Raw genomic sequence first — 55,478 nt, 5'->3', positions numbered from 1 at the left:
AAAGCGTGGCTTGGGTGACGGAGGCAAGGCTCTCCGGAGCGACCGCTCCCCATGAGATGAACCCGGCCGCTATTGCTATGGCCGGCCAGAATACCGTCGGATCTATGCTGCGGAGTGTGTTCGTAGTCGACATGCTTTATCCCTCCAAGGTTTATGTGCTGACGTTCCCTTTGAATTTTAAAATGGATATCGCGATAGGACCTGTCCGAGAGGCCAGGTCGTGATGCCAATGCCGTAGAGCCAACGACGCTGAACGCGCCTTTGTGACTATGCGGCTCTGGGGCCGCCTTCATAATGTGACTAGCAGATCACCCGGCTTGCACTCGCTTCGGTTGCGACCGTCAGCTTGTCTAAAACCGACCTCTTCTAGACAGAACCGACATTTATCGCAGCAGATCAGCCAGGCTGCGATGTGGGCGAAAACTGTGAAATTGATGGTTTCGCCCAGTTCCTGGCGGGTGACGAAACGCAGCAGGCCAGCCAGCTGCACCGGAATGAATGCCGAAGCCACAGGTGCAGACGGAACTTGCTTGGCAGGACTGCTGGCGGGCAGGCGGCCTTGCCTTTGGACATGACCTTGAGGTGCGCTCCTCTGGCCGCCAGATCTCAAGCACCAAGGGGCGTTGGTTCGATCCGCGTCAAGCGGTCATCAAGTCGGCCTTCAATGAGCGAAAATGACTTCTTGAATCCGTGGGTTCGAATTTCTTCAAGGCGCCCGTGGACGACGAACCACCGATAAAATTCTCCCGTGCAACCAACACCAGTGATCAACGTGTCTTTGGTCGAACTCCCAGTCAGGTCCGAAGCTCCCCGGGCCAGGCCGTGAGTGCGATGTCGATCAGTCGCTTCAGCCGCGTGTTGCAGGCGCCATCGCAGGCTTGGGCGGACATGCCTTGGATGATCGCACCGTAGAACCGCGCGAGCGCATCGGTGTCGGTTTGCGTCGGCAGTTCACCTTCCTCGACGGCACGGTCGAAGCGGGCTTTGAGGGTCTGCATCGATGCTTCGCGCAAGGCCGCCGTCATCCGTGCGACGGACGCATTTTCTTCGGCATGCTGGAGGACGGCCGTCGAGACCATGCAGCCTCGAGGCTTGTCCGGCTGGGTGTCGCCGTCGGCGATATCGTAGAGGTAGAGGCGTAGGGCATCGTAAGCCGGTAGATGGGATGATTGCAGGATCTGCGACCGGCGCGTGCTTTCACGGGCAATGCTGAAGTCGAGTGCCTGACGGTACAAGTCTTCCTTTGAGCCGAACATCGAATAGAGGGTCGGTGGATTGATACCCATCGCCTTCGTAAGGTCGGCCGTCGAGGTTCCTTCGTAGCCGCGCTCCCAAAACAGCCGCGCTGCGATGTCAAGCCCGACTTCGCGATCGAGCAGGCGCGGTCTACCTCGTTTACGGACTGGTTTCTCCATTAAATAGTGATCCATATTAAATTATTGACAGTCGTCTGTCGAGCCTTATTATAGTGATCACTATAAATTTAGCAACGGAGTGATCCATGTCCCAAAAACTCGCAGGCAAAATAGCACTCATCACCGGAAGTTCGCGCGGGATCGGCCGGGCCGCCGCCCTTGCATTTGCGAAGGAGGGTGCCGCGCTGATTGGCGTGCACTACACCGCCAATGCGGATGCGGCCAGTGCCACAATACGCGATATCGAGGCGCTGGGCGTCAAGGCCGTCGCGGTGAAGGCTGATCTGAGAGACGGCAAGGACGCGGCCGACAGCCTCTGGGCACAGTTCAGCGAAGCTGCGCGTGCTGAGAGGGGCACGTCGGCTATGGACATCTTGGTGAACAACGCCGGCATCGCGCCGGCGTTGCCCTTGAGAGAGACAAGCGAGGCCGCGTTCGACGAGGTGATGACGATCAACTACAAGGCTCCGTTCTTTCTCATCCAGGCAATGGCCGACCACATTCGCGACAACGGCCGCATCATCAATGTCTCGACCGGGTTCACGCGGATCGCTGCACCGACCCATCCCGCCTATGCGGCCTCCAAGGGGGCGCTGGAGACGTTGACACTGGCGCTCGCCCCGGAATTTGCAGCTCGCGGGATCACGGTCAATGCCGTGATGCCGGGTGTGACGGAGACGGATATGAATGCCGAATGGCTGGCATCACCGGACGCGCGCGCTGGCGCCGAAGCACTCTCGGTCTTCTCCCGTGTCGGCCGGGCGGAGGACGTCGCCGACGTCATCGCTTTCCTCGCATCGAACGATGCGCGCTGGACGACGGGCCAGAGGATCGACGCGACCGGTGGTGCCCGGATCTGACCGAGTCCCAGACGCCGCTATGGTTCCAGCCGTTCGAACTAGGCGGCATGGGAGCGCTCCTGACGGGATGCCGGTTGTTCAGTTTGCCCGTAGGTACACCAGCCAGGACTGCGCTCGCTGAGCTCGGTCCTGGTGTTCTCCTCCCGACGGCGCGTTCCGCCTGTCCTGCGAGTTCATTGCTCATATTCCGCATGCCTCGGCGCGCCGACATCGGCTCATCGACCGGACGCTACCTAGTCTCGTCCTCAAGTGCTGGATCGCTCTTGCCCAGAACGCGCCTCCCACCGCGAATCTGCTTCGCCGGAGATTGGATGAGGCGCCTTGAGTTCCGGTCCCCCAGGAACATGTCCGGCAGGCAGGTCATGCTCCTCGCATCTTCTGACCGGCACCCTCTGCCCTGGTTGGGCGAACTGGTGCGGAAGCTCCGCACCAGCTTCCGACCACTCTCGGAATCAACTGTCTTCATTCGCGCGATAGGCATCTGGAAAGATGAAAATCTCGTCCGCACGCCCGTATCCGCCGTCATTCACTTCCTCGATCAATACCATTGTGTGTGGCCGTGCCGCCTCGGAGAAATACTCCACCAGCATGTCGGTGGCGCGGTGCACGATTTCTTCCTTCTGGGAGCGGCTGAGCGCGCCCTCCGGCGTCTTTATGTTAACGAATGGCATAGGACTCTCCTTTCTTGGGGTTCTGCTTCAGATCATGCCGCCATTGGCGCGTAGCACCTGACCGTTCACCCAGCCGCCTTCCGGGCCGGCGAGGAAGGAAACGACCGAGGCAATGTCATCCGGTTGGCCCAAGCGTCCCAGCGGAATGGTAGCGACGATTCTCTGCACGAGTTCGTCGGGCTTGCCGGACATGAACAGTTCGGTCTCGACGGGACCGGGCGCCACCGCATTGACTGTAATGCCGCGCGGGCCGAGTTCCTTCGAGGCGACGTGCGTGATCGCCTCGACGGCCGCCTTGCTTGCGGCATAGACACCATAAGTCGCCCCGTATGCGCCGACGACGCTGGAAGAGAAATTGATGATGCGCCCACCATCACGGAGCCGACGGGCTGCTTCGCGCACGGCACGGAATGTCCCTGTGAGGTTGATGGCGATCTGCTGCTCGAAACTCGCGTCGTCCATATCGGCAATCGGAGCCAGCTTTATGATGCCGGCATTGTTGACCAGGATGTCGGCCCCGCCGAAGCGCTCTTCGGCCGCGGTGAACAGATCGGCGGCCGCGGCCGGACCGCTTATGTCAGCCTGCACCGCGAGAGCCTTGCCGCCGCTCAATTCAATGTCTGCGACAACAGCATCAGCCGCCTGACGGCCGCTTGCGTAATTCACCACGACGGCGATGCCGTCTTTCGCCAGCCGAAGCGCAATGGCCCGGCCGATGCCTTTCGATGCGCCGGTGACGATAGCGACGCGCTGTCCTTTGATGGTCATGGCACCTTTCTCCTATTTGACGGAACTGGAGATATTGTCGATGTCTCGGAAGAACAATCTACCATATTTGACAACAGAATTCGGCTGTGGTGAATAACGTACATGGACCGGTTTGACCGCATGCAGCTCTTCATCCGGATCGTCGAGCGGCGTAGCTTCGCCGCGGCGGCGTCCGACCTTGGGCTTGCCCGTTCCACGGCCACCGAGGCAATCAAGCGGTTGGAAGACGATCTCGGTGTTCGCCTTCTCGAGCGAACGACCCGGCATGTCGCGCCGACACTGGATGGCGCGGCCTTCTACAGGCGATGTGTCGCGATCCTCGCGGAGGTGGACGAGGCGGAAAACGTGTTCCGTGACATGCAACCGCGCGGCCTGCTGCGTGTCGACGCCCATCCCTTGCTGACGCGCACATTCCTGTTGCCGCGGCTCAATGAATTCCTCGATCGTTATCCTCTGCTCGACCTGCAGATCGGGCAGGGCGACCGGCTGGTAGATCTGGTCAGGGAGGGTATCGACTGCGTCATCCGCGCCGGAGAGATTGCTGATAGCGGCCTGATCATGCGTCGCCTCGGGATGATTGCTGAAATCACTTGTGCCAGCCCAGCTTATATAGCGAGGCACGGAGTGCCACACTCCCCAGACGCGATGGAGGGGCATCGCGCCGTTGGTTTCATATCGTCCCGCACCGGGCAGATCATGCCGCTCGAGTTCACCGTCGGCAGCACTGTCCGCTTCGTAACCTTGCCGTGCCGGCTAACGGTCAACAACTCCGACACCATGACTGATCTGGCCCGCCTCGGCTTCGGCCTCATTCAGGCACCGCGTTACCGACTGCAGCGGGATCTGGACGACGGGACGCTGGTCGAGGTCCTTGGCGACTTTCTTCCCCCGCCGACGCCACTTACCGCGCTCTACCCGCAGAACCGCCAGCTTTCACCGCGGGTGCGCGTCTTTCTCGACTGGGTCGTCGAATTGTTTTCCGCAGCAGATTTGTGACCGTTTTCTTTCCGTTGCTCCGGCTAGGAATTCCCTCGCAAGAGGGGTGCTTCACCCAAGGTGACGACCATATACTCAATGAAGGCTCGAACACGGTGTGGCAAGGGGCCGCCACCGACGTAAACGGCGTGAATCAGTTCCAGATCCCCCGGATTATGCTCTTCGAGCAGTGCAACGAGCCGTCCCGTCGCAATCTCATCGGCCACATGAAACAGACCGACCCTTGCAATTCCGGCACCAGCCAGCGCCAATTGTTTCATCGTCTCGCCGTTGTTCACGACGATGTTGCCCTTGACAGGTTGCGCGACGTCCTGGCCGCCGACATGAAAGGGCCAGGACGGCCTTGCACGCCGGAAATTGAATGTTAGGCAGTCGTGCTGTTCGAGATCCGCAGGTGCTTGTGGTGAACCCCGGCGCGCCAGGTAGTCGGGTGACGCACAGACCACACGCCGGCTCTGCCCGAGCTTGCGGGCGATCAGACCACTGTCCGGCAGGTTGCCCATGCGGATGGCGACGTCGGTCTTTTCCGCAACCAGATCGACAATGCCGTCGGTGAAGCTGAGATCGACGATCAAATCGGGATTGCGCGCAATGAAATCCGGAATAGCCGGTGCGACGAACATGGTTCCGAAGGGTATTGTCGTGTTGATTCTCAGCCGTCCACGAACCGCTCCTCCAGCCGCCTCCTGATCCGCATCATTCAACTCCTGCAGAATCCTCAGTGCCGAATGGTAATAGGCCTCGCCCTCCTCCGTCAGTGTCAGAGCGCGGGTCGTCCGTAGCAGAAGGCGGGTACCAAGCCTCGTTTCCAGGCGTGCAATCAGTTTGCTGACCGCCGATGGGGTGATGTCGAGATTGCGGGCGGCGGCTGAGAAGCCACCGTCTTGTACAACGCGAGCAAACACTTCCATCTCACCGGAGCGCTCCATCAGAATACGGGGCATTGATGATCCTCGTTCACAGGTGCATGTCTTCAATTGGCAATAGTGCCTAGTGCTCGTAATTCATAGATTGTTTCCGACAACAATCTGGAGACACAACATGGATCTGCAACTCACCGGCAGGACCGCCCTTGTTACCGGCGCCACCGCTGGCATCGGCCTCGAAATCGCCCGCACGCTTGCGGTGGAAGGGGCGCGCGTCATCGTCACAGGACGGGACCGCGCGAAGCTCGACAGCGCGATCGCTGCCGTCGGAGCGTCGGGTGGATCGGACGTCACGGGAGTTCTGGCAGACGCTGCAAGCGCTGAGGGCGCCGCGATCATCGCCAAGGCCGAACCTTCGGTTGATATTCTCGTCAATAATCTCGGCATCTACGAGAGCAAGGCGTTCGGGGAAATATCAGACGCCGACTGGAGCCACCTGTTCGACGTCAATGTCATGAGCGGCGTGCGCCTGTCACGAACCTATCTCCCAGGTATGCTGGAACGAAACTGGGGCCGCATTATTTTCATTTCCAGTGAATCGGGTCTCGCCATTCCCCAGGATATGATCCACTACGCGACCACCAAGACAGCTCAGCTATCGATCTCGCGTGGATTGGCCCAGTTGACCCGCGGCACGAATGTCACGGTCAATTCGGTGTTGCCGGGCCCGACCCGGTCGGAAGGCATCGAGACCTTCCTGCGCAGTCAGGCAAGCGACCCGTCCGCACCAATAGGGCAGATCGAGGCCGAATTCTTTGCCACGGCTCGCTCGGCTTCTATCCTGCAGCGCATGGTGGCAGCGGAAGAAGTGGCAAATCTCGTCGCCTATCTCGCCAGCCCCCGTTCATCCGCCACGAACGGTGCGGCTCTGCGCGCCGAAGGCGGTCTCGTCAATACCATCGCCTGAGCGAGGCTTTCTCCATGTCGAATGTACCTTTGACCATCATCGCCATCGCCACTGCAAAGCCCGGTTAAGAGGCGGTCCTCGGTGCTGCACAGGAAAAGCTCGCCGCAGAGACTCTGGTTGAGGACGGCTGTCTCGTTACGAGCTCAGTCGCTCGATGATGGACGCGTTCGCATCTTTGTCGAGAGCTGGGCAAGCGAACAGCAGTGGGGCAAGCATATGCAGGGTTCCGCCATGCGGCGTTTTCATGCAAGCGGCGTGGGGTGAATACTTCGCCGGCTTCGCACTGAACCGGTTGACCAAGGTCGCTGCGTGAGTCGTCCGTTGTTCATTCTCCGTCAGATTTTCTTCCCTTTTGGGGCTAATCCATGAAATTTCTGCGCAGTCTCGCCATTGCCCTTGCACCCGGTGTCGGCATTATCACTTCGGCTTAATGGCCATCAGATTGCCCAACTCCATCGGGAAGGGAAATAAAATCGTCGAGGTCTTCTCGCTGGCGATGACGTTCAAAGTGCTCAAGTAACGAAGTTGCATCGCCTCCGGCTGCCTGGCCAGAATTTCGGCCGCTTCCAGTAGCTTCGCTGCAGCTTGCTGTTCACCCTCGGCATTGATGACCTTTGCCCGGCGTTCGCGTTCGGCTTCCGCTTGGCGGGCAATCGCACGAATCATCGACTCGTTGATGTCCACATGTTTGATCTCGACAGTGGCTACTTTAATTCCCCAAGCATCCGTCTGAGTGTCCAGGATTTCCTGAATATCCGAGTTGAGCCTGTCACGTTCTGCCAGCATTTCATCGAGGTCGTGCTTGCCGAGCACGGAGCGCAACGTCGTCTGGGCAAGCTGGCTTGTTGCCATCATGAAATCCTCGACCTGTATTGTCGACTTCTCGGGGTCAATGACCCTGAAATAGATCACCGCGCTGACACGAACCGAGACATTGTCATGTGAGATGACGTCCTGGCTTGGGACATCCAATACGCGCGTGCGCAGGTCGACGCGGATCATCTGCTGGACATAGGGGACGAGCAGAATCAAGCCCGGTCCCTTGACTCCGGTAAAGCGGCCAAGTGTGAACACGACGCCGCGTTCATATTCCCTCAGGATCTTGACTGCGGATGCGAGGATGGCAACCAAGATGACTATGGCCACCAAATAGAAGGCAAGATCTGCAAACATATCCATGACTTCTCCTCCTGCTGCCTGAGTACCGTCAAGTGTCGTTAGGACGCCTGGCGACCTCGAGCGCCAGCCCGTTGCGGCCGGTCACGCTGACAGGGTCACCAGCAACAAGGGGTTCGGCGGAAACCGCCTTCCAGCGTTCGCCATGCGCAATGACGTACCCCGTGAGCCCCGTCCAACTCTCGACTTTACCGGAAATGCCGATCATCCCCTCCGCACCGGTGGCAACCCGGTGCAAGCGCGAGGTGAATGCCAGACGAGCGACGACAAGGCTAAAGGCAAGAATCGCGACTGCAATTGCGCCCAGCAGGGGGCGTGACACTTCCAGACCTGGTATATCGGTATCAAACAAAATGGTTGCTCCGAGGATCACAGCCATCCCGCCGCCAATGCCGAAGGCGCCGAAGCTTGGCGAATGCGCCTCAGCCACAGTCAATCCCACGCCGAGAAGAACAAGCCCAAGCCCGGCAAAACTTACCGGCAGCAATGCCAGGGCATAGAGACCAAGCAGGAGACAGATGCCGCCGATCGTACCAGGAAGCATTGTGCCAGGTGCGAGAAATTCGAAGATCAGGCCGTAGATGCCGACCATCATCAGGATGATTGCGATGTTCGGATCGGTAATGACGGAAAGCAGGCGCGTGCGCCAGTCGGGCTCGAATTCCTGCACGGCCAGACCGGCGGTATCGAGCCGGACCTCCGTTTGACCGACCCGCACCATGCGCCCCTGTGCCTTTGCAAGGAGATCGTTGACGTCAACTGCCGTGAAATCGATGGCATGTTCGCGCACTGCCGCAGTGGATGAAAGGCTCGCAGCTTCGCGGACGGCACGCTCTGCCCAGTCGGCGTTGCGATTGCGCAATTCCGCCAGCCCGCGAATGTAAGCGACTGCGTCGTTAACGGCTTTTGCTTCGAGGGCATTGCGGGGCGCTTCTGGTTGCTTGCCACCAGGTTCGCTCGGCTTCTTTTCGGGTTCCTTATCGCCAAAAGGCTTTACGCCGAGCGCGATTGGTGTCGCCGCACCTAAATTGGTCCCGGGTGCCATTACCGCAATGTGGCTTGCGTAGAGAATATAGGTGCCGGCGCTGGCAGCCCGTGCCCCGCTTGGCGCGACGAAGCTCGCGACAGGCACCGGCGAGGCAAGGATCGCGCGAATGATTTCACGCATGGAGCTGTCAAGGCCACCTGGTGTGTCCATTTGCAGAATGACCATGACCGCTCCACGTTCGCCAGCACGCTGAATGCCTCGTTTTACGTAGTCGGCTATTGCGGGCCCAATGGCGCCGGTTACCTTGAGAACGACGGACGCGCGGTCAGACGCCGAAGGTGCGACGAAGCCCCATGCTGAGAGCAGCAAAAACAACAAAGTGAAGATTGGCGGTTGCCATCGCCAACACCTTAATCCCCGCGTGACAATCTGCGGAACGTACATGATATTTAATATATGTCGGAAATTACAAAGAAAAAGAAAGAGGCGTCTCATGCTTACGAATAAGAGAAGAACGCCGAGACTCTACCGATTGTTATCGAGCCGGGTCGGTTCGACCCCTTTCTATCAGGCGGACATTGTGCGCTTGATGATTCTCACATGGCAGCAGATGCAGGCCGAAAACACGGATATAAAAAGGAAGGTCCCGAGCGGTGAGGAGGATAGCGGCAGGAACGACCAGTCGCCCCGCTGAAATTGAGGCAGCGTAAAATCCGAAAGGCCGGCCTGCGCAACTGCTGCCCGCCCCATGGTCAGACCGGTTGCGATCAGCGCGATATGGGCATGGATGAATCCAGACCGGTGGTGTCGCTGCGGCTGCAAGGCCACTCGAATCCCGAAAATCGCTGCAAGTGTCAGCAGGGCCATGGCGCTCCAAATTCCAATGCCCGGTACCGCCAAAAGCAGATAGATCGGCTCGCGCATGACAGGAAGAATAGTCATATGCAGCCACCAGGCGGAGGCGCTTGAGGGGAAGCTTTCCAAGAGCAGCATGCTGAGAACGAAGATCGATGCTGTCGCGTAAGCCAGGGATGGCCCAAGTCGCATCATCGTGAAAATAGCGATCCGCATAGGGCGTACCATCCTCTGACCTGACGAAAAGGGTAGGCGACGTGGATTAATTTTCTACTCTGAGAATCACCGGGCACGTGATACCAACTTTGGATAGTTGGCGTGTATCACCTTTACGCGTTCCGGCGAAGACCGCATCTGTCGTTTTTTTGCGACTATTTGCTCAAATTCTGGAGTTGTTAGCTTTTTTTTACGATGATTTTCGGTGAGCGCATCCGAATCTCAGGTAAAGAATGTCTGATGGGGGATCAAGTTGAATGTTGCAGATCAGAGCTGGAACTAAATGCATTGCGTTTTTGATAGCGACTGGAGCAATTTTGGCTGGTTGCCAGTCATCCGGCGTTGATGGTCTGGCTGCCTATGGCGATGGTGCAAAGACCCTTGAGGATGACTCGGCCGTCGCCTTCTACAAGAACGACGAGTTGATAACCAACGGGAAACTGCAGTTTCAGGAAAAGAACTACGGAAAATCCTACGCCATTTACAAGCGAGCGGTTGACGTTTTTCCGGAGGATCCGGCCGCCTGGCTCGGTTTGGCAGCCTCGGCCGACATGGTTGCCCGCTTCGACACGTCCGACCGCGCCTACCAGCAGCTTTCGCGAATGATCGGCAACACCCCGGTCTACTACAACAATATCGGATATTCTCACCTTTTACGCGGTGACTTGCGCACCGCTAGGCGGTATTTCCTGAAAGCCTACGAGCTTGATCCCGGGAACGAAGTCACTGCCCGTAATCTCGAATTGATGAAGAACAGCGTGAATCACCCTCAGCGGGGATAGCCTTCGGCGATTTGGCAATCTGCATCAAGCCAATACATGTCGCCCGGAAGTGTGCAGCGGTTCCGGGACAAAGACATGCATAAAAACAAAGAGCTTTAAGGACGCCGTTGCCGCATTTCGAGCATCGGCGGCGGGCGGCGATCACCGATTGCTTTGGAGATTTCACTGAAGCCGGAGTCTACCGTGCCTTCCGAAGGATGAGCTGACCTTCCGGCGAGAGTGTGCGTTCGTAACGCGGCAGATTATTGACTGCAATGCCCTCGGCTTGGATGGACGCAAGAGTGCTGTCTGGATTTTGAGTCTCAGCTGGCACTGCGTGGGGTGCGAAAAATTGTGCTGGTTCCTTGCCGGGTGCGCTCAGGACCAAAGCCGACCCCATGCGCATACCGCCTATGTCGTTGCGCATCCGTTCATTCGTTGAAAGTACCGCCTTTTGCAGGCTTTCCATTTCCTGACGGATAGCGGCGAGTTCGTCGGCCTTGGCGTTGCCCGCGATCTTGTCCGACTGCTTTTCCATTTGTCCCCTCAGGCCATCGATGGACCTTTTAAGGGCGGCGATGGTCTCGCGGCTCTCGCGAACATCCGCTGAGTTTTTGGCCGTGTAGATGAGAACGCCAGCATTCACAGGCAAGAGCATGAGCAGCAGACCGACGAGCAGCGGGTTTCTGGAGGTTCTCGGCTCAATTGCGCGCGTATTACTCGGTCTCGCGTCGCCTGCTTCGCCTTCGATGCTAGGGATGCTGGTCATGCGTTTATTCCCCCGTAAGTCGTTAACTGGATCCATTCAGGCACCGTGCGCCAATCCCGCAATCATTCCGATGTGAATACACCTTCCCAGGCCCGTTCGAGCATGTCGAGCGAGGCGATTCTCGCTATGCCGTTGAACTCGCAGTAAGAACCGACGAAATCCAAAAGATACTTCGGATGATAGCAAGACGCTAGCACATCGTCTTTGTACTTGCGATCGTAGAACAGGTAGAGGTCGGGATCACAGACCGCCAATCCGGTGCCGCTCGCGTACGATTTGAAAATTCTGATATATTCGTCGCGCGACGGAGTGTTCACAAAGATCTTGTACTTGAGGCGCCGCAGGCCGGCCTCGTCGGAAAGGTCCTTCGGTGCAATATTCGTCGAAAATACGACCAGCTCGTCAAAGGGAACCTGGAACTTCTTGCCGGTGTGCAGCGTCAGGAAGTCATAGCCGCGCTCGAGCGGCACAATCCAGCGATTGATCAGCGCCTGCGGCGCCACCTGTTGGCGCCCGAAGTCGTCGATGATGAAAACGCCGCCGGACGCCTTCAGGTGTATCGGCGCTTCATAGACGTTCGGTCCCGCGTTGAACGTGAGATCGAGCTGATCGAGGGTCAATTCCCCGCCGGTCTTGATCACCGGACGGCGGCATTCGATCCATCGTTGATCGCCTTTGGGACGGGATTCTGTGCCAGCCTCCGATACGGGGTGATGCACTGCCTCATCATAGAAGCTGATGACATGGCCGCCGACCTCGATGGCATAGGGCACCCAGATGGTTTGGCGAAACAGGTGCGACGTCCGCTCGGCGATGCTCGTCTTTCCGTTGCCGGGTGGCCCGTAAAGCAGGATCGAGCGCCCGGAGTTCAGGGCCGGGCCGAGCTTTTCGACAAGCGCGTCCGAGAGTACAAGCCCGTCAAGGCTCTCGGTCAGCCGCTCCGGGGTCACGCGCTCGGAATGGATGGACTGCAAGTCGATTTGTCGGCAGAAGGCGTCCAGCGACACCGGCGCCGGTCCGACATATTGGCATTGACGCGACGCCGCATGGGCATATTCGAACCCCTTCATCGACAGCGCATATCGAACATCGGATCTCACATCCTCACCGGCCAAGCCGCGAGCCTCGAGGTATGCGAGTTTCACGAGTTCCTTGATCAGGATATTGACGATCACCTTCGGCAGCTTCATCCGGTCAGCCAGATGAGATGCCGTGGTTGTATCCTGCTCGGCCGCACATTTTGACGCCAGCCGAAGAAGGAACGACGGATCCAGTCCCGCCTGTTCGATGCTTGCCGGCGCCATCGGCATACGCGGATCGAGGGAAATGATATCATCGTTACGATGCTGTTCGAGCGAATACTGCATACGACCTCGCTTGGCTCAACCGCCGGGTTTCATTCCGATGAGAAGACTGACGACACGGATAACAATGGGAACGAGAACGATGATGAGGCTTACCGGAAATAGGAACGCGCCGAGCGGCAGCAGCATTTTGACCGGCAGGGCGTTCGCCTTTTCCTCTGCGCGAACAATACGCAGGTCGCGCATTTCCTTGCTGTAGACCCGCAGCGTCTGGGTTACGCTTGTCCCGAGTTCCTCCGATTGGCGGAACAGAACGGAAAGGGCCCGGGCCTCGTCAATCCTCAGGCGGGTGGCAAGGTTGGCGAGCGCCTCGCGCAATCGCCGGCCGCCCCGTACTTCCAGCATCATGATCGACAGATGCAGGCCGAAATCCTGCTGCTTGTCGACGAATTCCCGGGCAACACGGTTCGCCGCCGCCTCGATGCTCATCCCCGCATCGAGGCAGACGATCAGCATATCCATGAAATCGGGAAAGAGGCGCCGGTATTCCCTCTCCTTGGCGGCGCCACGCCGGTCGATATAGATGTTGACCAGAATGAAGGTCATGCCCGCAGCAAACATGGCAACGATCAGGGTCGCCATCCGCGACATATCCGGCGCGACCCGGTTCAGGGCCCAGACCGCGGCGACGAGCACGCTGATACAGACCGCCGCGCGAACCACCTGGAAGGTGGTCACGGCGCCGGCAGCGAAATACCCCGCCCGAATCAGCCGGTTCTGGGTGGAGTTCGCATTCGTGTCACGTCGCGTAATTTCGAAATAGCGACGGATCAGGCGGTTTTCCGCCTCGCCGAGATCGGCAATCGTCGTATCGCCAAGGTGGAATTCCTCGCCGGTCGCCGCCGAGCTCTTCGATACCCGGACCGAGACCTCGCGCTGTCGAAAAAACAATTCCGAGGCTGCTGCCGTAAAGATCAGCACTGCAAAGAAGACGATGAGGTAGATTCCGTACTCAATCGACATGACCGCCTCAGTACTCGAAGTTGACCATCTTGTAGAGAATGACATTCCCGATCGCCATGATGGCCAGCAAAACGCACACCACGGCGGCTCCGTGGCCGCTATCCCAGACAGGATCGAAGTAGGTCGGCGACAACGCCTTGATCATCGCGTAGAGCAGAAACGGATAGACCGACATGAAGATCGCCGTGATGCGTCCTTCCGAGGAAATTGCCCTAACCTTTGCCCTGAGCATCGTCCGGTCCCGCAGCGTCTTCGAAAGGTTCTGCAAGATTTCCACCAGATTTCCGCCGGTTCCCGCCTGTACGCTCAGGGATATTGCAAGCAGGTTCAGATCCTCGACGCCGACCCGGTCCGCCAAGTTGACAAGCGCATCATCCAGCGTCACGCCGTAGGTGAGTTCATCCGAGAGGAGGCCGAACTCGGTGCCGATCGGATCAGGCATCTCGCGTCCCACCAAAGCAATCGCCGCCGGCAGCGGGTGGCCGGCGGCCAGGCTGCGGTTGGCGACATCGAGGGCTTCAGGAAGCTTCAGTTCGAATTTTTTCATGCGGCGCGCCCGGGCGCGCCAGACGACGAGTGCAGGGATGAGGAGGCAGATCAGGAGAAAGACGGGTACTCTAAACAGAGTGCTGGGCACGAGAAACTGAACGACCAGCCACGTCAAGAGTGCGCCCGCGATTGTGTAGAGAGCAAATCGCCTGGAATCGAATTTGATTCCCGACTGGGCGTAGAATTGCAGCAGTCGCTGCATCGCTGCGATTTGCCGCCAACTGCCGGCAACACCGCGCTCCTTGAGCATATCGCTATAAGTCTTGCGATGATCATCGCTGACCTCGAGCAAGCTCAGCCGATGGTTCACAGCGCGGTGGCGTTCGGATGTCTTGAAGTAGCTGCGCATGATCGCTTCGACAGCAACAAGGGCAGCGGTGAAAATTGCGGCGTAAACGAGAGTGAGGATCATTGAACAGGTCCCGTTTGCAGCGGTTTACCCGGATCAAAAATCGCCACGGGGATCTCGATCCCGAGTTCGGCAAATTCCTCGACAAACCGCGGCCGGATGCCGGTGGCGCGGAATTCTCCATGGATCCGCCCGCCTTCATCGGTGCCGATTTTCTTGAATTTCATAATCTCCTGCATCTGCACGACTTCGCCCTCCATCCCGGTGATCTCGGAAATCGAGACAACTTTGCGGCTGCCGTCGCTCAGGCGCTGGACCTGCACGATAACGGTGATGGCGGACGAGATCTGCGAGCGAATGCTCAACTGCGACATCGGCATCCCGGCCATGCCGACCATCTGCTCAAGCCGACCGACAGCGTCGCGGGGCGTGTTGGCGTGAATCGTTGTCATCGACCCCTCGTGACCGGTATTCATCGCCTGCAACATGTCGAACGCCTCGTCGCCGCGGACTTCGCCGACGATGATGCGGTCAGGCCGCATGCGCAGGGCGTTTTTCAAAAGTTCGCGTTGCCGGATCTCGTTGCGTCCGTCGAGCGTCGGCGGGCGGGTCTCCAAACGCCCGACATGGGGCTGCTGCAGTTGAAGCTCGGCCGCATCTTCGATGGTGATCAGCCGCTCCTTCGGAGAAATCTGCGACGAAAGGGCATTGAGCAAGGTGGTCTTGCCAGAACCGGTGCCGCCTGAAATCACCATGGACACCTTGCCCTTGACCGCGGCGCTAAGAAGGATGCGCATCGCATCGGCCATGGCGCCATATTGCACGAGGCGCTCCAGTGTCAGCGGCTTGCGGGTAAATTTACGAATGGAAACAAGCGGTCCATCGACCGAGATCGGCCTGATGGCGACGTTGACACGTGAGCCATCCTTCAGTCGCGCGTCAACCATCGGCGTTGACTCGTCGACGCGGCGGCCGACCGCCGAGACGATCTTGTTGATCACCCGAAGCAGATGGTCCTCGTCTTTGAACCGCACGGCGGTGCTCTCGAGCTTGCCGCTCCGCTCGACATAAACGCTGTTGTAGCCGTTGATGAGAATATCTGCGATGGTGTCGTCGGCCAGCAGCGGCTCGATCGGTCCCAGCCCGAGCATCTCGTCGGTGATATCGCGGATCAGATCATTGATTTCCTTGGCATTCAGCGGAAAGTTGTTATTCCGGATATAGTCCTTGACCAATGGCCGGATTTCGGTGGCGATCTCCTCGTTGTCGAGCGTGTCGAGGATCCCGAGGTTGATGCGATCGAGCAGGTAGCGGTGCAGATTGACCCGCTCGGAAACCATGTCGGCCCCGAGCGATGCCTCTTCACCAGTGGCCGTGGGGCTGTCAGGGGCCGGCTGGGCGGGCATATTCTGAACAGCGCCGACGAGAGCCAGTTCGGCCGCCTCCTGACGTTTCGGGCTCTCAGGCTCCTGCTGCTTGTAGAAACGCCCTATGATGCCGTTCGCCATGCTTCCCACTCCTGTACTATTTTACAATGACCGTGGAACCGACTTTCACCCTCTCATAGAGATCGATGACGTCGGCATTGCTCATGCGAAAACAGCCCGATGACGCAAAACCGCCGACCGTCGACTGCTCGTTCGTTCCATGAATGCGGTAGAGCGTGTCGGTCCTGTCCTTGTAGAGGTAGATCCCGCGAGCGCCCAAAGGATTAAGCGGCCCGGCGGGCACCAGGTCCGGAAGTCCGGCTGAGCGGGCCTTCATCTCGGCAGGCGGGCGCCAGTCAGGCCACTCAGCCTTGCGTCCAACCTTGACGGTACCGCTCCAGCGAAATCCGTCTCGTCCGACGCCGATTTTGTAGCGGATCGCGCGTCCTTGGGAGATGACGAGATCCAGCGTGCGGTTGGCGGTGACGATGACGATTGTCCCAGCCGCGTAGTTCTTTTCGATCGCCACCACGGCACTTGTCGCCGGCCCAAGGCTTCGTGGCACAAGCCCGGTTGCTGCGGCATCCCCGGCGGCGGCCAGAAGTGCCAAAACCACAAGGCTGACATGGGCGGCGCGGGACCTTATGCGCCCACTGACGACCGCCTTCATCGCACCAGTGCTCCGAGTTTGCCGACCGCGGTGCAGAAGCGCGCCCGGGAATTCACTTGAAATGGCAGCACGCCGCGGTTGGCCGCCTCGCTCAAGGTATCCCAGTCATCCCCAATGATATGCGTCGGGATATCCTTGAATATCCTTTCTGTTTGTTGTCGGCGCACGCCGAGGCCGAAGAGCTTGGCGCGGTATTTGTTGATCACGATGAATATCTGATCCGAACTGCCTCGCAGCCGTACCAGATTGGCAAACAAATCCTTGGCTTGAGAGAGCGCGGGAACCGTCATCTCGGTGACGATGCAGATGCTGTTGACCGAAGTGAGCACGTCGTATTTCCACGGCGTATCATAATAGGGAATGTCGATGATCGTGTGGTCGCTCTCGAAGGCGGCCACGTCGAGCATACGCAGCACGAGTTCACCGCCCTTCGGCGCCAGAAGGACGGATGGCTGCTTGAAGGACAGCAGTGAAAAGCCCCCGGAATGACGCTTTCTGACCAGATCGATGAATTCCAGATCGACCCGGGAAGGATTGGCGATGACCGGTTTCAAGTCATAGTCGTTGACAAGGTTGAGATAGTAGCCGAGCGTCCCGGCGCAAAAATCCGTGTCGAACAAGTCTACCCGCGGCGTGGAATTCTTGGTCGGCTGGGCCAGCACATGCGCAAGCGATGAGGCGATCATGCTGGCGCCGGCGCCACCGACAGCTGAGACCACGGCATGCACCCGGCTGTCGCTCGCCCCGGTGCCTGGCGCATGGGTGGAAATCATGTCGATCAGTGCGCGGCGCTCGAGCGGCTTCTTCAGCCAGTCATTGCCGTTCAGGCGGAAGAGCAGCCGCAGCATGTCGTCCGGCAGATCTTCGGAAACGACGACGAGCGGGATATCCCGGTAGCTGGTGCGAAACGCGAAGAGCTCCGGACGCTGCAGCAATTCGCCATTGTCGACGTCGAGAACGATCAGATCGAACTGCGTCGGATCGAACTTGCCCTTTTCTCCGAGCGCCTTTAGTGCCAGATGGCGGACATCGTAACGCGAAAGCGACCCGAACGTATCGAGCATGAAGCTCGCTGCGGCCGCGTCGTCCGAGAGGACCAGGATCTTGGTGGATGCGGCAATGTTCATGTGAGCTGTCATTTTCGCTTTCCTACGCGTAACAAGGGGTCAGCAGGTTGAACAGGTCTTCAGGTCTTCCGTCGTGATCGTCACTGGATGGGCCGGGATGGTGACGTCGTTCAGTCCCAACAGCCCGCCGAGGATCGGCAGATCGAAGGTGATGTCGCGCACCTCCAGCCGCATCGTCAGCACAGGCCCGTCCGGCCGTCCCCAATAGCCGAGCCCAGATCGCTGATAGGTGACCATCAGGTTCTGCGGCTGGATGCGCCAGTTGAGATCGCAAACGCCGGGGTACGGATCAGTTCCTGCTTGGCAAAGGCCGTCGCTTCCCCGAACAATCCGGTTCAACGCCACCGTGCAATTCGCAAGGGCCGGTCCGCAGGTCGAGGATATTGTTGCATCGTTTGGCGCCGCTTTGCCGTTGTTGAGTGGATCGGCAGCTTCGATCGGGAAAACGGCATCGAAATTCGTTGTCAGCGGATCGGATACAGCCGCCAAACGGGCACCATATTGCAGAGCCTTGACCGTCTGGTTCCACTGCGACATGGCATAGCCGAACTCGATGAAGGCTGCGAATACCAGCATGACGATCGGAAAGGTCAGCAAGGCTTCGACGAGGCTGGCGCCACTGCTATCCTGCCAGAATGACTTGATTGCCCTAGAGATCACCATCCGATGTATCTCTCCTCATGGAAGGAACTAATGGTGATGGCATCGATTCCCAGAAAGCCGAACACCGGCGATGTCTGGTAGAGATGAGCAGTCGAAAGGGTGATGTTGCCGTCCGCATCCGGTGCAGTGATGGTGATGTCGGCAGGATCCTTCCACTCGGGGACGCGGGGTTTAGCGTCTGCCGCGGGTGTTTGTGTTCCGTAAAAGGCGATCGTCTTCGCAGTCGCCTGATTACATGTCGGCACATAAGTTCCCGACACCGGTCGGCATCGCGAGAGGTAACGCCCGGCATCGCGCAAGCCCGCGTCGATCTGCATGCGCTGCCAGAAGATGCTGCCAAACTCTAGTATCCCCGCCGCAAAGAGCGTCACAAAGGGGATTGCGAGCAGCGCTTCGGCAAGCACTGCGCCTTCCTCCCGCCGCCAGAAGCCGAGGCAAAGCTGATGCCGGATAAAATTGCGAAGCGCCATCATCTGACCAGCTCCGCTTCTTCCCGCAGGAATTCGTCCAGCGTACCGCGGCCACCCTTGCCGGTAATGTCGATCATCTCCAGGGAAAGGTATCGTTCGCTGGCAGCCTTTATCGCCGGCTTGGTCAGGAACATGCGCGCGAAGGCCACGGCGCGCGTGGCCTTGTGACCGTTCAGATGGCCGACCGAGGCTTCATAGCCGCAATTGACAATGGCTGAGAAGATCTCGCGGCGGTCACCGAATTCGGCCGCAGTATAGTTCGAAAGATCCGGGCCGCTATAGCACTGGCCGCCCGTTGCCGGTGTTCCGATCTCACCATTGGCCGAGGCATGGCTGATGAGGGACGGGGTTGCAAGCTCGTAACGATAAACATCGTAGGCGGAGGGTTGGCTCGGTGTTCCGGTCGCCTGCGGGGGATAACTGGAGTAGTTGCTGAGAACCGTGCTCACCGAGGGCACAGCCGTTCCCTGCGCGACATTCCAATAGGTGTTGTACTGCCAATTGTTGGCGCTGCTGATCTTGCCGCCACCAAGCGACGTCATGGCCGCTCCGTAGCCTAGCGGCAGAGCCTTGGTCGCATCGCCGACAACATCTCCGACCATGACTGGATCATAGCCATCGCAGCTGTTCTTTCCCTTGCCGCTGATCGACTGAGCGGAGCGCACGTTTTGCGCAGGCCGGTAACGATAATCGCCGTTCGCCTTGTTGAACGATGAGGAGTAAAAGCCGAAGCGCGTATTCACGCCGTCCTCGACAGGTCCCGCTTTTGCGCCGGTTTCCGTATCGAGGCTGTCCTGTGTGTAGCAGGTACCGGGATTGCCGGTGGCAAGAGCCTCCGCCAGCACGGACGCGCCATTGCCCAAGGGGGTCCGCAGGAACCCGAAATTGCCGGGACCGGGATTGGACGCCGCGGTGCTGTGAAGCTCGATCTGTCGCCCGTAGAGATTGCCGGCCGCAAAATTGGTGTGCAAGGCCGTCGCTGCATCTTCGCTGGCGCTTTCACTCGTGTTCCCCGCTGGCTCGAACGGATTGCAGATAAAGATCGGCGTCACGTCGCAGGCGCTGGCGTGGTAGACCGCCACGGCGTCGGCAGCGACGTTGATCGTATTGCGGGTGAAGCCGACCGGGATCGGAAAGATCGTCTGCATCGCCTGCGGCTTGGCGATGACCCAGGCATAGGAGGCTTCGCTGGCCACCGTCGTCTCCATCGAAGACGGGATGGGCGTATCGTCGTTGGCAGGGATATCCTTCAGAAAAAGCACGTTGACCGTGCTCCCGGCATCGTTGCCGGCGTCATAGGTCACTGATATGTGCGAGCCAAGCGACATGCCGGTCCCGCCCGCGGAGAAAGCCGCGCTATTGGCGATTTTCTCGATCGCTGTCTGCGCCCGGGTAATCGCATCATCGCGACCATCAAGTTCACGGGCTCCGGCCAGCGCCATCGCATCGACCGCGTTCTGAAGATCGGTATGCAGGTTGCTGCTGCGTCCGACGTCGATGATCAGCAGCGAAAAGCCGAGGAGCATTGGCATGGCGATGAGCGTCAAGGCGATGACATAGCCACGATGATCGTTCCAGAACCGTCTGACAATCCTGCTCAGCATTGGCATACCCCCATCACGGCGCTATTGCCGTGACGACCCCCGTTTCGTGCATTTTCCCCTTCGGCGCGCTGCCGCCGTTCACGCCTTTCGCCAGCTACTGGCTGACGGTCGCCCCGTTGGACGCCCCATTAGCCCCCGCGGCCGGCGACGGCTGAACAACGCCAACCCCGCCGTTCTGATACTGAGTGACCACCCTGCGGATCAGCTTGCCGTCGCTTGCGATTCGGGTTCGCTGGGCTTCCGGCGGGAACGGGTCCTCGATATGGATGGCCTTGTTTGCTTCCACTGCATTGCCGACCCCGAAGGTGATCGAGTCGCGATTGTTCATGTAGTCGGCGCAGCCGGAAGCGAGGCCGGCGGCTGCAAGGACGAGAAGGACCCGCTTAGCGTTTTGTAACAACGACTTTGCCTCCCTGGTTCAGGTCGAGACGATGGCCGTAAGGCCCAGTCACACCTACGCCATTGCGAAAGCGTCGGAGCATGTCCTTGTCGACTTCCATGACACCGAGCGCGAAAAGCTCGACGTCGTTGGACGAACGCGTCTGATCGAGCGGACTGTAGAGATCCTCTCCCGGGCGGGCCGGTCGCACAATGTGCGGGGTGACGACGATAACGAGGTCGGATTCCCTCTTCTGGAAACTCGTCGAACGGAACAGTGCGCCGAGGATCGGTATCTGCCCGAGGCCCGGCATTTGCTGGATGTCCTTGGCATTGATCGACTGCAGCAGGCCCGCCATGGCAAAGCTCTGGCCGTCGCGAAGCGCGACCGTGGTGCTGGCAGCGCGCGAGATGAAACCCGGATTGCCGTTGACGTTGATCGACGGATCGAGCTCGGAAACTTCAGGCTCGATCTCCAGATTGATGACGCCGTCGTCGAGCACGACCGGCTTGAAGGTCAGCCGCACACCGAAGGGGCGATAGTCCGTCTCGGTGGCCACCGTCGAGCCGTTATTCGTCGTCTTGAGGATCGGCACTTCACCACCGGCATGGAAGCTGGCGGTCGAGCCGCTCATGGCGATCAGGTTCGGCTGAGCCAGACGGCGCACCAACCCCTTCTGCTCGAGCGCGTTGATGACCACGTCGATGTGGCCGCCCGAGATTTCCAGCACCTTGGCGATCAACTGGCCGAAGGGCAGCATACCTGTTGCCGCGCCCTTGGGATCAAGGAGGGTACGGGCCAAGTTGCCGTCATCGTTCACGGTGATGCCCTGGCTGGTCGTTGCCTTGCCGATACGATTGTTGTTGCCGTACCCGGACCACCCAATCCCGAGGTCACGACCCGTCTGGCGCGAGGCTTCGATGATCCGGACCTCGAGCATCACCTGCTGGCTGTCACTGACGCGCAACTGGTTCAGCACCGGCTGGTCGGAATAGGACTGGGCGATTTCCAGCACCCGCTGCAATTCAATGCCGTCCCGGACCACGCCCACCAGGCGAATGCGATCGTTGGAGTTGACCACCCTGACCCGGGCCGAAGGCGCTGCTGAGCGAATGGCGGAGGCGACTTCGCTGAAATCGCTGGCGACGCGGATGTCGATGACGCCGAGGAGCGACTTGTCGTCGCCATAGACCGAGATATTGGTGGCGCCGTTCTTCTTGCCGCGGATGAACAGCGACCGGTCGGAAAGCGGCACCACGTCGATCATGTCGGCGCTGCCGATGACGAGATCGCCGAAGGGCTGGCCGGTATTGAGCGTCAGCGTCTCGTTCGGAGGCAACGTCACATGCTGGACCGATTTGCCGAGCGTGACGGACTTTTCCTGTGCGCTGGCGGAGCCCGCAAATCCAGGCCCTAAACACACACAGGCCGAAAACACTGCCGCTAGTGCCGCAAGGCTTTTCGTCCTTGCGATGCTTCTCTTGCCATTCGCCATGCCTGCTTTAGCCCCCTCATTCGGCTAGCCGCACGTGCGGCTGCCGCCTAAATTTCACTGGACCAGGCCGACTCGGTGCTCCTCGCGCTTGGTCGTGTTCCAGACGCCCACTGTCGCCCACTTCGGCTCGACCGGCAACACCGGCTCGACCTTTTGTTGCACAATCTGCACTTGTTTTTCCGGTTCTGGCAACTTATTCTTTTCCAAATCCTTGCCTAATTCCGTCGCCATCGCCCCGCCACCGAGGTCGGCGACGGTGATCGGCCGGGTTTGCTCGACAGAGGAGGAGGCGATATTGCGAAGCGCCAGCGAGAGCGTGCCGATGCTGGAGCCGAGGGTGAGGCGCTGCGCCTCATCGGTCGTGACCTCGAAGGTCACGGTTTTGACGACGGATGGCTCGTCCTTGCGCTCGTCTGCCGTCTGGTCCACCGCCAACACCTTGACCCCTTGCAGCAGAACGTCGACGAAGGTCTGATCGTTGCCTGCCGGTCCGCGCACGACTCGCGTCAGAAGCACGTCGACGCGATCGGAGGGCCTTACAAAGCCGGCCACGCCGAGCACGTCGTTGACGCGGATGGAGACCGCCTTCATGCCCTGGTCGAGCGCCGCTGACAGCGTGGCGCGTTCGCCCGTGCCGGTGATTTTCGAGGACAGCACCGGCTCGCCAGGGTCGATTGCCGCCATGGCATAACGCGGCTGGGCATCGTTGCCGACGACCGCCTCGATGCTGACGAACGAGCCTGCGGGTGTTTCATTGGAGGGCCACGGAATGGCTCTGAGATTTTCGGATCGGATCCGGTCGCCGAAGCGCATTGGCTTGGCGGCGACGACGAGGGTCCGTTCTTCGGCCTTCATGCCGTTCATCGCCAGCAGCCGGGCCTTCTGATCGGACAGATACTCGCGCATACCGAAGACTGCTGCTGCCGCGAGCACAAACGCAATGACGAGGCTTAAAATCGTTGAAGAACGCATCACGGTTACTCACTACACTGAACGGAATACATCCATTCATTGATGCTAATTTAGAAGAGAGGGGTTAACAAAAACCCCTCCCTTCTTCGAGCCCCAATATCAGGCCGGGACGGCCAGCTCGGTTGTGAACCATCCTGCCCATGCCGTCCAAACGGCAGCCAGATTGGTGCCGGCCAACGTCACCGCCGTGATCACGCCGCCAACCAGCAAGGCAAGCAGAATGAGGTATTCCGTGAGTGCGACCCCATCTTCTTCCCGCGCGAAAGCGCGTACGCTGTTTACAAATGCTTTCATCGAGAATTACCTCCCAGGTAAGTTGTGCGCCGTAAATCCCCCCGGCCACCTTGTCGTCGAGACCGCCTCTTCGACTGGGAATATTAATAATCTGTTAATTCTAATTTAGTCAATTGTTTTATACCCGCTCGAATTGAGATTTATACTTATGGTTAAGACGAAAGCCCAGGGATCGGTCGTAAAAACAGGCTGATTTCGGAGGAGTTGAGTGAAAATCGAAGTTACGTGGTAGCTAATCGTAGCCCAAAAGGTTGATTCCTATGTTGCAAATGGCTGTTTTTATTAACTCACTATCAGTATTACTTTTTCTCTATGCCGCCTGGACCGATTTCCGCACCTGGAAGATCCCCAACACAATCGTGCTTGCGCTCGTGACACTTTATGCACTGCGCGCGGTGGCCGTGATGCTTGGCTCCGAGGATGTCGGCGCTGCGCTGTTTGCTTCAAGCGGAATTGGCGGCGACGTCGGGGCCGGTCTGCTGATGTTTATGCTTGGCGTGGTGCTGTGGGCGTTCCGGCTGTTTGGCGCAGGAGACGCCAAGCTTTTCCTGCCGATCGGCCTTTTTGTCGGATGGCACGGAATGCTGCCGTTTTCGTTCTTGCTTCTCGTCCTCGGCATCGTGACGCTGCTGGTCCTGCGGCTGCCGGTTCCGCTGCGGGTCGCACATCTCGCCTTTTTCATGCGCATCGAGGAAATTCGGAGGAGCCGGAAGATACCTTACGGCGTCCTCATGGTTTTCGCCGCGCTTCTTACTTTGGCTCTGTAGCTACGGTGACCGGCATGGACATGGTTTCCTCGCAGGAGACGCCTGGCCGCTCCGGCGAGTTTAGACGGCGGTCGTGGAAAAAACCCGGACCGGCGTGATGGCAGGCGGTCAGCAGTCCGGGCGCTGCCGTCCGGTTCTTCAAGGCCGGCTCCTGTTCCGCGCAGATCGATATCGCCTTCCAGCAGCGGTTCGAAAACGGCATCCGCTCGGCGGATCGACGGGGCTCGGCAGATCGCCTTTCAGCACGATGCGCTTGCGATGTCCGCGAAGCCGCAGATCCGGTGTCGGGACCGCCGATATCAGGTTCTGCGTGTAGGGATGGGCCGGCGCGCTGAAGATCGAGTGTTTGGGTCCTGTTTCAATGGTTTTGCCGAGATACATGACCATCACCGAGACATGCCGCACGACGGCAAGATCATGGGCGACGAACAACATCGCCAAATTGCGCTCGCGCCTCAGCCTGTCGAGCAGATTGACGACCTGCGCCTGGACCGAGACGTCGAGGGCCGAGACCGGCTCGTCACAGACGAAGAGCGTCGGCCGTCTTGTCCTGACGCGGGCCAGCGCTCGTTGCTGCGGGAAATTTCTGCCTCCTCGACAGATATTTTTCCGCCAACTGACACAAGACGTTCATTTGAACATTGTATCTGTGCATTTGAGCGGCTGACGGCGAACACCCGGCCATGCCGATCACGCTATCACACTGAGAAGCTGTTCCGTGCTCAGTGGGCGGAGTACTCGCTATGTTCATTTGAACATTCCGTTATTGCAATGTGAAACTCCGCTGCTACCATTGCCGCGCGTCTGGAGCGGGAGGCTGCGGACCGAGAGAAAGTGGGAGTGACCATGAATAAGATCGCTTTTTTCCTGACCGCAGGACTGACCAGCCTGTCGTTGTCTGCGCCAGCAATGGCCGCCACGAAGATCCAATGGTGGCATGCAATGGGCGGCGAGAACGGCGCGAAGCTGGAGCAAATCGCCAAGGGGTTCAACGCGTCCCAGTCCGATTATGAAATCGTTCCGGTTTTCAAGGGCAATTACGATGAGACGCTGACGGGCGCCATCGCTGCCTTCCGGGCCAACCAGCAGCCCGCCATCGTCCAGGTTTATGAAGTCGGCACCGGCACGATGATGGCGGCCCAGGGCGCCATTTATCCCGTGTACCAGTTGATGAAGGATGAAGGCGAACCTTGGGATCAAAACAAGTTCATTGCGCCTGTTGTGGGCTACTACTCGGACACTAGCGGCAATGTCTTGTCTCTGCCTTTCAACTCCTCCACGCCGATCCTGTATTACAACAAGGACGTGTTCAAGAAAGCCGGGCTTGATTCGGAGACGCCGCCGAAAACCTGGGCCGACGTGGAAGCCTTCTCGCGCACGATCATGAAGTCCGGCGCTGCCAAATGCGGGTTTACAAGCGGCTGGATCTCGTGGGTGCAAACCGAAAATCTCAACGCCCTGCACGACAAGCCTTACTCCACCAAGGCAAACGGCTTCGGCGGCCTGGACGCGGAATTTACCTTCAACAACGATCTGACGATCCGCCACTGGGGGAACCTGAAGAAGTGGCAGGATGAAGGCCTCTTCAAATTCGGCGGACCTGTGGGCGGCGATAATGCCCCTCCGATGTTCTATTCGCAGGAATGCGCGATGTATATGAACTCGTCGGCCGGCCGTGCCGGCGTCATCAACAATGCCAAAAATTTCAAGGTCGGCTTCGCACCGCTTCCCTATTATGACGATGTCATCGCGCAGCCGCTCAATTCGATCATCGGCGGCGCCACGCTTTGGACGCTGAAGGGTCGTCCGGAGGAAGAATATAAGGGTGTGGCAAAGTTCTACACCTATCTGCAGAAGCCGGAAGTTCAGGCCGACTGGCATCAGTTCTCCGGCTATTTGCCGATCACCGAGGCTGCCTACAAGCTGAGCCAGGAGCAGGGATTTTATGAAAAGAATCCTGGCGCAGATGTCGGCATCAAGCAGTTGACGCGGGTCGCGCCGACTGAAAATTCCAAGGGTATCCGCTTCGGCAATTACGTGCAGGTTCGCGGCATCATCGATGATGAATTCGCGGCACTGATGGGCGGCAAGAAAACTGCGAAGGAAGCGCTTGATTCCGTTGTCGCGCGCGGCAACGAGCAGCTTCGCGATTTCCAATCCGCCAATTGAGGGCTCCCGGGCAGGGGGGCGGTAGCCGGCCCCCTGCCTCTCCGTCAGTCAGTGAGGGCCCATGCAAACCAAACGGACCGTCTTTCCCAATAAGATCTTGCCTTATCTGCTTATTGCTCCCCAGATTCTAATAACGGTGGTCTTCTTCCTGTGGCCCGCCGCAACCGCCTTCTGGCAGTCGTTCCTTCGCCAGGATGCCTTCGGTTTCAAAACGAACTTCGTCTGGTTCCAAAACTATCGCCGGCTCTTTGCTGATCCGCTCTATATGGACGCCTTTGGCCACACCCTGGTCTTTGCCGTTCTGGTGACGGTCTTGTCGACGGCGATTGCCCTTATTCTGGCAGCCGCAGCCATGCGAGTGCTGCGGGCATCCCGCGTCTATTCGACCTTGCTGATCTGGCCCTATGCCGTCGCGCCTGCGATCGCCGGCATTCTCTGGTGGTTCATGTTCAACCCCTCGATCGGCATCGTCGCCTATATGCTGCGCAGCATGGGAATCAGCTGGAACCATCTGATCAACCCGAACGATGCGATGGTCCTGATCGTCATCGCCGCCACGTGGAAACAGATTTCCTATAACTTTCTGTTCTTCCTGGCCGCGCTGCAATCCGTGCCGCGCTCGCTTCAGGAAGCAGGCGCCATCGACGGCGCCGGGCCGGTGAAGCGTTTCTGGACAATCGTCTTTCCTTTGATCTCCCCGACCACCTTCTATCTGGTCGTCATCAACATCGTTTACGCGATGTTCGATACCTTCGGCATCGTTCATGCGACGACGCAGGGCGGACCGGCGCGCGCCACGGAAATTCTCGTCTACAAGGTCTATTTCGACGGCTTCATCGGCCTCAACCTGGGCTCCTCGGCGGCGCAGTCGGTCATACTGATGATCATCGTGATTGCTCTGACCGCGATCCAGTTCCGCTTCGTCGAACGCCGCGTGCAATATTGAGGAGCGTCAAAGGTGGTTGAAAATCGTCCTTTCCTGAATGTCCTGGCACACATCGTCCTGATCGTCGGCGTCACCATGGTGGTCTTCCCCGTCTATATCGCCTTCATCGCATCGAGCCACGGTCCGAACGACTTTCTGTCCGGCGTCGTACCGCTGGTGCCGGGACCGCACCTCATCGAAAACTATTCGACCATGCTGTCCTCGGGAATGACAAGTTCCGGTGCGCCGCCGATCGGGCCGATGATGATCAACTCGTTGATCATGGCGGTCGGTGTCGCGGTTGGTAAGATTGCCATTTCCATTCTCTCCGCCTTCGCCATCGTCTATTTCCGGTTTCCCTTTCGCACGCTCGCCTTCTGGATGATCTTCATCACGCTGATGTTGCCGGTCGAGGTCCGTATCGTACCGACCTACAAGGTGGTCGCCGACCTCGGAATGCTGAACAATTATGGCGGGCTCATTATTCCGCTGATCGCATCGGCAACCGCCACCTTCCTGTTCCGCCAGTTTTTCCTCACCGTTCCCGAGGAACTGATGGAGGCGGCGCGCGTCGATGGCGCAGGACCACTGAAATTCTTCCGCGACATCCTGCTGCCGCTGTCGGTGACCAATATCGCGGCGCTGTTCATCATCCTGTTCGTGCTCGGTTGGAACCAGTATCTGTGGCCGCTGATCGTCACCACCGATCAGAGCCTCTACACCGTCGTGATGGGTATCCAGCGCATGGCGGCCGTCGCGGATGCCGAGCCGAGATGGAATCTCGTCATGGCGGCCGTCATCCTGGCCGCTTTGCCGCCCGTCCTCGTCATCGTCGCCATGCAACGCCTTTTCGTCAAAGGCCTGGTCGAAACGGAGAAATGAAATGGCCACGATCAATATTGTCGACGTCAAGAAAAACTATGGTTCGGTTCCCGCCGTCAACGGCATCAATCTGGCGGTTGCAGACGGCGAATTCATCGTGCTCGTCGGCCCTTCCGGCTGTGGCAAATCAACCTTGCTTCGCATGATTGCCGGATTGGAATCGATCAGCGACGGGCAAGTCGAGATTGCCGGCCGCAACGTGAACAAGGCAGAGCCGGCAGAGCGCGACATCGCCATGGTCTTCCAGAACTACGCGCTTTATCCGCACATGACGGTTCGCGGAAACCTGGAATACGGTTTGAAGAACCGTGGCACGGCGCGCGCGGAAATCGATCGCCGCGTCAAGGAAGCGGCCGACATCCTCGAAATCGGACCGCTGCTCGACCGCAAGCCACGCGAATTGTCGGGAGGGCAACGCCAGCGTGTCGCGATGGGACGTGCCATCGTCCGCGAGCCGGCTGCGTTTCTTTTCGATGAGCCCCTGTCTAATCTCGATGCCAAGCTGCGGGTGCAAATGCGTGTCGAAATACGCCGGCTGCAGCGCCGGTTAAAGACCACCAGCATCTATGTGACCCATGATCAGCTCGAAGCCATGACGCTTGCCGACAGGCTCGTCGTCATGAATGGCGGGCTGGTCGAACAAGTCGGAACGCCCGTGGAGGTCTACGACCGCCCGGCCAGCTTGTTCGTTGCCGGCTTCATCGGCTCCCCGCCGATGAACCTGGTGCCGGTCGAGGTGCTCAATGCGGTCGAGGCGGGGCGAAGCCTCGCCCTGCCTGCGGGGACGGATGTGGTCGGGCTTCGGCCGGATGCGCTGCACATCGAGAAGCCCGCCGACCCCTCCATCCGCTTCAGTGCGATCGTCGAATTGCTCGAGCCGATCGGCGGGGAAAGCCACCTGCATGTCAGATTGGGCGAGGGCCAGCAGACGGTCGTCCTGACGGTTCAGGGGCGGCCGGATTTTGCCGAGGCCGCCAAGATCGACGTCTTCGCCCGCGTCGATCAGATGCACCCCTTCAACAGCAGGACGGGGAGGCGCACGGATTGAGGCGAGGTCACCCGCGCTCGACATGTCCCAAGCCTTAAGAAGCGACGAAAGAGAGAGACAATGACAAGATCAGAGCAGCGATCCGGGCCTGGCCGCAGCGAGGTTCAGGCGCATCGAGGCGCATCGGCAATCGCGCCCGAAAACACGATCGCCGCCTTTCGGGCTGCAGCCGAGCAGGGGGCTGAATGGGTCGAGTTGGATGTCGCGCTTCTTGGTGACGGAACGGCCATCGTCATTCACGACGCTTCGATCGACCGTTGCTCGTCGTCGACGGGCAATCTCGGCGACCTCCGCGCGGCCGATCTCGATCAGATCGACGCGGGCGCATGGTTCGATCCCCGCTTCAAGGGCGAATCCCTGCCAACTCTTGCCGCGGTCGTATCCGCGTTGGGAGAACTGCGGCTGAATGCCAATGTCGAGATCAAGCAGCACCCGCATCACAAATCGCTCGATCAGCTGGTGAAAACGGTCGATGAACACCTTCGGGCACGCGCGCCGCAGACCAAGATCATGATATCGAGCTTCGACTCTGCAGCACTCAAACGCATGCACGAAATCAACCCAAGCTACGAACTCGCCATGCTGTGGAGCAGAGTGCCGGATGACTGGAGAGACGTTCTCCGATCGATCCCGGCGACGACGGTCCATCTTGGTTACAAATCCCTCAGCATCGGGTTTCTCGAAGAGGCGGTACGCCACGGCATCAAGGTTCGGGCCTGGACCTCCAACGATCCTAGGGAACTCGCATCATTTTGGAATGCCGGCTTGACCGGTGTAATAACAGACGATCCGAGTGTTTATCTCTCGTAAGGAAGAGCGATGGGGAGCCGGGTCATATCGAGCCGACAACGCGAAATACTGGCGCTGATCGAAACCGAGGGCGTACAGTATATCGACGAGCTGGCGCGCCGATACGATCTGACGACACAGACGATCCGGCGCGATATCAATGCCCTTTGTGATCTCGGTCATGCCCGCCGCTTTCACGGTGGCGTCGATGTACCGGTCGAGGGCAGCAACATCTCGCTCAACGCCCGCGCCCAGCTCAACCGGCGCGCCAAGCGACAGATCGCCAGACGGGTCGCCGCCGATATAGGCCCGGATGCGACGGTGTTTCTCGGGATCGGCAGCACGGTCCAGTTCGTTGCAGAGGCTTTGCGCGATCATCAGGGGCTGAGGGTGATCACCAACAATATCCACGTCGCCTTGACGCTTTGCGAATCTCCCAGTGTCGAAGTCCATCTCACCGGCGGGCTGCTGCGTCACGACGACCGTGACGTCGTGGGCACAGATGTGATCAAGTTCGTCGAGAAATTCTATGCGACCTATGCGGTTGTCGGCGCCGGCGCACTGAACCCGCTGACCGGCCTGATGGACTTCAGCTATGCCGAAGCGCAGATCACCAATGCGCTGCTGGAGAATGCGCAGACGCGCCTTTTGGCGGCCGATGTCAGCAAGTGGACGCGCCATGCGAGCGTGCGCGTTGCGCCCTTCAACAAGATTACCCGCTTCTACACCGACCGGCTACCGGCCGATGCGTCCGTCGCCGGCGTGCTCGCCGAGAGCAGCATGGAGGTGGTGACCTGCGGCGAGGAGACGATATGACGTTCGTAAATCTGGCGCCATCCGCCGCCGAGTTGCAGCACGTGCGTTATCTCTTCACCGATATCGACGATACGCTGACGACCGAAGGGAAACTTCTGCCGCAGACCTATCATGCCCTTTGGGACCTCAGCCGCGCCGGCATTGCCGTCGTTCCGGTCACGGGCGGTTCAGCGGGGTGGTGCGAACACATCGTCCGTGCCTGGCCTGTCGCCGCGGTGATCGGCGAAAGCGGTGCCTATGCCGTTACGCGCCGCAGCGGCGAGGTTGTCTTCGATTACTGGGAGGACGGCGCGTTGCAAGGCGAGCGTCAACGCCGGCATCTCCAGGCGATCGAAAATCTGATTTCGGAAAAAGGCGGCACGTTCAGGATTGCCCATGATCAGGTGTTCCGTCTGGCTGACGTGGCGATCGACATTCAGGGGCAGGATCCGCGCGCTGTCGAGGAGCTGGCCTGCGATATCAGGGCAATGGGCGGGACCGTCGCCATCAGCTCCATCCACATCAACACCTGGATCGGCGATTATGACAAACGCGCGATGAGCGAGCGCCTGCTGACCGGCGCATTCGGGGTCGATCCTGCCGAATTGCCTTCCGCCACCGCATTCGTCGGCGATTCTCGAAACGATGCGCCGATGTTTGGCTTCATTCCAAACTCTTTCGGCGTCAGCAATATCGTTCCTGTCCTTCCGCATCTGCAGCATGTGCCGAAATGGATCTCCGCCCAGCCTGCAGGGCTTGGTTTCGCCGACATTGCGAGGACGATCCTGGATGCCCTGGGCGCCAGTCGATGAGGCGCTAACAGCCTGCAACCAAAGCTGGCGCAAGCTGAGTAAGCCATGCGCCGCGCCTCGGATGCTCGAAAGCCGAACCTCCATCGGAATGGCGGACGAAGATTCGAATCCCGGTTGTTACATTGCGCGCCGCAGCACATCGCTATCGCTCGAACGGCTCGCCGAGCGAGGCGATGCCGTTGAGCTTGAGCAGGCGGCGATCCGCCGAAATGATGCCGAGCACGATGATCGTCACCAGATAGGGCAGGCATGCGAGCAACTGCGAGGGGACGTCGAGCCCGGTCGCCTGGGCGGCGAGCCCCATCAGCGATACGGCTCCGAACAGGCATGCCCCGAGAAAGATGCGGCTGGTCAGCCAGGTTCCGAAGACGACGAGCGCAATCGCAATCCAGCCGCGGCCGGCAATCATCCCATCCGCCCAGAGCGGCGTGTAGATCGTCGCTGCATAGGCACCGGCAAAGCCTGCCATCATGCCGCCGAATGCGACCGAGGCGAAGCGGATGGCGATGACCGGATAGCCGATGGCATGCGCCGCTTTCGGGTTTTCGCCTATTGCGCGGATGATCAGACCGACCTTGCTATAGGCAAACATCGCCCAGATCGCGATGGTTGCGGCCAGCGAAAGCCAGACGACAATATCCTGGACAAACAGGCCGCCGATGACGGGAAGATCGGAAAGGCCGGGAATGGCGATCTTCGGCAGAGCCCTGACCGTCAGACTCTCATAGCTCTTGCCGAACAGCGCCGACAGGCCCTGTCCGAGAATCCCGATGGCAAGCCCCGTCGCGACCTGGTTTGCATTGAAGCCGAGCACGATGACCGCAAAGATCAGCGACAGGAGGGCGGCGCCGAAGCCGCCGGCCAGGAAAGCCAGAAAGTTACCGCCGCCGTGGTAGACGATTATGAAGGCGATGACGGCGCCGAATGCCATCAGCCCCTCGACGCCAAGATTGAGAACCCCGGCGCGTTCGGCGACCAGCTCCCCGAGCGCTGCAAGGAGAAAGGGCGTCGCAGCCGCCAGCATTCCGGCGAGGATGAACTCGATGGCGTTCATGTCGCGCTCCTTGTTGCAGCTGGACGCCAGGCAAGGCGGTAGCGCGTGAAGGCGATGGCGACCAGATAGGCGAGAAGCAGGCTGCCCTGGAAAACCCGGACGGCGGCAACCGGGAGATTGGCGGAGACCATGGCGTTGTCACCACCGATGTAAAGCGCCGCCATGACGATGGCTGAGATGATGATGCCAATCGGATGAAGGCCGCCGAGATAGGCGACGATGATTGCCGCATAGCCGTAGCCGGTGGAAATGGAGCGCTGCAATTGACCGAGGGGGCCGGCGACCTCGGCCGCACCGGCAAGACCGGCTGCTGCTCCGCCGATCAGCAGGGAAAGCCAGATTGCCCGGCTTTCCCTGAATCCGGCGTAGCTCGCCGCCCGCGGCGCCAATCCGCCGACCTGCAATTTGTAGCCGATGAAGCTCTTCTGCATGAAGACCCAGGCGGCAATCGACAGGAGGAGGGCGAGAATGAGCGAGACATTGACGCGCGTTCCCTCGAGCAGGATCGGCACCATCGCGTCATACTGGAACATGACGGATTGCGGAAAATTGAAGCCGTTCGGATCTTTCCACGGGCCGAGCAGCAGATAATTGAGGAGTTGCACGGCAACCAAGCTCAGCATCAGCGAAACGAGAATCTCATTGGCATTGAGCCTGACGCGCCAGAAGGCGGTAAGTGACGCCCAGAATGCACCGCCTATCGTGCCGAGCAGCAGCATTGCCGGCCAGATCCATTGTCCTGTCGCGTCGGGCCACCAGATCGGAATGGCGGAGGCGAATATCGCACCGAGAACGAATTGTCCTTCGGCCCCGATATTGAACACCTTGGCGCGAAAGCCGATCGCAAGCCCCTGCGCGATGAGGAGCAGTGGCCCGGTCTTCAGGAGCACTTCGGAGAACGACGTCCAGGAGAAGAAGGGCTCGATCAGCATCGCATAGACGACCGCAGCCGGATCGCGACCCATGCCGACGTAAAGTCCGAGATTGAGAATGACGGTGACGATGAGAGCTATGGGCGGTGCGAGAAGGTTGGCGACCAGCGATGCCCGCTCCCGACGGATCAGCGTGGGCAGGGAGAGGAAGGTTCGGCTCATGCGGGGGCTTTCTCGCGATGCGGCTGGGCTCCGATCATATAACGGCCGATCGCTTCGGGCTCGGTGTCGCGCGTGACGAGCGGCGGGCTCAGTGTGCCGTGGTGCAGGACCTGGATGAAGTCGCAGAGTTCGAACAATTCCTCGAGTTCCTCGGAAATGATGAGGATCGCCATGCCTTCGTTGCGAAGGCTGATGAGCCGCTTGCGGATTGTCGCGGCGGCACCGATATCGACGCCCCAGGTCGGCTGGGCCAGGAAAAGAAGCTTCGGCGCCAGCATGATTTCGCGTCCGACGATGAATTTCTGCAGGTTGCCGCCGGAAAGCGACCTGGCTTCCGCATCGGGGCCGGGTGTGCGCACGTCATAGTCGCGGATGCATTCATTGGTGAAGCTCTTCGCCCGTACTTTGTCGAGCAAGCCATGCCTCACAAGGTCGAGCGGGTGGGCGGTCAGCAGGCTGTTGAGGGCAAGCGACATTTCGGGTACCGCGCCGCGGCCGAGCCGGTCCTCCGGCACGAAGGCGAAGCCGAGCCGCCGGCGGGAGGCGGAGTCGAGCGTGCCGACATCTCGGCCCATCATGAAGATCTGATCGCGCTGATCGCGCGGCAGGACGGTCTCGCCCGAAATCAGCGCTGCGAGCTCGCTTTGGCCGTTTCCCGAAATCCCGGCAATGCCGAGGATCTCGCCGGCGCGCACCGCCAGGCTGACGTTGGAGAGCGGCACGGCAAAAGGATCCGACCGGTAGTCGAGGCCGATAAGCTCCAGGCGCTTTTCGCCCTCGGCCAAAGGCAAGGGAGGCATGGGTTCGGGCATGTCGCGGCCGATCATCATGCGCGCAAGCTCGTGGGCGTCATGCTGGCGCGGATCGACATGACCGGTCACGCGACCGCCGCGCAGGATCGTCGCCCGATCGCAGAGCGATTGGATCTCTTCGAGCTTGTGGGAGATGAAAAGAATGGATACGCCGCCGTCGCGCAGCCGGCGCAATGTTTCGAAGAGCTTTTCCACCGCCTGCGGCGGCAGCACCGACGTCGGCTCGTCGAGGATCAGCAGTTTCGGATCGGTCATCAGACAGCGAATGATTTCCACCCGCTGCCTTTCGCCGACGGAAAGCGCATGCACTTGGGCGAAAGGATCGACCTCGAGACTGAACTCGCGCCCGAGCTTGCGAACGCGCTCGGCAAGCTCGTTTTTCTTGCCGGACACGATCAAGCGGATGTTCTCGACGACCGTTAGACTCTCGAACAGCGAGAAATGCTGGAAGACCATGCCAATGCCGGCGCGCCTTGCCTCTGCGGGAGAAACAAGGCTGAGGGGCTGTCCATTCCAGGCGACCGTGCCGCTGTCCGGCTGCTCGACGCCGTAGATCAGCTTCATCAGAGTTGATTTGCCAGCCCCGTTTTCTCCGAGGATGGCATGGATCGAGCCGGCCGCGACGTCGAGGTCGATCTGCCGATTGGCATGGACCTGACCGTAGCTTTTGGAAATGCCGCGCAGCGACAGAAGCGGGTTTACCATGGCTTACTTCGGCAACGGCGTCGTCACGCCCTTGACGTGCCAATTCATGGCGACGATCTCAGCGTCCGTCAGCGTGGCACCGGAAGCGACGCCTTCACTGCCGTCAGCCTTGGTGATCGGGCCGGTGAATGGCGAGAAGCTGCCTTCGGCAATCTTGGCCTCGATTTCCTTGATCTTGGTCATCGTATCGGCCGGAATCGCCGGGTTCCAGTCGACGACCTCGACCACCTTGTCGGCAACGCCGAGGAAGGTACTGGCGCCTTTGAAGGTGCCGGCAAGATGCGCGTCGACCGAAGCCTTGAAAAACGGCGACCAGTCAGTGGCGACGCAGCCGAGATAGGTCTTCTCGGCATATTTCTTCATCGAGGAATTTAGATTGAAGGCATAAATGCCGGCGTCCTCGCAGGCCGAGATCACCGAAGGCGTATCCTGCGCATTCGAGAAGATCACGTCGCAGCCTTGCGAGATCAGCGCCTTGGCGGCTTCCTGCTCCTTGGCCGGATCGAACCAGGAATTGACCCAGACGACCGATACTTCGACATCGGGCTTGACGGCCTGCGCGCCGAGCGTGAAAGCATTGACGGAGGTGATCAGCTCGGGAATGGCGAAGGCCGAAACGGAGCCCAGCTTGCCTGTCTTGGAAACGGCCGCCGCGGCCATGCCGAGCAGATAAGTTCCCTGGAAATATTTGGCGGCGAAGGGCGAGAAATTCGGCGCGACCTGGAAGCCTGAAGCATGCAGCACGGTCACCTTTGGATTACGACGGGCAATCTGTAGCGCGCCGTTCTGATAACCGAAGGAGCCGGCGATCAGGAAATGGTTTCCGTCGGCGACCGTCTTGTTCATGATGCGGTCTGCGTCCGGGCCTTCGGCGATGTTTTCGATAATCGTGACCTTCACCTTGTCCCCGTAAGCTGCCTTGATCGGGTCGAGGCCAGCGGCAAGTGCATGGCCCCAGCCGACATCGCCGACCGGCGAGGGAACGACGAGGGCAATGCCGAGCGGTTCGTCGGCGGCAGCCACGGAGCGGCCGGCAAAAGCCGTCGCGAGACCGGCAGCCGCCGCGCTCTTCATGAGTGTTCTGCGGGTGAGATCGTTGGACATATCAGTTCCCTCTTTTGGTTTTCAGAATTTCACTGTCTCGAGCGCCGCTTCCGCGGCGGCGAAAAGCTTGGCCTCATCGAGCCCGATAAATTCGCCGGCCTGCCAGACGACGCGCCCGTTGATCATGGTCAGATCGGTCGGCATGCCGATCCCGACCTTGGCAATGAGGCTCAACGGATCGTGGCGCGTGCCGACATAATCCATCCGCCTCGTATCGATCGCAAAGAGGTCGGCGGCCATGCCGGGAGCAAGCCGGCCGATATCGCTGCGACCTAGCAGACTTGCGCCGCCCGCGGTCGCATAGTTCAGGAAATCCACGGGCGCGGGAACCGGATGGGCCCGCGTCGATGCCGTCAGGCATTGCAGCATATAGGCAGAGTGGATGCAGTGCATGAGGTTGGAGTTGTCGTTTGAAGCCGCACCGTCGCAACCGAGCCCGATGCGCAGGCCGAAATTCGACATCGCAGAAATGTCCGTCACTTCGGCGCCGACCAGATAGACAGGCTCCGGGCAATGCGAGACACCCGTGCCGCTTGCCGCCATCTTGCGCAATTCGTCGTGTGTCAGCTCCCAGCAGTGAGCATAATAGGTGTCAGGCCCGGCAAAGCCGATTTCGGCGCAGTAGTCGACCGTACGCATCCCGTACCGCGCCTCGATGACGGGGCTTTCGCCTTCACCGACATGCGTGTGCAGTTGGACGCCGCGATCACGAGCGAGCGCGACCGACTCGACGAAGGTCTCGCGATAGCAATTGACCGGCTGGCAGGGGGCGACGACCACCTGCCGCATGCTGAAGGCGTCGGCATCGTGATAGCTGTCGATCAGCCGGGCGCAATCGGCGATGAATTCATCCGTCGTTTCCAGCATGGTGTCCGGGATCGTTGAGCCCTCGGACTTCGGCAGCGTGTTGCCGCCGCGTCCTGCGTGGAAACGCATGCCGAGAAGTTCGGCCGCCTCGAACTGGCGATCGATCAGGCGCTTTCCGGCGTGCCGGGGGAAGCAATATTGATGGTCGAAGGCCGTGGTACAGCCATGCTTGATCATCTCGGCCATCGCCGTGACCGAGGAATGGTAGAAGCAATCCTCGTTCAGCCGCGAGAAGATCGGATAAATCCGGTCGAGCCATTCGATCACGGAGAGCTTCGTCCAGTCTAGATCGGCCCGGTTGCGCACGAAGCATTGGAAGAAGTGGTGATGGGTGTTGACGAGACCCGGATAGACAAACCAGCCGGATGCATCCTGGATGATCGTATCGGCCGGCACCGCCTCTTGCGGCAGGTTCGCGCCGATCGCCTGGATTGCCGGACCATTGGTCAGCAGATCCGCATTGCGGCGCACGGTTGGCCCATTGCCTTCGTCGACAATAATGGCTGCGCAGTTTTTCAGGAGGTAGCCGGCCATCTCACTTCTCCAAACCGGCCGGATGAGGATCGGGCTTCAACTCGTGCAGGCGGTGGATGCCGGGCATTTCGATGAAACCCTCAAGGCTGCGGATGGCCCGCAGCCAGAGCCGGATGTTCGGATAGGGATCGAGCGATATGCCGCCATCTGGCGCCAGCGCCACATAGGGGAAGCAGGCGATGTCGGCGATGGTCGCGCGGTCCGATACCAGGAACCGAGTTCCGCGGAGCCGCTGCTCGAAAAGACCCGCCTCCAGCTCGCGCAGCGCAGCAATCCCTTGTGCCTGTAGGGCTTCGATGTTGCCGGGGCGCAGAAGCATCTGATGCAGCCGTGCCCCGCCAAGATTGGCCGTCAGCCGATGCGAAAAAGAAAGCCATTGCTGCAGACGCGCCGTCTCCTGCGGCGCGCTGGCGCCCAACCATTCCGGCCCGCTCAGAGCGGCGAGATAGGCAAGGATGGCTGAAGATTCAGTCAGGACAAGGTCGCCATCCTCAAGGATCGGGATGGAGCCTGCCGGATTGAGGGCCAGAAGTTCAGGGCCGCGATGCTCGGCGCCGGGATGGAAGTCGACCGGCCGGATGTCCAGCTTGACGTCGAGGATCGCAGCCATCAGGCGGATCTTGTAGCAGCTCGGCGAGAGGATGTAGTCGTAGAGCTTCATTGTGCGACCAGCTGCGCGCCATAGAGATAGTTATGGCGCTTTAGCCAGCGCCGGTAAGCGATCGATGTCATGTCGGCCCGGGTCGGAATTTCCATGCCGGGATCGAGCGGCAGAAGCGCCGGGATCTGGTTTTCGAGGATCGACCGATCCTGCAGAAAAATCATCTGCTGAAAATGGATGAGGTCTGTCATTGGCGTGACGTCGTCGAAGAGGGCCATCCACGGCCACACGTCGCAAAGATCTTCCGCAAGCGGCTGGACGAACAGTGTAATGACATCCCATTCCTTCGGGCGGGGAGGGCAGGTCTTGTAGAGTACCGAGCAGGTCGGAGCCGGCACGCGGTACATATATTCGGTGGTTATCCCGCCGGTCGCTGATTTTGCGGCCTGCGGCTGGTAGAATTTCACCTGCGTCGCCCAGACTTCATCCTCGCGGATCTCGACCTTGTAACTTTCGACTTCGGTGTGCGGCTCGGCGCCGAGTATATCCGTATGGACGAAGGGAAAATGCGCGATGTCGAGGAAGTTCTCGACCGCTCTCAGAGGAGAACAGCGTACCCGCACGACGCCGACATCGACGAAGCGGCGGCCGGGCTGATCCGCCTCGGGAATGGCAAACAGCTCCTTGGCGGGGTTACCGAGGGAGGACCAGACATGGCCGTAGCGAACGCGAACGGGCAGGGCGCGTCCATCGCTCGATGTAACGCGCGCGGCGCCGTCCGGCGTGCGCGTCACCTCTATCGGCTCGCCCATCAAAGCGGTTTTGCTTCCCGCCTTGGTGAGCTGGCTGAAGAGGCCGACCGGGTACCATTCATCGATCATCGCGCCTGCCCCTGTCATGCGGCATCCTTCCGGCCTGTTTCCGCCCCGCGGCGAACTGTCTCGGCGATGCGCGACGCCACGAGCCGATCCGCAACACTGCGGCCCTGCTCGACAAGGACGTGAACGAGCGTGCGGTCAGTCTGCGCCGCAGGCAACAGCCGGATCCAAGGATAATCGACAATGCGGATTAGCCCGTCCGCACCAACTTGTCCGCCGGCCGCCGCTTCGATTGCGGCAATATCGGCCTCCAGCGTCAGCGAACGAAGTGGAACGAGATGGTCGAGGGGTGGCGGTCCGACAGCCGGTTCTCCGACCGCTACCCAGATGATGCCGCCTTGTTCTTCGACCTGCTGAACCGCCACACGGATGGTTTCCGGCGGGACAAGATCGGGATGAGCGGGGATACGGATGCATCGTCCCGTCGGAGAATAGCTCCAGCCATGATAGATGCACGAGAGAGCATCGCCTCGTACGAAGCCATGAGACAACCGCATTCCACGATGCGGGCAGCGATCGGACGATGCCGATAGGCGCCGGGACTGACTGCGCCAAAGTGCGATTGGTCCCGCCGGCGTCCATGCCGGTATGACGGTTGCCGGCGGCAGATCTGCAGAAAGGGCGACCGGCGTCCACGTGCCGGTCGTATCAGAGAGCATGACCTTTTACTTCCTCAATTTTACCAATGCGTTAGGGCCGCTGGCTAACTGCTGCCGAGGTTGCAATCTCAGCTTCCTAGAGAGGCTTGCATAAAAAAATCGCATTGGCAATAATGATTAAATAAAGTGCATGGAGCAATGCCGCGGGATTTGAAGTGTGTCGGCAGGATCTACAATCCTGCGCTGAATCTCGTCGACCCAGACATCGATCGGCCCGAGCGAGCATCCCATTTCCAGCATGTCGATCAGCTCCACAGGCCCTGCGACCTCAAGTTCGATGCGGTCAGCGCCGGCGTAAAAAAAATGCTGCGAAAGGCCGAGCTTCTCGGCATGACGGTGAATCCAGGGGACGAACGACTCGGCATTGACGTCGCCGAGGATCGTGATCCTTTCGCGCAGTTCGCCCTGTCGTGACCGTGTCATCGCAGCGTCTCTCATCTGTCTCATGACGATAGCATAAAGGTTCGGTGCATTTGTGAAAGGGCATGAGCAGCCGAAAGGTCTTTGGCTCTTTTGCCACAGATTAGGACCGGCCAGTCAGGTTGCGGGCGGCGTGCATTTGAAATTGGAATCTGCCACGCTACAGGCGAATCTGGTCGTCACGACCCATTGGCCAGTTACGTTGGGCTCTCAGCGTTCGTGCGACCGTTGGCCAGAGCAACACCGCTGTCATGCGCCGGGCTACAACGTGCGCGTTCGCCCGAATGACCGCAACAGCAGATTAATGGAGACGGCAACCTTGTCGATGTCGCGAATGTCGCGCGAATATTGACCGGTGTAGAGTTTGATAATCATGCTGTCGCGAGCAGCGCCGCTGAGGTCGAAATAGAGGTGCAGGTAATAGGCTTGCTTGTCGCCGCTGCGACTGATGCTGCTTCGTCGTTGGGTGACCTGTCGGAGCTCTGCCTTGATCGGAGCGAAGCCGGCGAATTTCAGCGTCACCGATTTGGATTGAAATCTGGCCATGCTGGGGACTGCAACGACCGCCTTGTCCAGTGCCAGACTGACGATTTGGCCGGGGACATCGTCGACGACAGCGGGTTCATCGAGCTTGAACGCATGAAACAGCCGCCGGGGTTTCTCAAAGCAGATGAGCGACGCGATGAGCAGGACGAGGATATTGATCCCTGACCAGCAGGCCGCGACCGGCGAAAACTGGCCTTGTACATGCGACGTTTCCGGTACGATGTTGAGCAGCAGACCGAAGACGGTGATCGTCATTATGCTTGCGATCCAGGCGAAGCTGTAGCGGTCGAACTGGTTCGCCTCGTTGCCACTGCCCTTTGGCGTCACCCTGAACGGCTTGCCGAATGGTCTCACCAGGCTGGAGACCACGGTCGGCAGCATGCGGAATGTCGCGAAGGTCCCGACGGCGCTGGAAACCACTGGCAGATAGCGCGTCGGCGTGATCCACAGCATGAGCAGAAAATACGCCGCCAGCAGCGGCACCTGATGCGAGACATAATCGGCTATATCGGTGAAATAGAGCGGGAGCAGGCCGAACCAGAGATAGACGATGGGGACGAGCAAGATCGTGAAGCGGACCAGATACTGCACCAGCCATGATGCCGGCAGGAACATGATCCGTTGAAAGAGCGTCAATCCCGGGCCGCGCAGCGGGCCGTTGTACAGGTAGAGGGTTTGAATACCCCCCTGACACCACCGTTCGCGCTGTACAAAATAACCGGTCAGGTTTTCGGCTGCCAGTCCCATCGACAGCCGCTCGTTCAGGTAGCGGGTCTTGTAGCCTTTGTTCAGCATCGAAAGAGTTGTCAGCAGGTCTTCCGTGATCGATTCCGTCGGAAATCCGCCTATTGCGTCGACAGCCTCGCGGCGGGCGATCGAGCATGAGCCGCAGCAGAAACTGACGTCCCAGGCGTCCCGGCTGGGGGCGATCTCGTCGAAGAACAAGCGCTGCTCGTCCGGCCAGATATTCTCCAGGCCCAGGTTTGATTGCACCGGATCGACATTGAAGAAATGTTGAGGCGTCTGGACGATGCCGATGCTGTCATCGCTAAAGAAAGGCAGCGTCCGGCGAAGGAAATGGCGATAGGGCACAAAATCGGCGTCGAAGATCGCAATGAGCTCGCCCGAGCTGACCTTCAGCCCATTGTTCATATTGCCTGCTTTGGCATGACTGTTGTCGCCGCGCGTGACGTGGATGACGTTCTTTTCTTCGCAATAGGCCTTCAGCCAGTCCCGGCGTTGGTCGTCAAGCACATACACATTCAGTTTGTCGGCAGGATAATCCAGCGCGCGGGCGCCGATGATGGTTCGCTCGAGCACGTCGAGCGGCTCGTTATAGGTGGGAATGAATACATCGACAGTCGGCAGTTCACGCTTGTCGCGCGCGAAGAAAACACGACCCAACCTGTCCGCTTCTGCGCTCCGGTCGACATGGCGGCTCATCAATACAAGAAAAAGGATGACTTCGACGCAGGCGAGAACCTCAACGACAAAGAGGGTCCAGACCCAGTAGAAGCTTGGACCGTCGCTGGGATAGGGAAGCACTGTCTCCGTCAAGCGCCAGAACATGTATCGCAATGCGAATGCTGCGACAAACGCGCAGGTCACCGCCCTTGTCCAGGTGTGATGGCGCGACCAATTGAACGGGCCCAGGAAAAAGAAGGCCAAAACGACAAAGGTCGGAACCAGTGCTACAAGATACTGAACCACAGGCTTTTAACCCAGTTGGATACGTTGATGCCGCGCTTGGAAAACCGTACCTGCACCGTGCGCCCCACCTGGCAGAAGTTCGCAAAGTCGTCGTTCATGAAGGATGGATCGAGGCGAACCCGAATGCGGGCATTGCGCTGTGTCGACGGCGGCAAACTGGCGGCAAAGGAATCGGTCTCGACCGAAGCTGAACTGCCTCTGACAGAGACGACCGTACCTTGGAAAATATCGCTGCGGCCAAACAAGCGCACCTGCGCGATAAGTCCCGGATAGATCTCGTCGTAATTGACTTCAGGAACAAGGATATCCACAAACAGCTCCCGGCAGTCGAGCAGCCGCATCAGTTCGTTGTTCAGCACGACGTTGGAACCGTTGACGATACTCCTGCTCCAAACAATGCCGTCGAACGGCGCGATTGCGGTTGCGGATTCAAGGCTGCCGACGCGGTTTCTCTCTTCGAGCAACTGCTTTTGGACTTCGCCGGCTCGTGTCTCATTCTCCGCTATGCGTGAGTTCAAGTCGTTGATGCGAACAACAACCTCGTCTTCACGCTGTCGCGAATAAGGCACGTCATTCTGTCCGTCGCCGAAGACAAAGATACCCTGGCGGACCGCATTGAGCCTTTGCTCCAATTGATCGACAGTCAGATTGCTGATTTCGACTTCGCCGCCGGTCGCAGCGCCGGCGGCACGCGCGGCCTCAACCAGCTTCTGCGTCAGAATGCCTTTTGAGTTGAGTGCCATCCGACGGTCCAGATCGACCTGCGCGACCAGATCCTGGGCTTGCGACACCTCGACTTTTTTCCTGAGGATTTCGACTTCGCGTTCAAGATTGGCAATGGTGGTCTGTCTGTAGACTTCCAATCTGGCAGACAATTCCTCGCGAAGCGCGGAGAGCTCCTCCCGTTCCTTTTTCAGTGCCGCGACACGGTCGAGTGCAGTGTTGCGATCTGCCTCGAGCGACGCGAGAATTGCGCGATTGACGCGCGTATTTTTGATTTCTGCGAGCGATTGTCCCGCTTTGACCGGGCTGCCGACCTTGAGGGGTTCTTCCGCAATCGTGCCGTCGATTGGGGCATTAACGACAGCAAACCGTGCATTGACCGTGCCATCAAGGCTCGTAAAACCGGTAATCGTCGGCAATGAGACGACAGTCACCAGTGTCAGCAGCAGCAGGCCGACAACGACGCGCGTAATGCGATGATTCCAGATCATGTTGACATCCGAAAGGTATCGCTATGCAGCCATCCGTCCCTATCGAGCACGCACAAACGGATGCAACTCATTCTTGCATAAATTAGCGCATCGAAAAATAGTAGACAAGGGATGGTCGCAAAATCGGCGAATGGCGGAACAGCCGTAGCCGCCAGCCCGCCGACACAGGCTTGCGCCGGGCGATCTCGCGGCCGCAACGCCATCTGGGAAACCTTCGCCGCCGCTCCCATCTCCTTTGGGATCACGAACTCAAGGAGGTTGCGATGCCCGGACCTGCCGTGCACGCTGTTGGAAATCTGTTATTTGAGATTCTGGCCCGTTCCGATCGCGGCACGGTCATCTGCGATTGTTGCGGCCGGGCAAGAAGCGTGAGCCACGGGTGCACAATGCCAGCACATCGGTGGTCAGAAGCAGGACTCACGATATTGAGCCCATTATTGCATATTTGGCAATAAAGTGAAAACCATTATCACAATTGTGGGTTAGTGGATCCCGCCGCATTATCCATCCGTCAGACGAACTCAGCGTCGCCTGAAGTTTTCAATGACGAAATCGCAGGGCGCGAGGTGACCCAGAACCTTTTTTCCATGACACGCAGGGGCGCACTGCTCTCCGCAGGCGCCGCCGCAGCGACCATGGCAATTTCACCCGCTTTCAGCTTCGCAGCCACGGCTGCTCCCGCCACCAACCCAATCGAAGGAATTAAGACAATGGCATATGTAACCACCAAGGACGGCGTTGAAATCTTCTACAAGGACTGGGGTCCGAAGGACGCGCAGCCGATCGTCTTCCACCATGGCTGGCCGCTGTCGTCGGACGACTGGGACGCACAGATGCTGTTCTTCCTTTCGAAGGGCTATCGCGTTGTCGCTCATGACCGCCGCGGTCACGGCCGTTCTGCTCAGGTGGCCGATGGTCACGACATGGATCATTACGCGGCCGATGCCTTTGCCGTCGCAGAAGCGCTCGACCTGAAGAATGCCGTACATATCGGCCACTCGACGGGTGGCGGCGAGGTTGCCCGCTATGTGGCGAAGCACGGCCAGCCCGCCGGCCGCGTCGCCAAGGCGGTTCTCGTCTCCGCCATACCGCCGCTGATGCTGAAGACTGACAACAATCCGCAAGGCCTGCCGATCGAAGTCTTCGATGGTTTCCGTTCGGCGCTTGCCGCCAACCGTGCCCAGTTCTTCCGCGACGTTCCGGCCGGTCCTTTCTACGGCTTCAATCGTGATGGCGCGGCGGTTCAGGAAGGCGTGGTCCAGAATTGGTGGCGACAGGGCATGATGGGCGGCGCAAAGGCCCATTACGACGGCATCAAGGCCTTCTCCGAAACCGACCAGACGGAAGACCTGAAGGCCATCACCGTGCCGACGCTGGTCCTACACGGCGAAGACGACCAGATCGTGCCGATCGCAGACTCCGCACTGAAGTCTTCCAAGCTCCTGAAGAATGGCACACTCAAAACCTATCCGGGCTTCTCGCACGGCATGCTGACCGTCAACGCCGATGTCCTGAATGCCGATCTCCTGGCCTTTGTGAAGGCCTGATCGGTCCGGCGGCGGGTGCGGTCATCCACGCATCCGTCACCTCCATGAACCACGAGTGCCTACTCGGCGCACCATCATTCAATGAAGGAATCTATCATGACGAACAGCAAACCATCCAAGAAAGTAGAGAACCATGGCGTCGCCTGGGAGCGCGCCTTCGGATACGTTCAGGCCGTGCAGGTCAATGACACGATCTATGTCGCGGGCCAGTTGAGCCACGATGACAACGGCAAACTTGTCGCTCCGGCGGAACTCGATGAGGATAAGCGGCCTGCGGATTTCTCCCAGATGGAGAGCCAGATCCGCCAGACCTACGTCAACGCAAAGACTCTGCTCGCCAGATATGGTGCGACCCTCGACGATGTCGTTGAAGAGACACTGTATGTACTTGATGTTCCTAGCGCGTTTGCGGCCGGATCCAAGGTCCGCAAAGTAATGTACGGCACGGATGTGCCTCAGTGCGCCAGCAACCTAATCGGCGTTTCGGCGCTGGCTTTCCCCGAGCAGCTCGTCGAAATCACCTTCCGGGCAATTATCAACCATCCCGCTGTCTAATTCGGCGGCAGCTACTCCGTGAACCGCCGGAAGCTATTGGCCTCCGGCGGCAAACTCGTTGAACCGGTTCACACGATGCCAAAGACACCGACCGCCCAGGCGACCGCACCTGCCACCATGGAACTTACCCCCGACCTCGTCGCCACGACCATCAGAATTGTCGAAGACGAGGGACCGGAACCCAATTGGAATCCGATCTCGCCCGAGCAGCTCGACGACCTCGTCAGCAGGGTTGAGGAAGAGGCTGGTGACGGGGAGATATGGGTGTTCGCGTACGGATCCTTGATGTGGAACCCGGGCTTCGAGGTGGCCGCCAGCGAAGAGGCGGTCGCTTACGGCTGGCACCGTGCGTTCTCGTTGAGGATCGAGCGGCTCAGGGCCACCTCCGACGCGCCCGGTCTCATGCTCGCGCTTCGGCCAGGAGGAAGCTGTTCGGGTCTTGTCCTCAAGCTTCCGTGCACTACCAAGAGGGAGAATCTGCGTACTCTTCTGGCCCGAGAGATTCGGTATGCCGAAGTGTGCGACATGGTGCGTTGGGTTGCGGTCAAGACACCGAAGGGTGTGCGGCGGGCGCTCACGTTCTGGGCGAGCGGCAGGCAATCTCCGCTCACGGAGAAGATTCCCCTCGAAGAGGCGGCAGGGTTGATCGCCCAGGCATGTGGACCTGCCGGATCTTGCGCGGAATACCTGCACCGGACGGTTTCCGATCTGGCGGATCGCAAAATCTATGATCGAAACCTGTGGCAGCTACAGCAAATAGTCGCAGCTAGGCTTCGAGCACGCCAACAGCATGATTGAATCTGAAACGGGTGTGCCAGATCATGGTGACGGGCATTTGCGTGCGTCAGTCCAACATGACCATCTTTGCCGCGACCTGCTCCTCGAAGAACTTGGAGAATGACGCAATCCTTGGCGGGAGGGCTTGGTAGGGCGGGTAAAACAGCGTCAGCCACAGGTCCGGCGGTGCCCATCCCTTGAAGACGTGGACAAGGCGACCGCTACTGATGTGATCAGCGATGTTGAATCCAGGAAGCAGCGCGACACCCGCGCCGTCGGCGGCCATGTCCGCCAGAACCTCTCCGCTGTTCGCGCTGAAGGCCCGTCCAGCCGAAATCGTGATGCTTGACCCACCGTCCGACAGCACCCAGTTCTCACGCCGGCTTTCTCCGCTGTACGCGAGGCAGTCATCGGGCTTCAGTTCGTTCGGGTGCTGCATGTCGGCGAATCTGCTTCCGGGAGCGGCGACCAGGATGCGCGGCACCACCCGGATCTTCCTCCAGATCGTGAACTTGTCCGAAGGCTGCGACGAGATGCGGATCGCCAGATCGTAGTCGTCGTCGACGATGTTCACCAATCCATCGGACAGCGAGATCTCGAAGCTCATCTTCGGATAGCGCTCCTTGAACCCGGACAGGATCGGCGGCAGCACCGTCTTGCCGAACCATGTCGGCGCACTGATACGCAGCCGACCCTCGTCCGCCTTGTGTGCGTTCATTACTTCGCGCCGCGCGTCCTCCAGAGTCTTGACCGCTGGCTGGATCTGCGCAGCAAAGATTGCGCCGTCGGTTGTCAGCGATACCTGTCTTGTCGTGCGAACGAAGAGCTGCACGCCAAGTTCCGCCTCGAGGGCGGCGATCGCCCGTGTGACGGCTGCTGGCGTCATGTCCAGTTCGCGGGCGACCTGGGCAAAGTTCCGCTTCTCGGCGGCAAGCAGGAACGTTCGAAGGGCTTTGTAGTCGTTCATATCATTGTTTCAGAATTGGCAATTCAATCACAAGGAATATTGCAATTCTCGATGAGGATCAACCAGCCTAAATTCATATCAACACATGAAGCACCAACGCCCGATGAAAGGCATCGACATGATCAAGGATATCAAGGGACTGCATCACGTGACCTCAATGGCATCGGATGCACGGCAGAACAACCGCTTCTTCACCGACACACTGGGCCTGCGCCGAGTCAAGCAGACTGTCAACTTCGACGACCCGAATGTCTATCACCTGTATTACGGCGACGAGAGCGGTTCAGCCGGGACGGTCATGACTTACTTCCCGTTCCCCAACATGATGCTGGGGCGTCCGGGTGTAGGCGAGGTCGGTGAGACGCAGTTCTCGGTTCCAAAGGGCTCGCTGAAGTTCTGGCAGGATCGCTTCGCGGCTCAAGGTGTCGACGGTCTGGAAAGGGATACCGTCTTCGGTGCCAACCGTCTTCGCTTCATGGGTCCGGATGGCGACGGTCTTGCGCTGATTGAGTCCGCCGACGACAACCGCGCGCCATGGCCGGCGGATGGAATTCCCGACGATGCGGCCATCCGCGGTTTCGCCGGCGCTCGCTTCAGCCTGCATGACACCGCAGCGACGGAAGAGCTTCTCGGCTTCATGGGTTACCAGCGCGCCGAGAAGGAGGGCGACGTGACTCGCTTCATCATCCCTAATGGCAACGGAGCGGATACGATCGATCTTGCATCGCTGCCGAAAACGCCCTTTGCGCGTCAGGGTGCGGGATCGGTTCACCATATCGCGTTTGCGGTCGATAACCGAGAGAAGCAGCTTGAGGTGCGCAAAGCGCTAATGGGTACCGGGTATCAGGTGACGCCCGTCATCGACCGCGACTATTTCTGGGCGATCTACTTCCGCACGCCGGGCGGCATTTTGTTCGAAGTCGCCACCAATGAACCGGGCTTCAATCGCGACGAAGACACGGCTCACCTTGGGGAAGCGCTCAAGCTACCGGGCCGATATGAAGCTTTCCGCGATCAGATCCAGGCAAATCTCGAGCCATTGGGTGCCTGACAAACTTATGGCATTGCGAATTTTGGACGCCGCATGTCTACCCGGCCGCGCCCTGGCTTTTTGCAGGGAAGATCTTCAAACATTCGACTACGCCTGATGCCCTTTGCAACTGATCGATAACTGAGCCCCAAGGCATTCACACGCATTCGATGGAGAGATGACAATGGATCAATTGGGAGCGATCAGAGCTTTTGTTCGCGTCGTCGAGGCCGGATCCTTTGCAAAGGCTGCAGACACGATGGGTGCGCCGCGGTCGACCGTGAGTAAGCTTGTTCAGGATCTCGAGGCAAGCTTGAGCCTCAAATTGCTCGAACGTACGACACGTGCAGTCACCGTGACACCTGAGGGAGTTGCTTACTACGAGCGCGCCATTCGCCTGATCGCGGATTTCGACGATATGAACAATGAGGCGACCCGTGGGCGCCTAGCCACCAGGGGAAAACTCCGGGTTGACGTAGGAGGGACCTTCGCGAACGCGATTCTGATCCCTCGGTTGCCAGAGTTTTACGCGCTCTATCCAGCGATCGAGTTGCATCTTGGTGTAACAGAACGTCAGGCCGACATCGTCGAAGAGGGCATAGACTGCGTCATTCGTGCCGGCGATCTGCCCAGCGCATCTCTTGTTGCGAGGAAGTTATGCAGCGTTGAGATAGTGACCTGCGCAACCCCGGGGTACCTCGAAAAACACCGCGTGCCAGCTTCGCCATCGGATCTGCAGCGTGATCATATTTTCGTGCAGTACTTTAATGCACGTAGTCTGAAAGCTGCACCGGTTCGACTGATTAAGGGCGATGAGAAAATCGAGATTTACAGCCCCATCAAGCTCTCCACCAGTGACGCGACGGCGCATTTGCATGGAATATTGGCAGGACTGGGTATCGGGCAGACATTTGAATTCTTGGCACGGCCCCATATCGCCCGTGGCGCCCTGGTCCCAATCATGGCCGATTGGGCACCACCACGTTATCCTGTTCACATAGTAAGGCCAGCGGGCCGGTTTCCGAGTGTTAAGTATCGGGTCTTTGCAGACTGGGTTGCGGGCGTGTTTTCTGCCTACGACCATGATGCCGGCACACCCTAGTGGCTTTGTCCATATTCATGGATGGTTACTCCACGATCACGGGCTTCTCCCATCTCTCCTTTGAAGATATCTCCCCCGGCTGATTTGATCCATCGTCGGGCAGACGGCGCAGAGTGGGCAACGCTGTTGAGAGTAAGCAGAAGACAGAGTAATCGCGATATGGAACCCCTGCGCCTACAGCGTAGTCACTATCTGGTCGCGTCAATACTTAATGGCAGACTGCCAAGCAGTTCACGGCTCACACGCCGCTCCCCTGTTGTCCATCGGCTGTTTCGCCCCAAGCGAATTCAGCCAAATCGCTCCACGCCGAATAGCGTGAACAGTGACAGTGCAAACTATCTCAGGGCCGCCTGTCCGAATGAAATTATCTTGAGCAAATCTTGGACCGAATGGTCGCGTAGCGCAACTTCGTGCCACGTCCGCGGGTCAACCGAACGCCAGAGTAATTATTGCGATAAAGGCAATTCATTCGCAATTAATATTCCAATTTCGCACAAGCGCAAACCTCACTACGTTCCTTTCAGCAGCCGAGGCAACCAGTGAATGGAAGCATTGGTTTCGACCCACTCAGGGCCTTACGAGCAGTGTTCCAGGATATGGTGTCCGACCAACAGGCCCTGCCCAGTTTATAACCCACCGCATTCGCGGTCCAAACAACCGAAGAGGAAATCTAATGTCCAAGCTCGAAGTCCTGACCCCCGCGAACAGCCAGCTCATCTTCATCGACCAGCAGCCGCAGATGGCGTTCGGCGTCCAGTCGATCGATCGCCAGGTACTGAAGAACAATGTCGTCGGCCTCGCCAAGGCCGCCAAGATCTTCAACGTCCCCACCACGATCACCACGGTCGAGACGCAATCCTTCTCGGGCAACACCTTTCCGGAACTGCTTGCCGTCTACCCGGAGAACGATATTCTCGAGCGCACCTCGATGAACTCCTGGGACGACCAGAACGTCCGTGACGCGCTGGCGAAGAACGCCGCCGAGGGCCGCAAGAAGATCGTCGTCTCCGGTCTCTGGACCGAGGTCTGCAACACCACCTTCGCACTCTCGGCCCTGCATGATGTTCCAGATTATGAGATCTACATGGTCGCGGATGCTTCCGGCGGTACGTCCTCCGACGCACACAAATACGCGATGGACCGGATGGTTCAGGCAGGCGTGATCCCGGTCACCTGGCAGCAGGTCCTGCTCGAGTGGCAGCGCGACTGGGCCCGCAGGGAAACCTATGATGCTGTCACCACCCTCGTGAAGGAGCATTCCGGCGCATACGGCATGGGCGTCGACTACGCCTATACGATGGTTCACGGCGCAGAGGAACGTGTCAAGCATGGCAAGCGCATCGGCCCGAACCCCGCCAAGTAACGGCCTGATCAGGCCGCTCCGATAAGCCCGTCGGAGCGGCCTTCTCTAAGCGTGGAGGACATCCCGTGAAAATCTATCTTCTTTCTCTCGGTGCAGGTCTGCTTGTGGGCATCGTCTACAGCCTCCTGAACGTGCGCTCGCCGGCTCCGCCTGTTATCGCCTTGGTCGGTCTGCTCGGCATCCTCGTCGGCGAACAGATCATCCCTTTCGCAAAGACCTTGTGGAGCAGGGAGCCGGCGGCCGTTTCATGGCTTCATCAGATCAAGCCGCACATGTTCGGCCACCTGCCGAAGGGCGGCGATCGGATCGACCTCGCCCATCAGGCGGAGGCGACAGCGGAGGAGCGGAGCTGATGACGACTCGTCGATCCTTTCTTGGGGGCGCGTCGAGCCTGGCTTTCTCGAACCTCTTCTCCCCGGCGAAAGCCGCCGATCCCAACCAGACCGGAGTAGACACCATGCATCCCGACCTGATCCTCCACAACGGCCGCGTGACGACCCTCGACCGAACCAATCCGAACGCCACGGCGATCGCCATCAAGGATGGCCTGTTTCTCGAAGTCGGATCCGACAGCGAGATTATGGCGCTGGCTGGTGCCAACACGAAGATCGTCGACCTCAGGGGCAAGCGTGTCCTGCCGGGTCTGATCGACAACCACACGCACGTCGTTCGCGGTGGCCTGAACTACAACATGGAGCTGCGCTGGGACGGCGTCCGGTCGCTCGCCGATGCAATGGACATGCTGAAGCGCCAGGTGGCGATCACGCCCGCGCCGCAATGGGTTCGCGTCGTCGGCGGCTTCACCGAACATCAGTTCGCGGAAAAGCGCCTGCCGACAATCGAGGAGATCAACGCTGTCGCTCCCGACACACCCGTCTTCCTTCTGCATCTCTATGATCGGGCGCTGCTCAACGGTGCGGCGCTCCGTACAGTCGGCTACGGCCGGGACACGCCGAACCCACCCGGCGGCGAAATCACGCGCGATGCCAACGGCAACCCGACGGGCATGCTGCTCGCGAAGCCGAATGCGGGCATTCTGTACTCGACGCTCGCCAAGGGGCCGAAGCTTCCTCTGGACTACCAGGTCAACTCGACCCGTCACTTCATGCGCGAACTGAACCGCCTCGGCGTGACAGGCGTGATCGATGCGGGCGGGGGCTTCCAAAACTATCCGGACGACTACGAGGTCATCCAGAAGCTCTCCGATGAGAACCAGATGACGGTGCGTCTGGCCTACAACCTCTTCACCCAGAAGCCCAAGGAAGAGAAACAGGACTTCCTGAACTGGACGCAATCGGTCAAATACAAGCAGGGCAACGACTACTTCCGTCACAACGGTGCCGGCGAGATGCTCGTCTTCTCGGCTGCCGACTTCGAGGACTTCCGCCAGCCCCGTCCGGAAATGGCTCCGGAAATGGAAGGCGAGCTGGAAGAGGTCGTCCGGGTTCTGGTCGAGAACCGCTGGCCCTGGCGTCTCCACGCCACCTATGACGAGACCATCTCCCGCGCCCTCGATGTGTTCGAGAAGGTCGACAAGGACATTCCGCTCGAAGGACTGAACTGGTTCTTCGACCATGCCGAAACCATCTCGGATCGCTCGATCGACCGAATCGCCGCACTCGGTGGCGGCATCGCCACGCAGCACCGGATGGCCTATCAGGGCGAATATTTCGTTGAGCGCTACGGCCACGGAGTGGCGGAAGCCACTCCGCCGATCAAGCGCATGCTCGACAAGGGCGTGAATGTCTCGGCAGGTACGGATGCCACCCGCGTCGCCTCCTACAATCCGTGGGTCTCGCTCTCCTGGATGGTGACCGGCAAGACAGTCGGCGGAATGCAGCTCTACCCGCGTGCCAACTGCCTCGATCGCGAGACGGCGCTGCGCATGTGGACCGAAAAGGTCACATGGTTCTCGAACGAAGAGGGCAAGAAGGGCCGCATCGAGAAGGGCCAGTTCGCCGACCTGGTGGTTCCGGACAAGGACTTCTTCTCCTGCGCCGAGGACGAAATTTCGTTCCTCGTGTCGGAACTGACCATAGTCGGCGGCAAGATCGTCTACGGCGCGGGCGACTTCAAGACGCTCGACGAGAACGACATCCCGCCTGCTATGCCCGACTGGTCTCCCGTCCGCAAGTTCGGCGGTTACGCGGCCTGGGGCGAACCGGAAGGGGCGGGCGCTCGCTCATTGCGCCGCACGGCGATCTCCACATGCGGATGCGCCAGCGATTGCGGCGTGCACGGCCATGACCATGCCGGGGCTTGGACCTCCAAGCTTCCGATCGCCGACCTCAAGGGATTCTTCGGCGCACTCGGCTGCTCCTGCTGGGCGGTCTAAACTCAGCTTTGCGCTCGGGTGGCCACGCCACCGCCGAACGACCGTCCGATAATTTCAAAAACCGCAATTAAATTGAAACGATTGCTGCTATTGTTGGCAAGGCGGTAAACCAGCCATATCGCTCCATCAAACGTAGCCACTGCATGACTTGGGCAGAGCAGCGGCTTCGGCCGCCCAGCCCATTATGCCGCCACGCGCAATGAACTCGAAACAATTGATGCAATTGTTGAAGCTAGCATCTGGCGTCAAAACTAGAGGCACGTCGGGGCACCTAACAGAAATAGAGGTCAAGAAATGAAGCTTCCCTCCCTTCCTACCCTTCTGAGTTTCAATGGCGGCTACGTTGATACGCTCGGCTTCCTGGCTCTTTCAGGGCTTTTTACTGCACATGTTACAGGCAACTTCGTGACCTTGGGCGCAACGATGGCGCATGGCCTTGGCGGGGCCTTGTCGAAGGTGCTGGTCCTTCCGATGTTCTGCCTGGTCGTCTTCGCGTCCCGGCTGGTGTGCCTGAAACTTCAAGGCCGGAATCGCTTCCCAGTCCGGCCCATGCTGGTCGTTAAATTGATCCTGCTCGCCGCGGTAGCGGTCATTGCCATTGTTTATGGTCCATTCCACGGCGACGAGAATGGCGTTACGTTCGCAGTTGCGATGACACTGGTGTCGGCAATGGCCATACAGAACGGTCTTCACCGGTCCCATCTGTCGAAGGCGCCGCCGACCACCCTGATGACGGGTACGACGACACAGATCATGCTCGATCTTGCCGATATCCTTGCCAACTCGAAAGCCCAGGAAATCACCGTCGCAAAAGCACGGGTGAAAAAGATGGCCACCGCTGTCCTGACGTTTGCCGTCGGATGCGGTGCCGGAGCGGCCAGCTACGTGTTCATCCCTGTGGCCGCCTTTAGCCTGCCAGCCATCATCGCCGGCGTTGCTCTCTTCGCCAGCACGTCAGGTGCCGAACCCAATTGACAGAATCTGGACGACAGGGCTTTTCAGTTTATTATAGAGGATAGTGAGATGGACATTGGTAGTGAAGCGAGCGGTCTCGCCAACCTGATCGCTCCCGTGTTGAAGCCGCTTGCAACCGGACTCGAATTTTTCGGGGTCGGCGTAATCCTGATCGGCGTGGCCGTGGCGACGGCTGGATACGTCCGGGATCTGCTCTCGTCCGGACAACGCGATGCCTATGAGCGCTATCGCGCCAATCTCGGGCGGGGGATATTGCTTGGGCTCGAAATCCTGATAGGGGCGGATATCATCGCCACTATCATTGCTCCTCTGACTTGGGAAAGCGTCGGCCTTCTCGGGCTCATCGTCCTCATTCGAACTTTCCTGAGCTTTTCGCTCGAGGCCGAGATCGATGGTCAGTGGCCGTGGTCGAGGAATGCCCAGCGTGGGATATTCTGAATTAATTTTCAACGCAGCACAGCGCACCGCAATCTTTATTACTTGCGAAAAAAGTAGCGACACGATCAAATAAATCGACGGAAATCGCGCAGCCGAGCATGGAGCAACGACATCGAGTCAGGATTGGCGTCTCCGGAGCCTCAAAATGAACGGTGGTTAGGGCACAAGGGAGCATGGATCCAAAATTATGGGTGCCAGTCCAAGAATGCGTGACCACAGTCCAAAATTATCTGGCGACGCTCAGCATTACTAAATAGCCGTGTGAGTTCATGTTGAAGCGCGACTTGCGGGGTCGGCCAAACTAACCAGCATAACGAATCTGCGCGAGCAGTTTCTTTCGAAAGACCTCTGCCGGCGTTCGATAGCCAAG

General features: G+C 59.3%; 58 protein-coding genes and 1 pseudogene (1 of these 59 running past the window's edge). 23 read left to right on the top strand and 36 right to left on the bottom strand.

Translation table 11 applies throughout. The annotated features are described in order from the left end of the window. Both A7X77_RS27720 and A7X77_RS27710 read right to left on the bottom strand, forming a co-directional pair. Positions 1–133: the 5' portion of a BCCT family transporter gene (locus A7X77_RS27720; RefSeq protein WP_064686049.1), read on the bottom strand. Its footprint begins 1,436 nt before the window's first position; only the first 133 of its 1,569 coding nucleotides appear in the window; its start codon is at positions 131–133; its stop codon lies off the left edge, out of view. 661 nt (positions 134–794) lie between these two features. Continuing rightward, positions 795–1,415: a TetR/AcrR family transcriptional regulator gene (locus A7X77_RS27710; RefSeq protein WP_064686047.1), complete on the bottom strand. Its 621-nt coding sequence runs from the start codon at positions 1,413–1,415 to the stop codon at positions 795–797. Between the two features lie 86 nt (positions 1,416–1,501). On the opposite strand from A7X77_RS27710, the gene A7X77_RS27705 reads away from it, so the two are divergent. After that, complete coding sequence (locus A7X77_RS27705) at positions 1,502–2,275, top strand: SDR family oxidoreductase (protein ID WP_064686046.1); 774 nt, start codon at positions 1,502–1,504, stop codon at positions 2,273–2,275. Positions 2,276–2,727: 452 nt separating this feature from the next. Here A7X77_RS27705 and A7X77_RS27700 read toward each other — a convergent pair whose 3' ends face one another. Next, on the bottom strand, positions 2,728–2,946 hold the full coding sequence (locus A7X77_RS27700) for a tautomerase family protein (RefSeq protein WP_064686045.1): 219 nt from the start codon (positions 2,944–2,946) through the stop codon (positions 2,728–2,730). A gap of 27 nt (positions 2,947–2,973) precedes the next feature. Further along, complete coding sequence (locus A7X77_RS27695) at positions 2,974–3,714, bottom strand: SDR family oxidoreductase (protein WP_064686044.1); 741 nt, start codon at positions 3,712–3,714, stop codon at positions 2,974–2,976. A 102-nt stretch (positions 3,715–3,816) separates the two neighbouring features. On the opposite strand from A7X77_RS27695, the gene A7X77_RS27690 reads away from it, so the two are divergent. Beyond that, positions 3,817–4,710, top strand: a complete 894-nt coding sequence (locus tag A7X77_RS27690; protein ID WP_064686043.1) for a LysR family transcriptional regulator — start codon at positions 3,817–3,819, stop codon at positions 4,708–4,710. A 23-nt stretch (positions 4,711–4,733) separates the two neighbouring features. On the opposite strand, the gene A7X77_RS27685 is transcribed toward A7X77_RS27690, so the two are convergent. Continuing rightward, positions 4,734–5,654 (bottom strand): LysR substrate-binding domain-containing protein, encoded by a 921-nt coding sequence (locus A7X77_RS27685; RefSeq protein WP_064686042.1) that lies wholly within the window; start codon positions 5,652–5,654, stop codon positions 4,734–4,736. Between the two features lie 97 nt (positions 5,655–5,751). Between A7X77_RS27685 and A7X77_RS27680 the strand changes: the two genes are divergently transcribed. Continuing rightward, positions 5,752–6,543 (top strand): SDR family NAD(P)-dependent oxidoreductase, encoded by a 792-nt coding sequence (locus A7X77_RS27680; RefSeq protein ID WP_064686041.1) that lies wholly within the window; start codon positions 5,752–5,754, stop codon positions 6,541–6,543. Between the two features lie 14 nt (positions 6,544–6,557). After that, positions 6,558–6,856, top strand: a pseudogene (locus A7X77_RS34115) (putative quinol monooxygenase). 104 nt (positions 6,857–6,960) lie between these two features. On the opposite strand, the gene A7X77_RS27675 reads toward A7X77_RS34115, so the two are convergent. The 3 genes from A7X77_RS27675 to A7X77_RS27665 all read right to left on the bottom strand — a co-directional run bounded on the left by A7X77_RS27675 (position 6,961) and on the right by A7X77_RS27665 (position 9,778). After that, on the bottom strand, positions 6,961–7,722 hold the full coding sequence (locus A7X77_RS27675; RefSeq protein WP_064686040.1) for a slipin family protein: 762 nt from the start codon (positions 7,720–7,722) through the stop codon (positions 6,961–6,963). 28 nt (positions 7,723–7,750) lie between these two features. After that, the gene (locus A7X77_RS27670) at positions 7,751–9,151 is read right to left on the bottom strand and encodes an NfeD family protein (protein ID WP_064686039.1); all 1,401 of its coding nucleotides are present in this window, start codon (positions 9,149–9,151) and stop codon (positions 7,751–7,753) included. Positions 9,152–9,274: 123 nt separating this feature from the next. Continuing rightward, the gene (locus tag A7X77_RS27665; protein WP_064686038.1) at positions 9,275–9,778 is read right to left on the bottom strand and encodes a hypothetical protein; all 504 of its coding nucleotides are present in this window, start codon (positions 9,776–9,778) and stop codon (positions 9,275–9,277) included. 257 nt (positions 9,779–10,035) lie between these two features. Between A7X77_RS27665 and A7X77_RS27660 the strand changes: the two genes are divergently transcribed. After that, complete coding sequence (locus tag A7X77_RS27660) at positions 10,036–10,560, top strand: tetratricopeptide repeat protein (protein WP_064686037.1); 525 nt, start codon at positions 10,036–10,038, stop codon at positions 10,558–10,560. A gap of 178 nt (positions 10,561–10,738) precedes the next feature. On the opposite strand, the gene A7X77_RS27655 is transcribed toward A7X77_RS27660, so the two are convergent. From A7X77_RS27655 to A7X77_RS27590, 14 genes are all read right to left on the bottom strand, one after another. Further along, positions 10,739–11,308, bottom strand: coding sequence for a hypothetical protein (locus A7X77_RS27655; protein WP_064686036.1), 570 nt, complete (start codon positions 11,306–11,308; stop codon positions 10,739–10,741). A gap of 62 nt (positions 11,309–11,370) precedes the next feature. After that, on the bottom strand, positions 11,371–12,675 hold the full coding sequence (locus A7X77_RS27650) for a hypothetical protein (protein WP_064686035.1): 1,305 nt from the start codon (positions 12,673–12,675) through the stop codon (positions 11,371–11,373). A 15-nt stretch (positions 12,676–12,690) separates the two neighbouring features. Further along, the gene (locus A7X77_RS27645; protein ID WP_064686034.1) at positions 12,691–13,635 is read right to left on the bottom strand and encodes a type II secretion system F family protein; all 945 of its coding nucleotides are present in this window, start codon (positions 13,633–13,635) and stop codon (positions 12,691–12,693) included. Positions 13,636–13,642: 7 nt separating this feature from the next. Continuing rightward, a complete protein-coding gene (locus A7X77_RS27640; protein WP_064686033.1) occupies positions 13,643–14,596 on the bottom strand; it encodes a type II secretion system F family protein in 954 nt (317 codons plus the stop codon). After that, positions 14,593–16,041: a CpaF family protein gene (locus A7X77_RS27635; protein ID WP_064686032.1), complete on the bottom strand. Its 1,449-nt coding sequence runs from the start codon at positions 16,039–16,041 to the stop codon at positions 14,593–14,595. The genes A7X77_RS27640 and A7X77_RS27635 overlap by 4 nt, the downstream gene beginning before the upstream one ends. Positions 16,042–16,057: 16 nt before the next feature. Beyond that, on the bottom strand, positions 16,058–16,630 hold the full coding sequence (locus A7X77_RS27630) for a L,D-transpeptidase (protein ID WP_064686031.1): 573 nt from the start codon (positions 16,628–16,630) through the stop codon (positions 16,058–16,060). After that, positions 16,627–17,769: a response regulator/pilus assembly protein gene (locus tag A7X77_RS27625; RefSeq protein WP_064686030.1), complete on the bottom strand. Its 1,143-nt coding sequence runs from the start codon at positions 17,767–17,769 to the stop codon at positions 16,627–16,629. The genes A7X77_RS27630 and A7X77_RS27625 overlap by 4 nt, the downstream gene beginning before the upstream one ends. Positions 17,770–17,796: 27 nt before the next feature. Then, complete coding sequence (locus A7X77_RS27620; protein ID WP_064686029.1) at positions 17,797–18,420, bottom strand: TadE/TadG family type IV pilus assembly protein; 624 nt, start codon at positions 18,418–18,420, stop codon at positions 17,797–17,799. Then, on the bottom strand, positions 18,414–18,893 hold the full coding sequence (locus A7X77_RS27615; protein ID WP_064686028.1) for a TadE/TadG family type IV pilus assembly protein: 480 nt from the start codon (positions 18,891–18,893) through the stop codon (positions 18,414–18,416). The genes A7X77_RS27620 and A7X77_RS27615 overlap by 7 nt, the downstream gene beginning before the upstream one ends. Beyond that, positions 18,890–20,494, bottom strand: a complete 1,605-nt coding sequence (locus A7X77_RS27610; protein ID WP_064686027.1) for a TadE/TadG family type IV pilus assembly protein — start codon at positions 20,492–20,494, stop codon at positions 18,890–18,892. The genes A7X77_RS27615 and A7X77_RS27610 overlap by 4 nt, the downstream gene beginning before the upstream one ends. Positions 20,495–20,588: 94 nt before the next feature. Further along, on the bottom strand, positions 20,589–20,894 hold the full coding sequence (locus A7X77_RS27605; protein ID WP_064686026.1) for a hypothetical protein: 306 nt from the start codon (positions 20,892–20,894) through the stop codon (positions 20,589–20,591). Next, complete coding sequence (locus A7X77_RS27600) at positions 20,878–22,368, bottom strand: type II and III secretion system protein family protein (RefSeq protein ID WP_064686025.1); 1,491 nt, start codon at positions 22,366–22,368, stop codon at positions 20,878–20,880. The genes A7X77_RS27605 and A7X77_RS27600 overlap by 17 nt, the downstream gene beginning before the upstream one ends. A gap of 54 nt (positions 22,369–22,422) precedes the next feature. Further along, on the bottom strand, positions 22,423–23,340 hold the full coding sequence (gene cpaB / locus A7X77_RS27595; RefSeq protein WP_064686024.1) for a Flp pilus assembly protein CpaB: 918 nt from the start codon (positions 23,338–23,340) through the stop codon (positions 22,423–22,425). A gap of 99 nt (positions 23,341–23,439) precedes the next feature. Continuing rightward, the gene (locus A7X77_RS27590; protein WP_040112809.1) at positions 23,440–23,634 is read right to left on the bottom strand and encodes a Flp family type IVb pilin; all 195 of its coding nucleotides are present in this window, start codon (positions 23,632–23,634) and stop codon (positions 23,440–23,442) included. A gap of 260 nt (positions 23,635–23,894) precedes the next feature. Between A7X77_RS27590 and A7X77_RS27585 the strand changes: the two genes are divergently transcribed. Further along, positions 23,895–24,401, top strand: coding sequence for a prepilin peptidase (locus A7X77_RS27585; protein WP_064686023.1), 507 nt, complete (start codon positions 23,895–23,897; stop codon positions 24,399–24,401). A 138-nt stretch (positions 24,402–24,539) separates the two neighbouring features. Here the strand turns inward: A7X77_RS27585 and A7X77_RS34460 are convergent, their stop codons facing one another. Continuing rightward, positions 24,540–24,836 carry an oligopeptide/dipeptide ABC transporter ATP-binding protein gene (locus A7X77_RS34460; protein WP_432431354.1) on the bottom strand — a complete coding sequence of 99 codons (297 nt, stop codon included), beginning with the start codon at positions 24,834–24,836 and terminating at the stop codon, positions 24,540–24,542. A 411-nt stretch (positions 24,837–25,247) separates the two neighbouring features. On the opposite strand from A7X77_RS34460, the gene ugpB reads away from it, so the two are divergent. The 7 genes from ugpB to A7X77_RS27545 all read left to right on the top strand — a co-directional run bounded on the left by ugpB (position 25,248) and on the right by A7X77_RS27545 (position 31,821). Continuing rightward, positions 25,248–26,570: a sn-glycerol-3-phosphate ABC transporter substrate-binding protein UgpB gene (ugpB, locus tag A7X77_RS27575; protein ID WP_064686022.1), complete on the top strand. Its 1,323-nt coding sequence runs from the start codon at positions 25,248–25,250 to the stop codon at positions 26,568–26,570. Positions 26,571–26,631: 61 nt separating this feature from the next. Beyond that, positions 26,632–27,516, top strand: coding sequence for a sn-glycerol-3-phosphate ABC transporter permease UgpA (gene ugpA / locus A7X77_RS27570; protein WP_064686021.1), 885 nt, complete (start codon positions 26,632–26,634; stop codon positions 27,514–27,516). A 12-nt stretch (positions 27,517–27,528) separates the two neighbouring features. Continuing rightward, entirely contained in the window at positions 27,529–28,377 is an 849-nt protein-coding gene (ugpE, locus tag A7X77_RS27565; protein ID WP_064686020.1) for a sn-glycerol-3-phosphate ABC transporter permease UgpE, read from the top strand. A gap of 1 nt (position 28,378) precedes the next feature. Continuing rightward, a complete protein-coding gene (locus tag A7X77_RS27560) occupies positions 28,379–29,425 on the top strand; it encodes a sn-glycerol-3-phosphate import ATP-binding protein UgpC (RefSeq protein WP_064686019.1) in 1,047 nt (348 codons plus the stop codon). Positions 29,426–29,485: 60 nt separating this feature from the next. Further along, positions 29,486–30,235 carry a glycerophosphoryl diester phosphodiesterase gene (locus tag A7X77_RS27555; RefSeq protein ID WP_064686018.1) on the top strand — a complete coding sequence of 250 codons (750 nt, stop codon included), beginning with the start codon at positions 29,486–29,488 and terminating at the stop codon, positions 30,233–30,235. A gap of 9 nt (positions 30,236–30,244) precedes the next feature. Then, positions 30,245–31,030 carry a DeoR/GlpR family DNA-binding transcription regulator gene (locus A7X77_RS27550; RefSeq protein WP_064686017.1) on the top strand — a complete coding sequence of 262 codons (786 nt, stop codon included), beginning with the start codon at positions 30,245–30,247 and terminating at the stop codon, positions 31,028–31,030. Further along, a complete protein-coding gene (locus A7X77_RS27545) occupies positions 31,027–31,821 on the top strand; it encodes an HAD-IIB family hydrolase (protein ID WP_064686016.1) in 795 nt (264 codons plus the stop codon). Before A7X77_RS27550 ends, A7X77_RS27545 begins: the two co-directional genes overlap by 4 nt. Before the next feature lie 142 nt (positions 31,822–31,963). Here the strand turns inward: A7X77_RS27545 and A7X77_RS27540 are convergent, their stop codons facing one another. The 12 genes from A7X77_RS27540 to A7X77_RS34110 form a co-directional block, all read right to left on the bottom strand. Further along, complete coding sequence (locus A7X77_RS27540) at positions 31,964–32,875, bottom strand: ABC transporter permease (RefSeq protein ID WP_064686015.1); 912 nt, start codon at positions 32,873–32,875, stop codon at positions 31,964–31,966. Beyond that, a complete protein-coding gene (locus tag A7X77_RS27535) occupies positions 32,872–33,969 on the bottom strand; it encodes an ABC transporter permease (protein WP_064686014.1) in 1,098 nt (365 codons plus the stop codon). The genes A7X77_RS27540 and A7X77_RS27535 overlap by 4 nt, the downstream gene beginning before the upstream one ends. Then, positions 33,966–35,486, bottom strand: a complete 1,521-nt coding sequence (locus A7X77_RS27530) for an ABC transporter ATP-binding protein (protein ID WP_064686013.1) — start codon at positions 35,484–35,486, stop codon at positions 33,966–33,968. The genes A7X77_RS27535 and A7X77_RS27530 overlap by 4 nt, the downstream gene beginning before the upstream one ends. 3 nt (positions 35,487–35,489) lie before the next feature. Further along, positions 35,490–36,590, bottom strand: coding sequence for a BMP family ABC transporter substrate-binding protein (locus tag A7X77_RS27525; RefSeq protein ID WP_064686012.1), 1,101 nt, complete (start codon positions 36,588–36,590; stop codon positions 35,490–35,492). A 21-nt stretch (positions 36,591–36,611) separates the two neighbouring features. Further along, positions 36,612–37,991 carry an amidohydrolase gene (locus tag A7X77_RS27520; protein WP_064686011.1) on the bottom strand — a complete coding sequence of 460 codons (1,380 nt, stop codon included), beginning with the start codon at positions 37,989–37,991 and terminating at the stop codon, positions 36,612–36,614. Between the two features lies 1 nt (position 37,992). Then, positions 37,993–38,652 (bottom strand): glutathione S-transferase family protein, encoded by a 660-nt coding sequence (locus tag A7X77_RS27515; protein ID WP_064686010.1) that lies wholly within the window; start codon positions 38,650–38,652, stop codon positions 37,993–37,995. After that, positions 38,649–39,491 (bottom strand): aromatic ring-hydroxylating oxygenase subunit alpha, encoded by an 843-nt coding sequence (locus tag A7X77_RS27510; protein ID WP_064686009.1) that lies wholly within the window; start codon positions 39,489–39,491, stop codon positions 38,649–38,651. Before A7X77_RS27510 ends, A7X77_RS27515 begins: the two co-directional genes overlap by 4 nt. Next, on the bottom strand, positions 39,488–40,129 hold the full coding sequence (locus tag A7X77_RS27505) for a Rieske 2Fe-2S domain-containing protein (protein ID WP_064686008.1): 642 nt from the start codon (positions 40,127–40,129) through the stop codon (positions 39,488–39,490). Before A7X77_RS27505 ends, A7X77_RS27510 begins: the two co-directional genes overlap by 4 nt. Positions 40,130–40,246: 117 nt before the next feature. Beyond that, on the bottom strand, positions 40,247–40,552 hold the full coding sequence (locus A7X77_RS27500; protein WP_064686007.1) for a hypothetical protein: 306 nt from the start codon (positions 40,550–40,552) through the stop codon (positions 40,247–40,249). Between the two features lie 258 nt (positions 40,553–40,810). Next, entirely contained in the window at positions 40,811–42,805 is a 1,995-nt protein-coding gene (locus A7X77_RS27495) for a glycosyltransferase (protein ID WP_064686006.1), read from the bottom strand. Then, positions 42,787–44,019, bottom strand: a complete 1,233-nt coding sequence (locus tag A7X77_RS27490; RefSeq protein ID WP_064686005.1) for an HlyD family secretion protein — start codon at positions 44,017–44,019, stop codon at positions 42,787–42,789. Before A7X77_RS27490 ends, A7X77_RS27495 begins: the two co-directional genes overlap by 19 nt. Before the next feature lie 511 nt (positions 44,020–44,530). Beyond that, positions 44,531–44,689 carry a hypothetical protein gene (locus tag A7X77_RS34110; RefSeq protein WP_245293802.1) on the bottom strand — a complete coding sequence of 53 codons (159 nt, stop codon included), beginning with the start codon at positions 44,687–44,689 and terminating at the stop codon, positions 44,531–44,533. Positions 44,690–44,729: 40 nt separating this feature from the next. Here A7X77_RS34110 and A7X77_RS27485 point away from each other — a divergent pair, with 40 nt between their 5' ends. From A7X77_RS27485 to A7X77_RS27475, 3 genes are all read left to right on the top strand, one after another. Next, positions 44,730–45,566, top strand: a complete 837-nt coding sequence (locus A7X77_RS27485; RefSeq protein ID WP_245293801.1) for an alpha/beta fold hydrolase — start codon at positions 44,730–44,732, stop codon at positions 45,564–45,566. Between the two features lie 96 nt (positions 45,567–45,662). Further along, a complete protein-coding gene (locus A7X77_RS27480; protein ID WP_064686090.1) occupies positions 45,663–46,121 on the top strand; it encodes a RidA family protein in 459 nt (152 codons plus the stop codon). Between the two features lie 75 nt (positions 46,122–46,196). Next, entirely contained in the window at positions 46,197–46,919 is a 723-nt protein-coding gene (locus A7X77_RS27475) for a gamma-glutamylcyclotransferase (protein ID WP_064686004.1), read from the top strand. A 46-nt stretch (positions 46,920–46,965) separates the two neighbouring features. On the opposite strand, the gene A7X77_RS27470 is transcribed toward A7X77_RS27475, so the two are convergent. After that, entirely contained in the window at positions 46,966–47,865 is a 900-nt protein-coding gene (locus A7X77_RS27470) for a LysR family transcriptional regulator (RefSeq protein WP_064686003.1), read from the bottom strand. A gap of 118 nt (positions 47,866–47,983) precedes the next feature. Here A7X77_RS27470 and A7X77_RS27465 point away from each other — a divergent pair, with 118 nt between their 5' ends. The 7 genes from A7X77_RS27465 (at position 47,984) to A7X77_RS27435 (ending at position 55,108) form a co-directional block, all read left to right on the top strand. Then, positions 47,984–48,916 carry a VOC family protein gene (locus A7X77_RS27465; RefSeq protein ID WP_064686089.1) on the top strand — a complete coding sequence of 311 codons (933 nt, stop codon included), beginning with the start codon at positions 47,984–47,986 and terminating at the stop codon, positions 48,914–48,916. A gap of 163 nt (positions 48,917–49,079) precedes the next feature. Beyond that, positions 49,080–49,997: a LysR family transcriptional regulator gene (locus A7X77_RS27460; RefSeq protein WP_064686002.1), complete on the top strand. Its 918-nt coding sequence runs from the start codon at positions 49,080–49,082 to the stop codon at positions 49,995–49,997. A gap of 673 nt (positions 49,998–50,670) precedes the next feature. After that, positions 50,671–51,360 (top strand): hydrolase, encoded by a 690-nt coding sequence (locus A7X77_RS27455; protein WP_037118424.1) that lies wholly within the window; start codon positions 50,671–50,673, stop codon positions 51,358–51,360. Between the two features lie 65 nt (positions 51,361–51,425). Beyond that, on the top strand, positions 51,426–51,713 hold the full coding sequence (locus A7X77_RS27450; protein WP_064686001.1) for a XapX domain-containing protein: 288 nt from the start codon (positions 51,426–51,428) through the stop codon (positions 51,711–51,713). Continuing rightward, entirely contained in the window at positions 51,713–53,695 is a 1,983-nt protein-coding gene (locus tag A7X77_RS27445; protein WP_064686000.1) for an amidohydrolase, read from the top strand. Before A7X77_RS27450 ends, A7X77_RS27445 begins: the two co-directional genes overlap by 1 nt. 294 nt (positions 53,696–53,989) lie before the next feature. After that, positions 53,990–54,670, top strand: coding sequence for a YoaK family protein (locus A7X77_RS27440; RefSeq protein ID WP_064685999.1), 681 nt, complete (start codon positions 53,990–53,992; stop codon positions 54,668–54,670). 48 nt (positions 54,671–54,718) lie between these two features. Continuing rightward, the gene (locus tag A7X77_RS27435) at positions 54,719–55,108 is read left to right on the top strand and encodes a DUF1622 domain-containing protein (protein WP_064685998.1); all 390 of its coding nucleotides are present in this window, start codon (positions 54,719–54,721) and stop codon (positions 55,106–55,108) included. Positions 55,109–55,478 lie beyond the last annotated feature (370 nt).

The sequence above is a fragment of the Rhizobium bangladeshense genome (assembly GCF_001662075.1).
In the GTDB taxonomy this organism is placed as follows: domain Bacteria; phylum Pseudomonadota; class Alphaproteobacteria; order Rhizobiales; family Rhizobiaceae; genus Rhizobium; species Rhizobium bangladeshense_B.
This window is presented reverse-complemented; position numbering and strand designations above follow the sequence as displayed.

Excerpts from the sequence above, each read along its gene's own strand:
- A7X77_RS27615 (WP_064686028.1), bottom strand. The coding sequence starts at position 18,893 with ATGATGGCGCTTCGCAATTTTATCCGGCATCAGCTTTGCCTCGGCTTC.
- A7X77_RS27705 (WP_064686046.1), top strand. The coding sequence starts at position 1,502 with ATGTCCCAAAAACTCGCAGGCAAAATAGCACTCATCACCGGAAGTTCG.
- A7X77_RS27555 (WP_064686018.1), top strand. The coding sequence starts at position 29,486 with ATGACAAGATCAGAGCAGCGATCCGGGCCTGGCCGCAGCGAGGTTCAG.
- A7X77_RS27435 (WP_064685998.1), top strand. The coding sequence starts at position 54,719 with ATGGACATTGGTAGTGAAGCGAGCGGTCTCGCCAACCTGATCGCTCCC.
- A7X77_RS27515 (WP_064686010.1), bottom strand. The coding sequence starts at position 38,652 with ATGAAGCTCTACGACTACATCCTCTCGCCGAGCTGCTACAAGATCCGC.
- A7X77_RS27455 (WP_037118424.1), top strand. The coding sequence starts at position 50,671 with ATGTCCAAGCTCGAAGTCCTGACCCCCGCGAACAGCCAGCTCATCTTC.
- A7X77_RS27530 (WP_064686013.1), bottom strand. The coding sequence starts at position 35,486 with ATGGTAAACCCGCTTCTGTCGCTGCGCGGCATTTCCAAAAGCTACGGT.
- A7X77_RS27710 (WP_064686047.1), bottom strand. The coding sequence starts at position 1,415 with ATGGAGAAACCAGTCCGTAAACGAGGTAGACCGCGCCTGCTCGATCGC.
- A7X77_RS27590 (WP_040112809.1), bottom strand. The coding sequence starts at position 23,634 with ATGAAAGCATTTGTAAACAGCGTACGCGCTTTCGCGCGGGAAGAAGAT.
- A7X77_RS27485 (WP_245293801.1), top strand. The coding sequence starts at position 44,730 with ATGGCATATGTAACCACCAAGGACGGCGTTGAAATCTTCTACAAGGAC.
- A7X77_RS34460 (WP_432431354.1), bottom strand. The coding sequence starts at position 24,836 with ATGTTGTTCGTCGCCCATGATCTTGCCGTCGTGCGGCATGTCTCGGTG.
- A7X77_RS27525 (WP_064686012.1), bottom strand. The coding sequence starts at position 36,590 with ATGTCCAACGATCTCACCCGCAGAACACTCATGAAGAGCGCGGCGGCT.
- A7X77_RS27625 (WP_064686030.1), bottom strand. The coding sequence starts at position 17,769 with ATGACAGCTCACATGAACATTGCCGCATCCACCAAGATCCTGGTCCTC.
- A7X77_RS27630 (WP_064686031.1), bottom strand. The coding sequence starts at position 16,630 with ATGAAGGCGGTCGTCAGTGGGCGCATAAGGTCCCGCGCCGCCCATGTC.
- A7X77_RS27560 (WP_064686019.1), top strand. The coding sequence starts at position 28,379 with ATGGCCACGATCAATATTGTCGACGTCAAGAAAAACTATGGTTCGGTT.
- A7X77_RS27670 (WP_064686039.1), bottom strand. The coding sequence starts at position 9,151 with ATGTACGTTCCGCAGATTGTCACGCGGGGATTAAGGTGTTGGCGATGG.
- A7X77_RS27490 (WP_064686005.1), bottom strand. The coding sequence starts at position 44,019 with ATGATCTGGAATCATCGCATTACGCGCGTCGTTGTCGGCCTGCTGCTG.
- A7X77_RS27600 (WP_064686025.1), bottom strand. The coding sequence starts at position 22,368 with ATGGCGAATGGCAAGAGAAGCATCGCAAGGACGAAAAGCCTTGCGGCA.
- A7X77_RS27690 (WP_064686043.1), top strand. The coding sequence starts at position 3,817 with ATGGACCGGTTTGACCGCATGCAGCTCTTCATCCGGATCGTCGAGCGG.
- A7X77_RS27520 (WP_064686011.1), bottom strand. The coding sequence starts at position 37,991 with ATGGCCGGCTACCTCCTGAAAAACTGCGCAGCCATTATTGTCGACGAA.
- A7X77_RS27480 (WP_064686090.1), top strand. The coding sequence starts at position 45,663 with ATGACGAACAGCAAACCATCCAAGAAAGTAGAGAACCATGGCGTCGCC.
- A7X77_RS27650 (WP_064686035.1), bottom strand. The coding sequence starts at position 12,675 with ATGCAGTATTCGCTCGAACAGCATCGTAACGATGATATCATTTCCCTC.
- A7X77_RS27470 (WP_064686003.1), bottom strand. The coding sequence starts at position 47,865 with ATGAACGACTACAAAGCCCTTCGAACGTTCCTGCTTGCCGCCGAGAAG.
- A7X77_RS27510 (WP_064686009.1), bottom strand. The coding sequence starts at position 39,491 with ATGACAGGGGCAGGCGCGATGATCGATGAATGGTACCCGGTCGGCCTC.
- A7X77_RS27695 (WP_064686044.1), bottom strand. The coding sequence starts at position 3,714 with ATGACCATCAAAGGACAGCGCGTCGCTATCGTCACCGGCGCATCGAAA.
- A7X77_RS27545 (WP_064686016.1), top strand. The coding sequence starts at position 31,027 with ATGACGTTCGTAAATCTGGCGCCATCCGCCGCCGAGTTGCAGCACGTG.
- A7X77_RS27475 (WP_064686004.1), top strand. The coding sequence starts at position 46,197 with ATGCCAAAGACACCGACCGCCCAGGCGACCGCACCTGCCACCATGGAA.
- A7X77_RS27665 (WP_064686038.1), bottom strand. The coding sequence starts at position 9,778 with ATGCGGATCGCTATTTTCACGATGATGCGACTTGGGCCATCCCTGGCT.
- A7X77_RS27445 (WP_064686000.1), top strand. The coding sequence starts at position 51,713 with ATGACGACTCGTCGATCCTTTCTTGGGGGCGCGTCGAGCCTGGCTTTC.
- A7X77_RS27620 (WP_064686029.1), bottom strand. The coding sequence starts at position 18,420 with ATGGTGATCTCTAGGGCAATCAAGTCATTCTGGCAGGATAGCAGTGGC.
- A7X77_RS27700 (WP_064686045.1), bottom strand. The coding sequence starts at position 2,946 with ATGCCATTCGTTAACATAAAGACGCCGGAGGGCGCGCTCAGCCGCTCC.
- A7X77_RS27610 (WP_064686027.1), bottom strand. The coding sequence starts at position 20,494 with ATGCTGAGCAGGATTGTCAGACGGTTCTGGAACGATCATCGTGGCTAT.
- A7X77_RS27685 (WP_064686042.1), bottom strand. The coding sequence starts at position 5,654 with ATGCCCCGTATTCTGATGGAGCGCTCCGGTGAGATGGAAGTGTTTGCT.
- A7X77_RS27655 (WP_064686036.1), bottom strand. The coding sequence starts at position 11,308 with ATGACCAGCATCCCTAGCATCGAAGGCGAAGCAGGCGACGCGAGACCG.
- A7X77_RS27540 (WP_064686015.1), bottom strand. The coding sequence starts at position 32,875 with ATGAACGCCATCGAGTTCATCCTCGCCGGAATGCTGGCGGCTGCGACG.
- cpaB (WP_064686024.1), bottom strand. The coding sequence starts at position 23,340 with ATGCGTTCTTCAACGATTTTAAGCCTCGTCATTGCGTTTGTGCTCGCG.
- A7X77_RS27680 (WP_064686041.1), top strand. The coding sequence starts at position 5,752 with ATGGATCTGCAACTCACCGGCAGGACCGCCCTTGTTACCGGCGCCACC.
- A7X77_RS27535 (WP_064686014.1), bottom strand. The coding sequence starts at position 33,969 with ATGAGCCGAACCTTCCTCTCCCTGCCCACGCTGATCCGTCGGGAGCGG.
- A7X77_RS27460 (WP_064686002.1), top strand. The coding sequence starts at position 49,080 with ATGGATCAATTGGGAGCGATCAGAGCTTTTGTTCGCGTCGTCGAGGCC.
- ugpB (WP_064686022.1), top strand. The coding sequence starts at position 25,248 with ATGAATAAGATCGCTTTTTTCCTGACCGCAGGACTGACCAGCCTGTCG.
- ugpA (WP_064686021.1), top strand. The coding sequence starts at position 26,632 with ATGCAAACCAAACGGACCGTCTTTCCCAATAAGATCTTGCCTTATCTG.
- A7X77_RS27660 (WP_064686037.1), top strand. The coding sequence starts at position 10,036 with ATGTTGCAGATCAGAGCTGGAACTAAATGCATTGCGTTTTTGATAGCG.
- A7X77_RS27500 (WP_064686007.1), bottom strand. The coding sequence starts at position 40,552 with ATGACACGGTCACGACAGGGCGAACTGCGCGAAAGGATCACGATCCTC.
- A7X77_RS27550 (WP_064686017.1), top strand. The coding sequence starts at position 30,245 with ATGGGGAGCCGGGTCATATCGAGCCGACAACGCGAAATACTGGCGCTG.
- A7X77_RS27675 (WP_064686040.1), bottom strand. The coding sequence starts at position 7,722 with ATGGATATGTTTGCAGATCTTGCCTTCTATTTGGTGGCCATAGTCATC.
- A7X77_RS27645 (WP_064686034.1), bottom strand. The coding sequence starts at position 13,635 with ATGTCGATTGAGTACGGAATCTACCTCATCGTCTTCTTTGCAGTGCTG.
- A7X77_RS27640 (WP_064686033.1), bottom strand. The coding sequence starts at position 14,596 with ATGATCCTCACTCTCGTTTACGCCGCAATTTTCACCGCTGCCCTTGTT.
- A7X77_RS27635 (WP_064686032.1), bottom strand. The coding sequence starts at position 16,041 with ATGGCGAACGGCATCATAGGGCGTTTCTACAAGCAGCAGGAGCCTGAG.
- A7X77_RS27505 (WP_064686008.1), bottom strand. The coding sequence starts at position 40,129 with ATGCTCTCTGATACGACCGGCACGTGGACGCCGGTCGCCCTTTCTGCA.
- A7X77_RS27440 (WP_064685999.1), top strand. The coding sequence starts at position 53,990 with ATGAAGCTTCCCTCCCTTCCTACCCTTCTGAGTTTCAATGGCGGCTAC.
- A7X77_RS27465 (WP_064686089.1), top strand. The coding sequence starts at position 47,984 with ATGATCAAGGATATCAAGGGACTGCATCACGTGACCTCAATGGCATCG.
- A7X77_RS27585 (WP_064686023.1), top strand. The coding sequence starts at position 23,895 with ATGTTGCAAATGGCTGTTTTTATTAACTCACTATCAGTATTACTTTTT.